At 44.5% G+C, this 57,671-nt stretch carries 54 protein-coding genes and 1 tRNA gene; 14 read left to right on the forward strand and 41 right to left on the reverse strand.

Features of this window, described 5'->3' with window-relative positions; translation table 11 throughout:
- Positions 1-3: 3 nt before the first annotated feature.
- The 8 genes from dusB to WKT17_RS06755 form a co-directional block, all read right to left on the reverse strand.
- Positions 4-960 carry a tRNA dihydrouridine synthase DusB gene (gene dusB / locus WKT17_RS06720; protein WP_173749265.1) on the reverse strand — a complete coding sequence of 319 codons (957 nt, stop codon included), beginning with the start codon at positions 958-960 and terminating at the stop codon, positions 4-6.
- A gap of 1 nt (position 961) precedes the next feature.
- Positions 962-1,741, reverse strand: coding sequence for a type III pantothenate kinase (locus WKT17_RS06725; protein WP_173749264.1), 780 nt, complete (start codon positions 1,739-1,741; stop codon positions 962-964).
- 3 nt (positions 1,742-1,744) lie between these two features.
- Positions 1,745-2,080, reverse strand: coding sequence for a DUF6145 family protein (locus tag WKT17_RS06730; RefSeq protein ID WP_173749263.1), 336 nt, complete (start codon positions 2,078-2,080; stop codon positions 1,745-1,747).
- Positions 2,081-2,092: 12 nt separating this feature from the next.
- A complete protein-coding gene (locus WKT17_RS06735) occupies positions 2,093-2,899 on the reverse strand; it encodes a biotin--[acetyl-CoA-carboxylase] ligase (RefSeq protein WP_226853575.1) in 807 nt (268 codons plus the stop codon).
- A gap of 5 nt (positions 2,900-2,904) precedes the next feature.
- Entirely contained in the window at positions 2,905-3,894 is a 990-nt protein-coding gene (argF, locus tag WKT17_RS06740; protein WP_173749262.1) for an ornithine carbamoyltransferase, read from the reverse strand.
- Between the two features lie 43 nt (positions 3,895-3,937).
- Positions 3,938-5,110: a patatin-like phospholipase family protein gene (locus tag WKT17_RS06745; protein ID WP_291681136.1), complete on the reverse strand. Its 1,173-nt coding sequence runs from the start codon at positions 5,108-5,110 to the stop codon at positions 3,938-3,940.
- A gap of 76 nt (positions 5,111-5,186) precedes the next feature.
- Positions 5,187-6,122 (reverse strand): SPFH domain-containing protein, encoded by a 936-nt coding sequence (locus tag WKT17_RS06750; RefSeq protein ID WP_173749260.1) that lies wholly within the window; start codon positions 6,120-6,122, stop codon positions 5,187-5,189.
- A gap of 1 nt (position 6,123) precedes the next feature.
- Positions 6,124-6,564: an NfeD family protein gene (locus tag WKT17_RS06755; protein WP_173749259.1), complete on the reverse strand. Its 441-nt coding sequence runs from the start codon at positions 6,562-6,564 to the stop codon at positions 6,124-6,126.
- 369 nt (positions 6,565-6,933) lie between these two features.
- On the opposite strand from WKT17_RS06755, the gene WKT17_RS06760 reads away from it, so the two are divergent.
- Positions 6,934-7,314, forward strand: a complete 381-nt coding sequence (locus WKT17_RS06760) for a helix-turn-helix domain-containing protein (protein ID WP_173749258.1) — start codon at positions 6,934-6,936, stop codon at positions 7,312-7,314.
- A 23-nt stretch (positions 7,315-7,337) separates the two neighbouring features.
- Here WKT17_RS06760 and WKT17_RS06765 read toward each other — a convergent pair whose 3' ends face one another.
- From WKT17_RS06765 to WKT17_RS06800, 8 genes are all read right to left on the reverse strand, one after another.
- On the reverse strand, positions 7,338-8,072 hold the full coding sequence (locus tag WKT17_RS06765) for a cell wall hydrolase (protein ID WP_173749257.1): 735 nt from the start codon (positions 8,070-8,072) through the stop codon (positions 7,338-7,340).
- A gap of 196 nt (positions 8,073-8,268) precedes the next feature.
- Complete coding sequence (locus tag WKT17_RS06770) at positions 8,269-9,081, reverse strand: TrmH family RNA methyltransferase (RefSeq protein ID WP_173749256.1); 813 nt, start codon at positions 9,079-9,081, stop codon at positions 8,269-8,271.
- A 61-nt stretch (positions 9,082-9,142) separates the two neighbouring features.
- Positions 9,143-10,144 carry a 6-phosphofructokinase gene (gene pfkA / locus WKT17_RS06775; RefSeq protein ID WP_173749255.1) on the reverse strand — a complete coding sequence of 334 codons (1,002 nt, stop codon included), beginning with the start codon at positions 10,142-10,144 and terminating at the stop codon, positions 9,143-9,145.
- A gap of 63 nt (positions 10,145-10,207) precedes the next feature.
- A complete protein-coding gene (locus WKT17_RS06780) occupies positions 10,208-13,690 on the reverse strand; it encodes a DNA polymerase III subunit alpha (protein ID WP_291681135.1) in 3,483 nt (1,160 codons plus the stop codon).
- A 16-nt stretch (positions 13,691-13,706) separates the two neighbouring features.
- Positions 13,707-14,297: a class I SAM-dependent methyltransferase gene (locus tag WKT17_RS06785; protein ID WP_173749253.1), complete on the reverse strand. Its 591-nt coding sequence runs from the start codon at positions 14,295-14,297 to the stop codon at positions 13,707-13,709.
- Positions 14,298-14,379: 82 nt separating this feature from the next.
- Complete coding sequence (locus WKT17_RS06790) at positions 14,380-15,219, reverse strand: CvfB family protein (protein ID WP_173749252.1); 840 nt, start codon at positions 15,217-15,219, stop codon at positions 14,380-14,382.
- 11 nt (positions 15,220-15,230) lie between these two features.
- On the reverse strand, positions 15,231-15,935 hold the full coding sequence (locus WKT17_RS06795) for an acyl-[acyl-carrier-protein] thioesterase (RefSeq protein ID WP_173749251.1): 705 nt from the start codon (positions 15,933-15,935) through the stop codon (positions 15,231-15,233).
- Between the two features lie 124 nt (positions 15,936-16,059).
- A tRNA-Gln gene (locus WKT17_RS06800) sits at positions 16,060-16,131 on the reverse strand.
- Between the two features lie 284 nt (positions 16,132-16,415).
- Between WKT17_RS06800 and WKT17_RS06805 the strand changes: the two genes are divergently transcribed.
- Both WKT17_RS06805 and WKT17_RS06810 read left to right on the forward strand, forming a co-directional pair.
- Entirely contained in the window at positions 16,416-16,868 is a 453-nt protein-coding gene (locus WKT17_RS06805) for a M15 family metallopeptidase (RefSeq protein ID WP_226853573.1), read from the forward strand.
- Between the two features lie 90 nt (positions 16,869-16,958).
- Entirely contained in the window at positions 16,959-18,425 is a 1,467-nt protein-coding gene (locus WKT17_RS06810) for a nicotinate phosphoribosyltransferase (RefSeq protein ID WP_173749250.1), read from the forward strand.
- A 46-nt stretch (positions 18,426-18,471) separates the two neighbouring features.
- On the opposite strand, the gene spoVT is transcribed toward WKT17_RS06810, so the two are convergent.
- From spoVT to WKT17_RS06825, 3 genes are all read right to left on the reverse strand, one after another.
- Positions 18,472-19,014 carry a stage V sporulation protein T gene (gene spoVT, locus WKT17_RS06815; protein WP_173749249.1) on the reverse strand — a complete coding sequence of 181 codons (543 nt, stop codon included), beginning with the start codon at positions 19,012-19,014 and terminating at the stop codon, positions 18,472-18,474.
- A 122-nt stretch (positions 19,015-19,136) separates the two neighbouring features.
- Complete coding sequence (locus tag WKT17_RS06820; RefSeq protein ID WP_294462161.1) at positions 19,137-19,982, reverse strand: KilA-N domain-containing protein; 846 nt, start codon at positions 19,980-19,982, stop codon at positions 19,137-19,139.
- Positions 19,960-20,181: a helix-turn-helix domain-containing protein gene (locus WKT17_RS06825; protein WP_173749248.1), complete on the reverse strand. Its 222-nt coding sequence runs from the start codon at positions 20,179-20,181 to the stop codon at positions 19,960-19,962. The genes WKT17_RS06820 and WKT17_RS06825 overlap by 23 nt, the downstream gene beginning before the upstream one ends.
- 207 nt (positions 20,182-20,388) lie before the next feature.
- On the opposite strand from WKT17_RS06825, the gene WKT17_RS06830 reads away from it, so the two are divergent.
- From WKT17_RS06830 to WKT17_RS06840, 3 genes are all read left to right on the forward strand, one after another.
- The gene (locus WKT17_RS06830) at positions 20,389-20,808 is read left to right on the forward strand and encodes an ATP-binding cassette domain-containing protein (RefSeq protein WP_340272070.1); all 420 of its coding nucleotides are present in this window, start codon (positions 20,389-20,391) and stop codon (positions 20,806-20,808) included.
- Positions 20,786-21,238 carry a hypothetical protein gene (locus WKT17_RS06835; protein ID WP_302229413.1) on the forward strand — a complete coding sequence of 151 codons (453 nt, stop codon included), beginning with the start codon at positions 20,786-20,788 and terminating at the stop codon, positions 21,236-21,238. The genes WKT17_RS06830 and WKT17_RS06835 overlap by 23 nt, the downstream gene beginning before the upstream one ends.
- A gap of 141 nt (positions 21,239-21,379) precedes the next feature.
- Complete coding sequence (locus tag WKT17_RS06840) at positions 21,380-21,586, forward strand: hypothetical protein (protein WP_331520295.1); 207 nt, start codon at positions 21,380-21,382, stop codon at positions 21,584-21,586.
- Positions 21,587-21,652: 66 nt separating this feature from the next.
- Here WKT17_RS06840 and WKT17_RS06845 read toward each other — a convergent pair whose 3' ends face one another.
- Positions 21,653-22,498 carry an HAD family hydrolase gene (locus tag WKT17_RS06845; protein ID WP_294462150.1) on the reverse strand — a complete coding sequence of 282 codons (846 nt, stop codon included), beginning with the start codon at positions 22,496-22,498 and terminating at the stop codon, positions 21,653-21,655.
- Positions 22,499-22,680: 182 nt separating this feature from the next.
- On the opposite strand from WKT17_RS06845, the gene WKT17_RS06850 reads away from it, so the two are divergent.
- Positions 22,681-23,862, forward strand: coding sequence for a MalY/PatB family protein (locus WKT17_RS06850; RefSeq protein WP_173749245.1), 1,182 nt, complete (start codon positions 22,681-22,683; stop codon positions 23,860-23,862).
- Between the two features lie 107 nt (positions 23,863-23,969).
- Here WKT17_RS06850 and WKT17_RS06855 read toward each other — a convergent pair whose 3' ends face one another.
- From WKT17_RS06855 to WKT17_RS06885, 7 genes are all read right to left on the reverse strand, one after another.
- On the reverse strand, positions 23,970-25,292 hold the full coding sequence (locus WKT17_RS06855; protein ID WP_173749244.1) for an alpha-glucosidase/alpha-galactosidase: 1,323 nt from the start codon (positions 25,290-25,292) through the stop codon (positions 23,970-23,972).
- A gap of 21 nt (positions 25,293-25,313) precedes the next feature.
- Complete coding sequence (locus WKT17_RS06860; RefSeq protein WP_294462146.1) at positions 25,314-26,231, reverse strand: AraC family transcriptional regulator; 918 nt, start codon at positions 26,229-26,231, stop codon at positions 25,314-25,316.
- A 25-nt stretch (positions 26,232-26,256) separates the two neighbouring features.
- Positions 26,257-28,479: an alpha-galactosidase gene (locus WKT17_RS06865; RefSeq protein WP_173749242.1), complete on the reverse strand. Its 2,223-nt coding sequence runs from the start codon at positions 28,477-28,479 to the stop codon at positions 26,257-26,259.
- Between the two features lie 72 nt (positions 28,480-28,551).
- Positions 28,552-29,391, reverse strand: a complete 840-nt coding sequence (locus WKT17_RS06870; RefSeq protein ID WP_173749241.1) for a carbohydrate ABC transporter permease — start codon at positions 29,389-29,391, stop codon at positions 28,552-28,554.
- A 12-nt stretch (positions 29,392-29,403) separates the two neighbouring features.
- Complete coding sequence (locus WKT17_RS06875) at positions 29,404-30,309, reverse strand: ABC transporter permease subunit (RefSeq protein WP_173749286.1); 906 nt, start codon at positions 30,307-30,309, stop codon at positions 29,404-29,406.
- A gap of 84 nt (positions 30,310-30,393) precedes the next feature.
- Entirely contained in the window at positions 30,394-31,704 is a 1,311-nt protein-coding gene (locus WKT17_RS06880) for an ABC transporter substrate-binding protein (RefSeq protein ID WP_173749240.1), read from the reverse strand.
- 176 nt (positions 31,705-31,880) lie between these two features.
- A complete protein-coding gene (locus WKT17_RS06885) occupies positions 31,881-32,003 on the reverse strand; it encodes a hypothetical protein (protein ID WP_264293467.1) in 123 nt (40 codons plus the stop codon).
- A gap of 139 nt (positions 32,004-32,142) precedes the next feature.
- On the opposite strand from WKT17_RS06885, the gene WKT17_RS06890 reads away from it, so the two are divergent.
- The gene (locus WKT17_RS06890; RefSeq protein ID WP_294579799.1) at positions 32,143-32,784 is read left to right on the forward strand and encodes a YesL family protein; all 642 of its coding nucleotides are present in this window, start codon (positions 32,143-32,145) and stop codon (positions 32,782-32,784) included.
- Positions 32,774-33,481 carry a FadR/GntR family transcriptional regulator gene (locus WKT17_RS06895; protein ID WP_173749238.1) on the forward strand — a complete coding sequence of 236 codons (708 nt, stop codon included), beginning with the start codon at positions 32,774-32,776 and terminating at the stop codon, positions 33,479-33,481. Before WKT17_RS06890 ends, WKT17_RS06895 begins: the two co-directional genes overlap by 11 nt.
- A 72-nt stretch (positions 33,482-33,553) precedes the next feature.
- Here WKT17_RS06895 and WKT17_RS06900 read toward each other — a convergent pair whose 3' ends face one another.
- The 5 genes from WKT17_RS06900 to WKT17_RS06920 all read right to left on the reverse strand — a co-directional run bounded on the left by WKT17_RS06900 (position 33,554) and on the right by WKT17_RS06920 (position 40,276).
- Complete coding sequence (locus tag WKT17_RS06900) at positions 33,554-33,901, reverse strand: hydrogenase maturation nickel metallochaperone HypA (protein WP_173749237.1); 348 nt, start codon at positions 33,899-33,901, stop codon at positions 33,554-33,556.
- A gap of 16 nt (positions 33,902-33,917) precedes the next feature.
- Positions 33,918-36,671: an FAD-dependent oxidoreductase gene (locus WKT17_RS06905; RefSeq protein ID WP_298060372.1), complete on the reverse strand. Its 2,754-nt coding sequence runs from the start codon at positions 36,669-36,671 to the stop codon at positions 33,918-33,920.
- A gap of 27 nt (positions 36,672-36,698) precedes the next feature.
- A complete protein-coding gene (locus WKT17_RS06910; RefSeq protein WP_298060371.1) occupies positions 36,699-37,742 on the reverse strand; it encodes a DUF5692 family protein in 1,044 nt (347 codons plus the stop codon).
- 48 nt (positions 37,743-37,790) lie between these two features.
- Positions 37,791-38,465 carry a hydrogenase nickel incorporation protein HypB gene (gene hypB / locus WKT17_RS06915; protein WP_173749234.1) on the reverse strand — a complete coding sequence of 225 codons (675 nt, stop codon included), beginning with the start codon at positions 38,463-38,465 and terminating at the stop codon, positions 37,791-37,793.
- Positions 38,466-38,746: 281 nt separating this feature from the next.
- Positions 38,747-40,276 carry a beta-glucuronidase gene (locus WKT17_RS06920; protein ID WP_294462128.1) on the reverse strand — a complete coding sequence of 510 codons (1,530 nt, stop codon included), beginning with the start codon at positions 40,274-40,276 and terminating at the stop codon, positions 38,747-38,749.
- 163 nt (positions 40,277-40,439) lie between these two features.
- Here WKT17_RS06920 and WKT17_RS06925 point away from each other — a divergent pair, with 163 nt between their 5' ends.
- Both WKT17_RS06925 and WKT17_RS06930 read left to right on the forward strand, forming a co-directional pair.
- A complete protein-coding gene (locus WKT17_RS06925; RefSeq protein WP_291681127.1) occupies positions 40,440-41,702 on the forward strand; it encodes an AraC family transcriptional regulator in 1,263 nt (420 codons plus the stop codon).
- A gap of 117 nt (positions 41,703-41,819) precedes the next feature.
- Complete coding sequence (locus tag WKT17_RS06930) at positions 41,820-43,367, forward strand: ASKHA domain-containing protein (RefSeq protein WP_291681126.1); 1,548 nt, start codon at positions 41,820-41,822, stop codon at positions 43,365-43,367.
- 85 nt (positions 43,368-43,452) lie between these two features.
- On the opposite strand, the gene WKT17_RS06935 is transcribed toward WKT17_RS06930, so the two are convergent.
- The 3 genes from WKT17_RS06935 to WKT17_RS06945 are packed head-to-tail and all read right to left on the reverse strand — an operon-like array spanning position 43,453 to position 48,010.
- Entirely contained in the window at positions 43,453-45,003 is a 1,551-nt protein-coding gene (locus tag WKT17_RS06935) for a glycoside hydrolase family 31 protein (RefSeq protein WP_291681125.1), read from the reverse strand.
- Positions 45,004-45,017: 14 nt separating this feature from the next.
- The gene (locus WKT17_RS06940; protein WP_291681124.1) at positions 45,018-47,201 is read right to left on the reverse strand and encodes an alpha-galactosidase; all 2,184 of its coding nucleotides are present in this window, start codon (positions 47,199-47,201) and stop codon (positions 45,018-45,020) included.
- A gap of 14 nt (positions 47,202-47,215) precedes the next feature.
- A complete protein-coding gene (locus WKT17_RS06945) occupies positions 47,216-48,010 on the reverse strand; it encodes a Cof-type HAD-IIB family hydrolase (RefSeq protein ID WP_178761813.1) in 795 nt (264 codons plus the stop codon).
- A 181-nt stretch (positions 48,011-48,191) separates the two neighbouring features.
- Between WKT17_RS06945 and WKT17_RS06950 the strand changes: the two genes are divergently transcribed.
- The gene (locus WKT17_RS06950) at positions 48,192-49,001 is read left to right on the forward strand and encodes an AraC family transcriptional regulator (RefSeq protein ID WP_291681123.1); all 810 of its coding nucleotides are present in this window, start codon (positions 48,192-48,194) and stop codon (positions 48,999-49,001) included.
- Between the two features lie 72 nt (positions 49,002-49,073).
- On the opposite strand, the gene trhA is transcribed toward WKT17_RS06950, so the two are convergent.
- Positions 49,074-49,760 carry a PAQR family membrane homeostasis protein TrhA gene (gene trhA, locus WKT17_RS06955; protein WP_173749225.1) on the reverse strand — a complete coding sequence of 229 codons (687 nt, stop codon included), beginning with the start codon at positions 49,758-49,760 and terminating at the stop codon, positions 49,074-49,076.
- Positions 49,761-50,065: 305 nt separating this feature from the next.
- Here trhA and WKT17_RS06960 point away from each other — a divergent pair, with 305 nt between their 5' ends.
- Both WKT17_RS06960 and WKT17_RS06965 read left to right on the forward strand, forming a co-directional pair.
- Positions 50,066-50,473 carry a Fur family transcriptional regulator gene (locus WKT17_RS06960; RefSeq protein WP_173749224.1) on the forward strand — a complete coding sequence of 136 codons (408 nt, stop codon included), beginning with the start codon at positions 50,066-50,068 and terminating at the stop codon, positions 50,471-50,473.
- Positions 50,474-50,591: 118 nt separating this feature from the next.
- The gene (locus tag WKT17_RS06965; RefSeq protein ID WP_173749223.1) at positions 50,592-51,134 is read left to right on the forward strand and encodes an NADH peroxidase; all 543 of its coding nucleotides are present in this window, start codon (positions 50,592-50,594) and stop codon (positions 51,132-51,134) included.
- A gap of 171 nt (positions 51,135-51,305) precedes the next feature.
- Here WKT17_RS06965 and WKT17_RS06970 read toward each other — a convergent pair whose 3' ends face one another.
- From WKT17_RS06970 to WKT17_RS06990, 5 genes are read right to left on the reverse strand one after another with little or no spacing between them, the layout of a single operon-like run.
- Positions 51,306-53,153 (reverse strand): alpha-amylase family glycosyl hydrolase, encoded by a 1,848-nt coding sequence (locus WKT17_RS06970; RefSeq protein ID WP_178761829.1) that lies wholly within the window; start codon positions 53,151-53,153, stop codon positions 51,306-51,308.
- A complete protein-coding gene (locus WKT17_RS06975; RefSeq protein WP_291681122.1) occupies positions 53,134-54,480 on the reverse strand; it encodes a glycoside hydrolase family 32 protein in 1,347 nt (448 codons plus the stop codon). Before WKT17_RS06975 ends, WKT17_RS06970 begins: the two co-directional genes overlap by 20 nt.
- 36 nt (positions 54,481-54,516) lie before the next feature.
- On the reverse strand, positions 54,517-55,377 hold the full coding sequence (locus WKT17_RS06980) for a carbohydrate ABC transporter permease (RefSeq protein ID WP_173749221.1): 861 nt from the start codon (positions 55,375-55,377) through the stop codon (positions 54,517-54,519).
- Positions 55,377-56,249 carry a carbohydrate ABC transporter permease gene (locus tag WKT17_RS06985; protein WP_173749220.1) on the reverse strand — a complete coding sequence of 291 codons (873 nt, stop codon included), beginning with the start codon at positions 56,247-56,249 and terminating at the stop codon, positions 55,377-55,379. Before WKT17_RS06985 ends, WKT17_RS06980 begins: the two co-directional genes overlap by 1 nt.
- A gap of 23 nt (positions 56,250-56,272) precedes the next feature.
- Positions 56,273-57,649 (reverse strand): sugar ABC transporter substrate-binding protein, encoded by a 1,377-nt coding sequence (locus tag WKT17_RS06990; RefSeq protein ID WP_178761819.1) that lies wholly within the window; start codon positions 57,647-57,649, stop codon positions 56,273-56,275.
- Positions 57,650-57,671: the final 22 nt, after the last annotated feature.

A 57,671-nucleotide genomic window follows, 5' to 3' on the forward strand; every position in this document is an offset into this window, starting at 1 on the left:
CTTCTACATCCGGCTCACCAGTTCCTCCAGCTGTGCATAGCTTTCCACTTCATTTACCTGCCTGCGCACAGAGGCAGAATGCGGCATTCCCGAAGTGTACCAGGCCACATGCTTGCGCATTTCCCGCATACCGGTATAAACGCCTTTATATTCCAGCTGCATTTTTGCATGACGCAGCATCATATCCTTTACCTCTTCCATGGATGGCGGCGGCAGAAGCTCTCCCGTCTCCTGATAATGGAGAATTCGGGAAAACAGCCAGGGGTTTCCCTGTACAGCCCTTCCTATCATAATACCGTCACATCCTGTCTCCCTCACCAGAGCCTCCGCTTTTTGGGGAGAATCCACATCTCCGTTTCCAATGACCGGAATGGACACTGCTTCCTTCACCTGGCGGATAATATCCCAGTCCGCCTGCCCTGCATAGTATTGCTCCCTGGTTCTGCCGTGTACTGCAACAGCGGCTGCTCCCGCCTCTTCTGCAATTTTCGCAATTTCCACTGCATTGACAGCATCCTCTGTAAAACCTTTTCTTATCTTTACAGTTACAGGCTTCTCAATGGCGTGGGATACCTTGTATACAATTTCATGAACCAACTCCGGTTTTTTCATCAGAGCCGACCCCTCTCCGTTGTTTACTACCTTGGGCACCGGGCAGCCCATGTTAATGTCCAGAATATCAAAATTTCGGTGCTCAATCCGCTTGGCTATCTCTGCCATCAAATCCGGCTCTGAACCAAATATCTGCAAAGACACCGGCCTTTCTCTCTCCTCAATCTCCATAAGGCTTTCTGTATTTTTATTCTGAAAGTGTATGGCTTTTGCACTGACCATTTCCGTACAGATAAGCCCCGCACCCTGTTCCTTGCACAGCAAACGAAATGGCAGGTCCGTTACTCCTGCCATGGGCGCCAGTATCAGATTATTCTCAAGAGTTACCTTTCCTATCCTAAGTTTCATCTTAACCTCTGCTTTTCTTCGTTTTTTCGTAAATAATCCGCAGCCCTTCCAGAGTAAGCTGAGAATCATACACATCAATACAGTCTGTCTCGTCTGCAATAATTTTTCCCAAACCGCCTGTGGCTACTACCTTCATATTTTCAAGCCCGGATTCTTCCTTTACCTTTTTTACAATATATTCCACCTGTCCAATATAGCCATACACCAGACCTGCCTGCATACTGCTGATTGTTTCCTTTGCCAGAATGGATTTCGGCTTTTCAATGGCAATCTTAGGAAGCTTGGCCGCATCCTGCCATAAAGCTTTTGCACTGATTTCAATACCCGGAGACGTAATGCCCGCCTCAAAGCTGCCGTCCTCACCAATCAAATCATAGGTTGTGGCCGTTCCGAAATCCAGCACCAACACCGGACCGCCGTATCTTTCATACGCCGCCACTGCATCCACAATCCGGTCTGCCCCTACTTCCTTGGGATTCACGGCCGTAATGCGGATTCCCGTCTTACATCCCGGCCCTACATTTAAAGGTTTCCGGTCAAAGTATTTAATCACACTGCTGGTCAGGGAATGCATGACATCCGGCACTACAGAACTGATAATTACGTCCTCAATCTTGTCCTTTGCAATCCCTCTGTATTCCAGCATATTGCACATGAGAATTCCGTATTCATCAGAAGTCCGGCTCTGCCTGGTAGTCATACGGAAGGTTCCCAGCAATTCTTTTTTATCAAACACACCCAGCGTAATATGCGTATTTCCCACATCAATTACTAACAGCATATCCTATTCCTCAACCTCCTCTCCCAGGAAAAATACCCTGTAGTATAATTCCAGAGACTCCAGCAGTTCTTTCTTCTTATTCTGTAAATCCTTAATTTTCAGCACACTGCCGATTTCATCAAACATGGCGTCTGCTTCCAGGGACTCCACCTGAAACTGCAGATTTCCCTCCTCGTCAAACTCCAAAGTCAGAATCCCCCCGATTTCCTCTGTATACAGTACACACATAATATGCAGTTCGTCCTGTATGGACTGGGGAAGTGAGGCAAAATCCTCATTAAAATAATACTTCTGTTCATAGGCGCTTGCGCCGCACAGCACTACCTTATCCTTGTACATCTCATTCTCCCTTTACACATAGCTGTACAGCCCTCTCACGGAAACTTCTCCTGAGAGTACCTGCCGCACTGCTCCATTTTCGTCCTCCACCAGAAGTTCTCCCGCAGGCGTAATACCTCTGGCAATTCCTATGCTCTCTTTCTCTTTTTCCAGTATCCGCACCTGCCGGTCTTTATTCAGCAGAAGCCTTTCATATTCTTCCCTTAAAGACTGCAAATCCTGCTTTTCCAGAAAAAGTTCATAGTTTTTTTCAAATCTTTCCACGACTCCGGCCGTAATTTCTTCCCGGACAACCTCACATCCCAACTCAAGAGCCAGCGATGTGGCCTTATCCTGCAATTCTTCCGGAAATTCCCTCTGGTTCATATTTATACCCACACCAATGCTGACATATTCCGCTTTCTCTCCCCGAATTTTCATCTCTGTGAGAATCCCGCAGATTTTCTTTCCCGCTGCTACAACATCATTGGGCCATTTAATCCCCGCCGAAATCCCGGTTATATCCCGGACCGCCTGGGCTACAGAAAGTCCCATAACCAGAGTCAGGGACGAGGCTTTCACAGGTTCTACCGGCGGCTTCAAAAGCAAAAGCGTCATATAGACATTTTCACCTGCCGGAGAATTCCACACCCGCCCAAGGCGTCCTTTTCCTGCTGTCTGTTTATCGGCAAGGAAAAGGGCGCTCTTCAAATTTTCTCCAAGACAGAAATCCGCCTCTTCCTTTGCCCAGGTAAGCGTAGAATCCACACTGTTCCTCCAGAAAATTTTCTCTGCCATCCACTCTGTGTGAAGCACCCGTTCCATGCTTTCCTGTGTCATGACATTCACGCTCCTAAAGTGGCTGCCATAACAGCCTTAATGGTATGCATTCTGTTTTCCGCCTCATCAAAGACCACAGACTGAGGAGATTCAAACACTTCATCCGTAACTTCCATGTCGGTAATTCCAAACCGCTCTCCCATTTCTTTTCCGATAACGGTTTCCAAATCATGAAAAGCAGGCAGACAGTGAAGGAAAATCGCCTGTTCCCCTGCATTTTCCATAACCTGTTTTGTCACCTTATAAGGAGTCAGCTCCCGAATACGCTCTTCCCACACTTCATCCGGTTCTCCCATGGAAACCCATACGTCTGTGCAGATAACGTCTGCGTCCTTAGTCCCTGCCTCCACATCTTCGGTAAGCGTAATCGTCCCGCCGGATTTCTCTGCAAATCCTCTGCATTCCTGTACCAGTTTTTCATTAGGGAAATATTTTTTCGGCGCACAGGCTACAAAGTGCATGCCCATTTTGGAACAAAGTACCATCAGCGAATTTCCCATATTATAGCGGGCATCTCCCATATACACCAGCTTCACACCTTCCACTCGGCCCAAGTGCTCTTTAATGGTCAAAAGGTCTGCCAGCATCTGTGTAGGGTGGTATTCATTCGTCAGCCCATTCCATACCGGAACACCTGCATATTTTGCCAGTTCCTCCACGATTTCCTGTCCAAAGCCTCTGTACTCAATTCCATCGTAAATCCTGCCCAGAACTCTGGCAGTATCTTTAATGCTCTCCTTTTTTCCAATCTGGGAACTTTTAGGGTCCAAATATGTAGTGCCCATTCCCAAATCATGGGCTGCCGTCTCAAAAGAACAGCGTGTTCTTGTACTGTTTTTCTCAAAAATCAAAGCAATGTTCTTGCCTTTCAGCGTATCTGTAAGAACACCTTCTTTTTTCTTTTTCTTCAAATCCGCGGACAAATCCAGTAAATACTCAATTTCTTCCTTTGTAAAATCCTTCAGTGTCAAAAAGTTGCGTCCTTTTAAATCCATTTTAGGTCCCTCCCTGTATTTCTCTCTTTATAACATAAACCTTTTACAACAGTGTATCTCCGGATACAATCTGCATAAAAGGCGCTGCTCCCTGTCCTTTCAGCTTCTGCAGTTTCTCTTTTACCCTGTCCTGCAGTTCTTTTAAGGTGTAAATCTTATATTTGCGGATTCTGCACAGCCTGGCCGCCGCTTCCAGCATGGAAAGATATAATTCCCTGTAACTCCAGTCCTTGGGAAGCTTCAACTCCTCTGCAATTACCGGCAGAATAATCTCTGTCAGATTCCGTAGTCTCCTCTTTTCTCCCGTATCCAGCTTAAATTCCTCTGCCAGATACAGATAAATGTCACCGCTCAACTCTGTCAGTTGCTTTAAATAATAACACTCTTCTTCCTGTTCATCAATATAATATATTTTTCCTGCCAGTCCGTAAAGCATACGCATGGTGTCATAATACCCGCGCTCCATATTTCGTTTACTCATCTTTGGATTAAAATCCAGAATATTTCCCAGATTTACCCCCGGCGCTACCGTGTACACCGTGGTATCTTCCGGAATTTTCACCTTTTTCTCTCTCCCGATTCCAAAAATCCGTATGACAATGATATCCTTATATTCCCGCTGAATCAGAGAGCCCAGAGGCACATTGTTAATAGCGCCCCCGTCTATATAAGTCTTTCCGTGCAGCTTTTCGTTCTTAAAAATAGGAAACACATAGGCACTGGCCAGAAGATAATCTTTAATCAGCTCCGGCTCCGCCTCTTTGATATCAATGTCCAACTCCCGGAACTCATCCACGCTGAAGGTAAGCACATATAAATCTATGGGAGAATTCTGTATTTTTTCTTCATCTATACTCTGCGCTATAAGTTCTTTTAAAGGCGTAACGTCCAGTCCGCCTCCTGCAAGGCGCTCTGTCATGCCCCGCAGTTCCTCTCTGCTGATTTTCTTATGCTGAAAAACCTTCTCCACAACCTCATCGTCTACAGACATGATTTTGGAATAAGAAATGTTTTTCCACAGATTTTCCGCTGTCTCTATGTCTCCCATGCAGATAAGCGCACCATTAAGAGCCCCTACGCTGGTTCCCGCAATTCCCTTAATCTTTACTCCTGCCTCTTTTAAGGCTTTCCAGGCGCCGATCTGATAAGCACCCTTGGCGCCTCCGCCCTCCAGCACCAATCCATATTCTTTTGTAAGGTCTATTCTGGCTTCCATATCCTCACCTCACCGTTTTCATAAATACAGAAAAAGGCTGTTGCATCTCTGCAGCAGCCCCCTCGCTGATTTTATATTATTCCTTTTTTGCGTCCTTGGCAACTTCCACTAAAGAAGTAGCAAGCCCTGCAATTCCCTGAATATCCGAAGGAATGATAATCTTTGTTGCCTTGCCGTCTGCGGCCTGCGCAAAGGCTTCCAGGCTTTTCAGCGTCAATACGCTCTGGTCTGCTCCCGCCTCTTTAATAAAGCGGATACCATCTGCCTTGGCCTGCTGCACCTTCAAAATCGCTTCTGCCTGACCTTCTGCCTCTTTAATCATCTTCTCTTTTTCTGCTTCAGCACGAAGAATCGCAGCCTGTTTTTCTGCTTCTGCGTCCAGAATTGCAGATTCTTTCTTACCTTCGGCCACAAGAATGGTGGATTTCTTCTCACCTTCTGCTTTCAGAATGGCTTCACGGCGTTCACGCTCCGCCTTCATCTGTTTCTCCATGGCTTCCTGGATTGCAGCCGGAGGAATAATATTCTTTAATTCCACACGGTTTACCTTAATACCCCATGGGTCTGTAGCCACATCCAGAGACGCGCGCATTTTGGTATTGATAATTTCTCTGGATGTAAGAGTTGCATCCAGTTCCATATCACCGATGATATTACGCAGAGTAGTTGCTGTCAAATTCTCGATTGCCATAATAGGATTTTCCACACCGTAAGTAAACAGTCTTGGGTCTGTAATCTGGAAAAACACTACCGTGTCAATTCGCATGGTAACATTATCCTTTGTAATCACCGGCTGTGGCGCAAAATCCACAACCTGTTCCTTTAAATTCACCCGTTTTGCAATACGGTCTACAAAAGGCATTTTAATGTGAAGTCCCGTACCCCAGGTGTCCTTATACATTCCAAGACGTTCCACAATCAGCGCATGCGCCTGAGGAACAATACGGATACAGGATGCTGCAATCATCAATACAATGACAATAAAAATCACAAATACTACGATACCAAACATACTATTTATCCTCCTCTACAATAAGTTTTACACCTTCCACACCATAAACCCGGACAACCTTTCCTTCTTCAATCAGGCTGCCGTCCTTGGACCTTGCCGTCCATTCCATACCGTTTACGGTCACCCTTCCCATGGCTTTTAAATTGTCAATGCCCTGGGTTACAATGCCGCTTTTCCCCGGTATGCTGTCCACGTTTGTCTTTTCCACCCCTTTATTCATGTACTTGAGTGCCAGTGGCCTTGTAAACAACAGCAATACCACTGATACTATCAGAAAAAGAGTAATCTGCAGCCACAGCGGTCCTCCTGCCAGGGAAACCAGAAAAGCAATCAGTGCACCTCCGGCAAACCAGATAGTCGTCAGACCCAGTGTGGCGATTTCAATTACAAGAAGCACCGCCAGAACTGCAAGCCACAAAACCGATATTGGTATTCCTGCCATTCTCTCACCTTCTCCTTTATCAGTTCTCTACACCAGTAAAGTTTCTACTGATTTGTTACCTTATTATATCCTAATATTCTGAAAATAACAACGTTTTTTTTCGTTATCCAGGCAAAATTATTCCGGCTAAAAAATGATAAATAATTTCCAATATCCTGTCAGACTTCACTTTATCTAAAAGAAGAAGAATTTCTTCTTCGTAATTACATTCCAAGTTTCTGTCCTCCCCAAAACTCATTTTTGTATATTTTATACAATGCGCAATAAGTAAGATAGTATATGAATTTCCATTTTTTGTCAATAGTCTTCGTTGACATACAACATTTTTCGTACTATACTTATAAAAAATACGAGAAAGCAGGACATATTATGGGATTTGGCAAAAGAATCAAAGACAGGCGTGCAGAACTCCGCATGTCCAGCACCCAGCTGGCTGAAAAAATCGGCGTATCCAAGCAGACCATCAGCGGCTACGAACTGGAACGGACCTATCCGAATCCGGAAAAACTAAGCCGCATCATCACTGCACTGGACTGTGACGCAAATTATCTGTATCAGGATTTTATCAATATCGAAACACTCAGAAAAAACAGAAACGGTCTTACGGAAGAAGAATTTGAACTTATCCGCAAATACCGCCTCTTAAATGACCACGGCAAATTTGTGGTATCCCAACTGGCTGCCATTGAATATGACCGTATGTTAGACGGTCTGGAGCGTCGAAAAAAATCAGAGGAGCCGCTGTATTAACCAGCAGCTCCTCTTTCTGAATTTTAGTAAAATGTCTGATTTCCAATGGTAAGACCATTTCCGCTTCCCGCATGGAAGAAGAGGCGGTCTCCGATGGTATTGGCGCCTGCAAACACATCTCTTGCTGCATCATAGCAGTCCTGTCTGGCTCCCCGGCTTAAAACGGACGCCAGCTTTCCGGTGGATGCCGGTGTAAACTGTCCGCTCTGATAAATAACCTCGGACAGTGTATTGGGGAACTGGCTGCTGCGGATACGATTCATAATGACTGCTCCCACACCGATTTTTCCCTCGTAAGACTCTCCCCCAGCCTCACATTCAATAATGGCTGCCATTAAATCCAGATCTGCATCGGATACGGATACCGCCTGCTGACTGACAGGCGCTGCCGTCTCTGCTGCTGCCAGAGGCTCTGCCCCTACCAGTTCGCTGTCTCCGTATACAGATTCAAAAAGCTGCTGTGCCTCTTCCCCTGACACCAGCAAGTCCTCACGGATATATCCTGAAATCTCCCCTGATTCCACCTGAATCCATCCATTTTCTTCTCCCACAACAGAAACAACCGCTCCTGCCGGAAGCATTCCTACCCTTTCGGAATTTATATCAGCACTTTTACGGATATTGGCATATGTATTCACATCTGCCGCCGCTTTATCATTCCAGTCTATGGTTGCCGCCATGGCCGGAATAGTTGTCATAATTGTCATAACTCCCACTGTACCTGCACATGCCAAAAGTTTCTTTGTTCTTTCTTTCATTGAACTATAACCTCCTGATAAGTCTGTCGTTTCATATTTGTTACAGATTTATTAAGTTTTGTTACGAACTTATTCTACCAAGGTTACATTTATTTGTCAACCCGGTATTTTTTGTAACATTTTACAGGATTTGGTGGGACGAGGCATAAAAAATAGCGAATATGTCAAAATATTCGCTATTTTTTATATTTTATATTCAATTTATGTTTCTACGCTGTCTGCTGGCCTCATACATCAAAATTCCGGAAGCCATGGCAGCATTTAAAGATTCCACACTTCCCTCCATGGGAATACGGATAAGCGTATCTGCCTGAGCTGTCAGTTCATCGGTAAGTCCATTTCCTTCATTCCCTATAAAAAATGCCGTTCCTTTTTCATAGTTTTCTCTGTCATAGGTATGTTTGCCTTTTAAATGCGCCGCATAAGTTCTGATTTCTCGTTCCTTTAACAGAGGAAGTACCTCTTCTGCAATGGAATCCACATATAAAACCGGCATCCGATATATGGAACCCATAGTAGAACGAATCACCTTGGGATTATACACATCTACCGACGTCCTGCTGAGAATTACCCCGGTCACCCCTGCCCCCTCTCCGGTACGAATGATGGTCCCCAGATTTCCCGGGTCCTGCAAATCCTCCAGTATCATGAGAAGAGGAGTTCCTTTTGTCTTAAGAAGTCCTTCCAGCCTCCGGTTCTGCATACGGATCAGACATAAGACTCCCTGGGGTGTGACAGTGTCAGACAAGCTCTTAAATACTCTGTCTTCCACAATTTCTACCTTCTGTCCTCCGGGGCCGTCCAGACCCTTTTCGGCCAGCACTTCCCCACATTCTTCTTTTGCCGAAAAGGATTCTGATACATACACTTTCTCAATCCGCTCTGCCGGCGCTTCCCGAAACATCTTCACACCTTCTACGGCAAAAAGTCCTTCTTCCCGTCTGGTTTTTGCCTTCTTTAATATCTGCTGCACCTTTTTTATCTGTGCATTGGAACTGCTTGTAATCATATACTCTTCCTCTCCTGAAAGAAAAAGGGCGCACATCTGCACGCCCTTTTCCTTTTTATATTTACTGATTATTTTTGCTGTAGTTGTGGGACAGAGAATAACTCACCTCATACTGGTACTCGGAAATAGATTTCTTCATTGCCAGAGCTTCATTAATGTCCATATCAATGTACTCTCCGTCTCTATAGCAGATAACTCTCTTTGTCTTGCCTTCCAGAAGGATGTCCACAGCCTTTGCTCCCATGATAGATGCATATACACGGTCTTTGCAGGTAGGAGTTCCACCGCGCTGCATATGTCCCAGAATGGTTGCTCTTGTCTCAATACCGGTTGCAGCCTCAATACGCTTTGCCATGGCCTGAGAATGTCCAATACCTTCTGCATTGATAATAATATGATGTTTTTTACCTTTTTTACGGTTATCAATAATATTGTTGATGATTCTCTGCTCATCATAATCGTATTTTTCAGGAAGCAGGATATCCTCTGCACCATTGGCAATACCGCACCACAAGGCCAGGTATCCGGCATTTCTTCCCATAACTTCGATAATACTTACACGCTCATGAGAAGTGGAAGTATCACGAACCTTGTCAATAGCTTCCATTGCTGTATTTACAGCTGTATCAAATCCGATTGTATATTCTGTACAGGCAATATCCAGGTCAATGGTTCCCGGCACACCTACGGCATTAATTCCCAGATTTGCCAGTTTCTGAGCACCTGCAAAGGAACCGTCACCGCCGATAACAACAAGTCCGTCAATCCCGTGCTTTCTGCAAACCTCTGCTGCTCTTTTCTGACCTTCTTCTGTACGCATTTCTGCACAGCGGGCTGTATAGAGAACGGTACCGCCCCTCTGAATGGTATCGGAAACATCCACAGCCGTCATATCAATAATTTCTTCGTTAATGAGACCGCTGTATCCTTTTAAAATTCCTTTCATATTGATGCCGCGGCTCAAACCTCTTCTGACAACCGCACGGATTGCCGCATTCATTCCCGGCGCATCTCCACCACTTGTTAAAACACCTATTGTCTTTATTTCTTTATTCGCAGTCATCTTTCTCCTCCATCTCGCTGGCAGTTTTCTTATTTTCGTTTATTCGTTCAATCGAATCTTATTTTAATTCATTTTTCCCAGTTTTTCAATACTCTTTTCTACAACTTTTACATTGTCTTTCCCGTATTTTTCATACAGTCTGTCCAACAGTTCTTCGTTGATTTTTACCGTCTTAGAGGCCCCCAGACGTTTCACGGCTTTCGGTGATTTGATATACACCACCACCTGATCCTGACCGTCTGAATCACGAAGCAGTCCGTAAATCTCCTGCTCTTTTGCAAGAAATTCCTCCTTGCTGGCAAACTGCAGCCACAATTCTCTCGGTACTTCCTCAAAGGAAAAAATTTTTTCACAGATAAGTTTGCTTGCCTTATCGTCTTCTGCAGACACCCGGCCTTGAATAAACACCTTGTCATCTACATTCATAAACTGCACATTCTTCTCATAATCCCGTGGAAATACCACTACTTCCACGGTTCCCACCAGGTCTTCCAAGGTAAGGAATGCCATAACTTTGTTTGTCTTTGTATATTTAATGGTCTTGGCTATAATCATTCCGCCCACAATGGCTTTTGCCCCGTCTGTCACCCTGGGGGTCCCTGTCTCTTCATCCGGCTGAAAATCTGCAGTTACCGCAGAGATATTCTTTCTCCATTTTTCCTCATATTCTTCCAGAGGATGTCCGCTTACATAGATGCCCAGGACTTCTTTTTCAAAAGCCAGCTTTGCCTCCTTGGGATATTCCTCCACATCCGGCATGCGTATCTCATAGGCAACTTTCTCCTCTTCAGAAACCAGGTCGAACAGACTCATCTGCCCCGCCATAACATTTTTCTTTTCCTGTACCACAGCATCCAGAATCTGCACATAAACCATCATCTTCTGCCGTCTGTTTCCCGGAAGTTCATCAAAAGCTCCCGCCTTAATAAAGTTTTCAATTACCTTTTTGTTGACTTCCTTTCCCGCCATCCGTTCGATGAAATCCCGCAGGTTTTTAAAAACCCCTCTCTCCCTGCGCTCTTCTACAATAGACTCAATCACCTGACGGCCTACTCCTTTAATGGCAGACAGCCCATAGCGGATTCCACCGTTATCTACGGAAAATTCGCTGACTCCTTTATTGATGTCCGGAGGCAGAATGTCAATCTCCATTTTCCGGCTGGATAATATATATTCTGCCACTTTAGAAGGGTTATCAATCACGGAAGTCATAATTGCCGCCATAAATTCCACCGGAAAGTAATATTTCAGGTATGCCGTCTGGTAAGAAACCACTGCGTAGGCTGCTGCGTGGGATTTGTTAAAGGCATATTTGGCAAAATCAATCATTTCATCATAAATTTTGTTTCCGATTTCCTCGGAAATTCCCTTTTTGATACAACCCGGAACTCCTTCTTCCTCGTTTCCGTACACAAAGCTCTGCCGTTCTTTTTCCATAACTGCAGCTTTCTTCTTGCTCATAGCACGGCGCAAAAGGTCGCTTCGTCCCAAAGTATAGCCCCCCAGAGACTGCACAATCTGCATAACCTGTTCCTGGTACACAATACAGCCATAGGTAGCCTTTAAAATCGGTTCCAGTTCCGGACAGTCATAGGTGATACTTTCCGCATTGTTCTTTCCTTTGATATACTGAGGAATAAAATCCATGGGACCCGGACGGTACAGAGCAATCCCCGCAATAATATCTTCCAGATTCTGCGGCTTTAGTTCCTTCATGAAGTTTGTCATGCCGCTGCTTTCCACCTGGAACACACCATCCGTCTTTCCGGCGCCCAACATGGCGAATACTTTTTTATCGTCATAGTCTATATGGTCAATATCCAGTCTGATTCCCTTGTTTTTCTCTGCCAGTTTCACCGCATTCTGGATAACAGTCAGAGTCCGAAGGCCCAGGAAATCCATTTTCAGAAGTCCCAGTTCTTCCAACGTTGTCATGGTAAACTGTGTAACCAGGGAACCGTCGGAGGCTCTGGAAAGAGGCACATACTCATCCACAGACTTCTGGCTGATAACCACGCCTGCAGCATGCATAGAGGTGTGTCTGGGCAGTCCTTCCAGACGCCTGCTCATATCGATAAGCTTCCGCACCGTATCATCCGTATCATACAGTTCTTTTAATTCCGGATTCATTTTCAGCGCAAGGTCAATGGTGATATTCAGTTCCTTTGGTATCATTTTCGCAATGGAATCACACTGGTTGTAAGGCAAATCCATAACGCGTCCCACATCCCGGATAACACCTCTGGCCGCCATGGTACCGAAGGTTACAATCTGCACCACCCGGTCTTTTCCGTACTTTTGCACCACATAATCAATAACTTCCTGCCGTCTTTCAAAACAAAAATCCACATCTATATCCGGCATGGATACTCGCTCCGGATTCAGGAATCGTTCAAAGAGCAAATCATACTTAATCGGATCCAGTTTGGTGATACCCAGAGTATAGGAAACCAGACTTCCCGCAGCAGAACCACGCCCCGGTCCTACCATAATGTCATGGTCCCTGGCAAACTTAATAAAATCCCACACGATCAGAAAATAGTCCACATACCCCATTTTCTGAATAACGCCCAGTTCATAATTCAAACGTTCTTTTAAAGGTTCCAAATCCCCATCATATCTCTCTTCCAGTCCCTCAAAGCACAGCTTATTCAGGTATTCCCAGGAAGTATAAGATTCAGGCACATCAAATTTCGGCAGTTTCGTGACCCCAAATTCAATTTCCACCTGACACCGGTCTGCAATTTTCTGGGTATTTTCCAGCGCTTCCGGAATATAGGGAAACAGCTTTGCCATCTCTTCCGGAGATTTCACATAATACTGACCCCCCTCATATCGCATACGATCCTCGTCCTGCAGTCGTTTTCCCGTCTGCACACAGAGCAGAATGTCATGGGCCTCCACGTCTGTATCGTAGGTGTAGTGCACATCATTCGTTACAACTAAATCAATCCCCGTCTCCTGATGCATACGCAAAAGCTGCTGATTCACCGTCTGCTGCTGGGGAATCCCATGGTCCTGCATTTCCAGAAAGAAGTTCCCCTTTCCAAAAATATCCTGATACCGAAGCGCCGCCTTTTTCGCTTCCTCATATAATCCTCTGGCGAGATTTTTTGCAACTTCTCCTGCAAGACATGCACTTAATGCAATAATTCCTTCATGGTATTCCTCCAGAAGTTCTATATCTACCCTGGGCTTATAATAAAATCCATCTATAAATGCCTTTGACACTATTTTCATCAAATTTTGATAACCCTGGTTGTTCTCCGCCAGAAGCACCAGATGATAATAGCGGTCTTCCGAATGACCTGCCTCTCTGTCAAAGCGGGAACCCGGAGCAACATACACCTCGCAGCCCAGAATGGGCTTAATCCCTGCGGCTTTTGCTGCCTTATAAAAATCAATGCAGCCAAACATGACTCCATGGTCTGTTATGGCCGCACTGTTCATTCCCAGTTCCTTCACTCTGGCTACATATTCATTTATCTTATTGGAACCGTCCAGAAGACTGTATTCCGTATGTACATGCAAATGAGCAAATTCCACTGTATCTCTCCTTTGATTAATCCTGCTTTTCCTTGCGAAGAAGAACATTAAACCAACGATTACTCTTGTCTGCCCTTACATCGCTTGTCTTCCAAATATCCAAAACTTTTATATTAGAAAAAGAATCCAAAAGGTCATTGAGTGCCTCTCTGTCATAATCATAGAAATACCTTCCGTTGTATCTGCCGTTTCTATCACCCTTGCGGACAGAAAAATACAGAATTCCATCTTCTTTCAGTGCTTTGAGAATCTTTTCCATGGCAGACTTTACTTCCTGCGGCGAAAAATGTCCCAAAATGGCACATGCCCAGATTCCATCAAACACATCATCAAATTCCATATCCTCCACTCTCAGATGAAGAACTTCCTTTCCTGTATGGATGCTGGCCAGTTCACACATTTTTTCTGATCCATCCATAGCAGTTACAACACAGCCTTCTTCCTCCAGACTTACTGTATCTCTTCCTGACCCGCAGCCTAAATCAAGGACATCGGCACTTTCCGGCAAAAACTCAACAAAACGGGCAATCTGCTCCTCCATGCCAAAATCCACGGTTTCTTCATAATAAGGTACTGCGTACCGGTCATAATAATCTATCGAGTCCACTTATTTTCCTCCTTCTGGACATAAAATGAGCAATTTTCAAATACGCTCTCAGTATAGCATATTCTTTCCTTTTGGAAAAGCCTTACAGGGCATAAATTTTTCCGTTTTTTATTTCTATTTTTTTCTCTTTCAGAAGATGTCCCACGGCCCTTTTAAATGCATTTTTACTGAGCCCGAACTCCCTTTGAATGACTTCCGGTGACGCCTTATCATCAAAAGGCAGTTCTCCTTCAAACTCCTGAATGATTTCATACACACTTTCTGCATCTTCATGAAGCTGGATATATGCTTTTTGCTTTGCACTCAGTGTCAGCTTTCCGTCTTCTCTTACTGCGGTGACTCTACAGGTCAGCTCGTCTCCTACCTTATAATTCCCCTGCGCTTCCTGCTTTGGAATCAATGCGGAATATTTATAGTCCACTGCCACAAACACACCGAAATTATCACTGATTTCATATACCACACCAGTCACCGTATCTCCCTGTGCATAAGGCGAATCCGTCTGCAGATAATGGTAGACTTTCATCGTAGCGCACAGACGACTGCTCTTATCAATGTAAAGGGCCACAAGCACCTCTTCTCCCTCGTGCAGCTTCTTGGTCTGCTCTTTATATGGAAGAAACAGGTCCTTTTCCAGTCCCCAGTCCAGAAATGCACCGATACGGCTGGTCTGCGCCACTTTTAAGACTCCAATCTGTCCCAACAGAATTTTCGGCTCTCTTACAGTAGCAATCAGACGGTCAGAAGAATCCCTGTATATAAATACAGAAATCTTCTCTCCTTTCCTGGTGCCTTCGGGCACTTGTTTTTTAGGAAGAAGCACCGTATCTTTATCCTCTGCCTGCTCCCTTTCCCCCAGATACACACCAAAATCCACAATTTTCACAACTATCAGTTCCTGCTTTTTTCCTAATTCTATCATCTCAATCTCCTCTATTTTAACTCAACCACTGCATAGGCCTCCCCTGCAGTATTGTCCAGAACCACCGTATAAACACCATTTTCCTCATGCACACTGGGTACAATGATATCTCCCAGCTTTGCCTGGTTTTTATATTCCGCCCGCATTTGTTTCACCGCAAAATCTGCCGGAAGGTATTCCTGTGCCATAAGCACATACTGTCCGTTATTCACATGATGATTGGTATCCAGATGATGAGGCCTTACAGCAAAAGACGGGTATTCTTTACCGTTTATAGGCTTTTTTATCTTTCTCGGCGCATAGTCCATATCCAGCTTTTCTTCCAATCCGTATGCCTGCAGCTGTTTTTCGTCTATGGAAACCGGACGGCCTGTCTGCATATTAAGAAGGGTCCAATATGTATTGGCACAGGCAATCAGATTCCCTTCTGTATCTTCCATGGTAAAATTCCTGCTTCCCAAAAAATGCCGGAAATTATAAGCCCAGGTGGATACCTTTATATTTTCGCACAGTACAGGATAACGTTCAACCACAATCTGCCAGGCAGAAAGTACCCAGGCCTGGCTTTTAGCTCCCAAAAAGTCCATGCCTACCCCTGCCGCTTCTGACTGAAAAGTACTGCAGTCCTGAAAATAATTAATCATACCATTTAAAGTCAGATGTCTGTCTTCTCCGATTTCACTATACCGGACTCTGCTGTCAAAAGAATATTTCATTTTTCCAATCTCCCTTGATACAAAAACTGTTTTCCTGCATCTCTGCTTTGCTATACCGGGTATCTCTAAGCAGTTTTCCATATAACAAAAAATATCCCAGACATTTTGTCTGAGATATTCAAAGCTGGGCTACAAGGATTCGAACCTTGAAATGACGGAGTCAGAGTCCGTTGCCTTACCGTTTGGCGATAGCCCATTGTCTTGTGTTGTGCCTCACAACAAAATGTATTATATACGATTCTTTTTTAAAATGCAAGCCTTTTTTTCAAATTTTTTTTATTTTTTTATATACCCTCTTTTTCCAGTTCTATTTTCCTTTTCTCCTGCATAAAATATAGCCATTATGAAAGGCAGGTGTTCCGAATATCTTATACATTACTTGTAAATAAATCCCATACGCTCTCCTCCTCGTATGTCCCGCCGTATCTTACAGAAGCCCGCATCCCTTTTCATGCTCCTGCACACCATGAGAAAACCCTCATGGAAAAAGCTGCTGCAAAATCCGCTGCAAAGCTTTTCCATCGGGCTGCCGCTGAAAACGTTACGCTCATGGGCATTTCCGGTTACCGCTCTTATAGACGACAGGAAGCCTTATACCGGAATGCCCTGCAAAGAGGCAGTACTGCTGTAGCGCCTCCCGGCACCAGCGAACACCAGACCGGACTGGCCCTGGACATCTCCTGCGCTTCTTTGAATTTTGAACTGGAAGAATCTTTTGCTGCCACAAAAGAAGGAAAATGGTTAAAATCCAACGCACCTTTATACGGTTTCATTCTCCGTTATCCCCGGCGGAAAGAACACATTACAGGATATCCCTGGGAACCCTGGCACATACGCTTTGTAGGGAAGACGCTTTCTCTTTATCTTTCCCTCACCGGGCTGACTTTGGAAGAATACCACGATATGCTCCCCGATTCTTCCCAAATCCGATAGAAAACTTTTTGTATTTGCCGGGAAACGTGGTATAATGGTTGCACAACGTGCAATCCAAGCCGATATTTCTATTACAAAGGAGTGCTGTCTATGAGAGCCTTAAATTTAACACTATTGACTGATTTATATGAACTTACCATGATGCAGGGATATTTCAAAAATCCCACAGACCAGATTGTGGTGTTCGACGCCTTTTACAGAAAGAATCCCTGCGGCGGCGGATATGCCATTGCTGCAGGATTGGAACAGATTATTGAATATATCCGCGACCTACACTTTTCCCCTGATGATATTGACTATTTGAAAGGACTGAACATCTTTGATTCCGATTTTTTGGAATATTTAAGAGGTTTTCATTTTACCGGAGACATTTATGCCATTCCTGAAGGAACGGTGGTCTTCCCAAGAGAGCCTCTCTTAAAAGTCGTTGCCCCCGTTATGGAAGCACAGCTGATAGAAACAGCTATCCTGAATCTGTTGAACCATCAGAGTTTAATTGCCACCAAGGCTTCCCGTGTTGTATATGCTGCAAAGGGTGACGGTGTAATGGAATTTGGTCTGCGCAGAGCCCAGGGACCAGATGCAGGACTGTACGGAGCCAGAGCAGCAGTTATCGGCGGCTGTGTGGGAACCTCCAACGTACTGACCGGACAGATGTTCCATGTACCTGTAAAGGGAACTCATGCGCACAGTTGGATTATGAGTTTCTCTGATGAATACACCGCATTTAAAGCCTATGCCAAATTATATCCCAATGCCTGTATTTTGCTGGTGGATACTTACGATGTTCTGAATTCCGGCGTGCCAAATGCCATCCGCGTATTTAAAGAAATGAAAGAAGCCGGCCTTCCCATGAAGGGATATGGAATCCGCATTGACAGCGGTGATTTGGCTTATCTTTCCAAACAGGCTTATAAAATGCTTTCTGAAGCCGGTTTTGGTGACGCCATTATTTCCGCTTCCAGTGATTTGGACGAATATCTCATTGAAAGTCTGAAAGCCCAGGGTGCAAAAATCAACTCCTGGGGTGTAGGCACTAATCTGATTACCTGTAACGACAACCCTGCATTCGGTGGTGTGTACAAACTGGCAGCTATTAAAAATAAAGAGGATGCAGATTTTGTTCCCAAAATCAAGCTGTCTGAAAACGTAGAAAAAGTGACCAATCCTGGAAATAAGACTATCATGCGTATCTATGACAAAACCACAGGAAAAATCCGTGCAGATTTAATCTGTCTGGAAGATGAGATTTTCAATCCGGATGAAGATATGATTCTTTTTGACCCTATGGCCACCTGGAAAAAGACAAAACTCACCGGCGGCTCTTATATATTAAGAGAACTTCTGGTTCCCGTATTTAAGAAAGGAGAATGTGTCTACACATCCCCGTCTGTTATGGAAATCAAAGATATCTGTCAGAAAGAGCTGAACACTCTCTGGGACGAAACAAGACGTTTCACCAATCCTCAGGAAGTTTTCGTTGATTTGTCAGACAAACTCTATAAAATCAAATCCGAACTTTTAGAGGAAATGGGACAGGCATCCATTGAATCTTAAAAAGAAGCAGCAGACTTACGGGGCTTCCCAAAAGTCTGCTGTTTCTTTACTGCTCCATCTGTCTCCCCAGAAATCCCGCTGCTGCCTGCGCCAGTTTTTCTTCCGTCTCCGAAAATTTCCGTCCCCCTGCTTTTTCCAGTATCAACACCGCCCCTACGGCATCTCCGGCACAGGTAATGGTATAAATAACTTGGGCGCCGTATTCTCCTCTGTCATCTTCTACAATTTTCACAAAATCTTTCTCCGTAACACACAAATTTTTCCGGTCTGCAATGACTTCCTCCAGTTCCCTGTGCACCCTTTTCTCTGCAAATTCTCTGGCGCCGCTGCCAGCCGCCGCAATTACCTGGTCCCGGTCTGTAATGCAGGCCATACAACCTGCCGCCTGCGCCAGCGCTTCTGCATACTCTTTTGCAAAAGTTCCCAATTCACCAATAGGAGAATATTTTTTCAGAATAATCTCTCCCTCTCTGTCAGTAAAAATCTCTAACGGGTCGCTTTCCCGGATTCTCAGTGTTCTCCTGATTTCCTTGGGAATCACCACTCTTCCCAAATCATCTATGCGCCTTACAATTCCCGTTGCCTTCACATTCCTGTCCTCCAATTCCACATTTTATAAAGATTCCTATTCTGGTAAATCTAATCTTTGGAGTTATTATGTGGAAATATTCGGGAAATATGCAAAAAATTCACCTCATATCACCCTTGTTTCTATTCCACTTCCGGAAGCTGGGGCAGTTTCAAATTCCCCAGCACTGTCATCTGCTGTATGGTCAATTCACGAAGCAGAGGCATGCGTTCTGCCTGGGATTTTCCCTGCTGAATCAAAATGGCATTATAACTTTCGGTATTAGTTAAAATTAATAACTGGTGTATAGTTGCTTTATCCCGAATATTGGTCTTATCTTTGGGATGCTCTTCTCTCCATTGCTTTGCCGTCTTACCAAATAAGATGACATTCAGCAGGTCAGCTTCACTGGCATAGGTATAAGATATCTGAGCCGGGGTCAGCCTGGGGGGCAATAAATTTTCCCTAATAGCCTCTGTATGAACTTTGTAGTTCAGTTTTGCAAGTTCTCTGTTGAGATTCCAGTTTAATGAGAGACGGTTGTTTTCAGCATTCTTTAATCTTTGGTACTCTTCAATAATATAAAGTTTAAACTCCGGTGATATCCATGAAGCAAATTCAAACGCAATATCTCTGTGAGCATACGTTGCAGCATATCTTCCCGCCTTACTTACAATTCCTACTGCATTTGTAGTTCCTATCCACCTTTTTGGTGTAAGAACAAATCCATTAGAACCCGCCTCATTTTTAATCGCCTCGAATTCGAGGCAATTAAACTTAGGATTGTGCAACTTTTCCCATAAACCCAAAAAAGCAACTGTATTTTTTCCTCTGAGCCAATTTTGAATCACATATCCCGGATATTCGCCTTCTCTTTTCCTCGCTATATCCGTCAATGATATATAATCATTTTCAAAATCAAGTGTATAAATATTAATGTCAATCCCATTTGCATGAATCATCTGTTTAACGGTGTTCGTCTTCACCATCTCCATGCTCCCTCCCTTTTACAAGCTCATCATACTTCAACTGATACGCCAATAATCTGGGAATATATTCTGGCGGAGTCCGTCTGGCCGCCTCCCAGTCTTCTAACGTTCTCACCGGAATCCCCGTATACTCCGAAAACTCCCTGCGATTCATTCCTGTTTGTTCTCTTAAACTCCTGATGGTTTTTGCTGTATCCATAGTTCATCTCCTCGCATTGCGTTTTTCTAAGTATAACACACTTCTCGCACATACGCAATGCGTGTTTAGCGAAATAATATAACACATTGCAATTTCCAGTATGGAAATCTCTGATAACTATAAAGATACACTTGATATTTTCGGGCAAACAGGTATATTTATGGTATACACATAGCAGGCGCCATCTGCACAAAGGGAGACGTTTTTATGAATACAATAAGCATTGAACACCTCGGCCGCGATTACGGAGAGGGAAAGGAAATCTTCGACATATCTTTTCATGTAAAGCAGGGTGAAGTCTTTGGGTTTCTGGGGCCCAACGGCGCGGGCAAAACCATTTTAATGTCCAGCCATATATTTGAAGAAGTAGAGCGGACATGTGACCGTATCGGTATTATCCGGAAGGGAAAAATGGTTGCCGTTGATTCTGCTTCCGCGCTGCGGGAGCGACATATCTGCACCTATACTGTAACACTGGAAAGCGAAGCCGCAGCCCAGGCCTTTGCCAGGGATTTTAGCGGTATGCAAAACGGACGGCAAGTTACCGTAAAGCCCAGACAAAGTCTGGAAGAAATTTTTATGAATTACTATGGAGATGAGAAAAATGATGAATCTGACCTTATATAGACGGGAAATGAAAGGAAGTATCCGGCTGCTTCTGATTTTTGGCGCAGTGATGACTCTGTATATTTCCATTATCATCAGCATGTATGACCCTGAAATGATGAAAACCCTGGATAATTTTGCGGAAGTCATGCCGGATTTGATGGCCTCTGTAGGCATGAAAGCCCACGCTTCAAATCTGCTGGGTTTTATGGTGTCTTATCTCTATGGCTTTATTCTGCTGATTTTCCCAATGGTGTTCAGCATACTGCGGGGAAACGCCTTAATTGCCAGATATGTTGACAAAGGCTCTATGCTGTCCCTGATTGCGGCACCGGTAAAGCGGTGCACCATTGCCTTTACACAAATGTCCGTACTCATAAGCGGTATTGTACTTCTTATTTTCTACAGTACCATTCTGGAACTGACTTGTGCTGCAAAGGGCTTTCCGTGAGAACTGGACATTCCCAAACTCCTCGCGCTCAATGGCGGGCTGCTCTGTCTGCATTTATTTATTGGCAGTATTTGTTTTCTTGCCTCCTGCCTTTTTTCCGACACCAAATACAGCCTTGCTTTAGGGGCTGGTGTCCCCGCATTGATGTATGTGCTGCAAATGCTTGCCAATGTAGGAGGGACCGCAGAAAAAGCCAAATATTTCACCTTCTTTACTTTATTCAATGCTGACGGCTTAATCGCAGGAAAAAGCAGCGCCGTCCTTGGAGTCGTAATACTATTGGCAGGAGCTGTACTGCTTTACACTCTTGGGATTCTTGCATTTAACAAAAAAGACCTGTATCTCTAAAGCCAAAGAGGAGACTGCTCCATGAAATGGCAGGCAGCCTCCTCTTCGATTTTCCTCCGTATTCCTTTATTGCACACCAAGATTTTTCTGAAATTCTTGAATTTGTCTGGCTTCTTCCTCACTGCTGTAGGTTCCCTTCAGAAATTGCTTCAATATTTCCGGAAATGCTTCCCAGGATTCTCTCTCCTGATACACCAGCACAGGATAAAAAAGCGCTCCGGCTTCTTTTGCAGCCTTCAAATCTGCCGGTGAGTCGCCTATCATCAGCACATGTCCCGGCTCATATCCTTTCTGCACCAGTTTCTTTAAACACTCTGCTTTTCTTCCGGTTTCCTGGGATACCAATAAGTCTGTATACTGAATCAGCGACTGAGCCTCCCATTCTTTTCGGATTTCTGCCCCATTGGCAGCCGTCACGACCACTACGTCCACATAACTTCTGATGGATTCCAGTGCTTCCCTCGCACCGTCAAAAGGCTGTTTCTTTTTATCGGAAATCATGGCCATGGACTGATTAACAAGATTCGACCACTCCATAGCTTTTCTGATGCAACTGCTTCCCGTACGCTCAAAAGCCTCTTCCAGACTCTCGTCAGAATGTTCTCTGGTCGTCTGCACCCAGTAAATATATTCCGAAAGCCCTTCCACCCGGACATAGTTTTCATGAATCTCTGCAAGCACCTTGGCCAATCCCCGGAAACGATTCAGCCCCCTTGCCGGGCTAAACAGATTCACCTTTCTCCACAACCGGATAATTTCATCTCTGTACTCCTCCAGATTCCATACATGTACCAGACATGGCCCCAGGCAGCGCATGTGCTTCATGTCCATGGTATCCAGCACACAGCCGTCAGAATCCACACAGATTAAAAAATCTTTTGTTTTTTCAAATTCTTTAATTGCTTCTTTCACTTCTTATCCCCCTGTTGCTCATGGTATTTCTTTGCTTTCTATTATACCCGCTTGCCCGGTCTGCCGCAAGAAAGAATCTTTTAAAATTCCGGGAATTCAGGAAACAGACTATTGGAAATCTGCCTTTCCGTGCTATAATAAGTGTGCTTTTATTTTACTGACAGAAAGGGGTTTTTATACTTATGACAACGTACAATTTTGACACTTGCATTGACCGTACGAATACTACATCAATCAAGCATGCTTTCAAAGAAAAATACCATGTTCCTCAGGATGTTCTGCCTCTTTGGGTAGCAGATATGGATTTCCGCTCTCCCGACGAAGTTTGCCAGGCAGTGGAAAAGGCCGGGGCTTTCGGTATTTTCGGATATTCCAGTCCAAAGGAGGACTACTACCATGCCGTAATAGACTGGATGACGAAAAGGCACCACTGGACGCCAAAAAAAGAATGGCTCGTGTGCACACCCGGAGTTGTCTGCGCTATTTCCATTGCTATCAAAGCTCTGACCAAGCCAGAGGATTCTGTTATGATTATGCAGCCGGTTTACCACCCTTTCAAAAATGCGGTAGTCCGCAACGGACGAAAACTGGTCGAAAATCCGCTGGCACTGGGGGAAGACCACCGTTTTTATATGGATTTTGACAAAATCGAAGAACAGTTTGCAAAAGAACAGGTGAAGCTGTTGATTCTCTGCACTCCACACAATCCAGGCGGACGCGTCTGGACAAAGGACGAACTGGAGCGTCTCATTGCTCTTTGTCTGAAATACAAGGTAAAAGTTGTGGCAGATGAAATTCACCATGATTTTGTATTTCCGGGACACGAACATACAGAATTTGCGCCTTTAAATAAAGAAATGCAGGAAAATTGTATTGTCTGCACAGCTCCCAGCAAGACCTTCAACATTGCCGGACTGGGATTGTCCAATATCTTTATTCCCAATTCAGGCTTGCGGACAGCTTTCCAGGAAGAAATGGACAGCGCCGGACTGGACATCATCAATCTGGTGTCCATGGAAGCCTGCAAGGCAGCCTATGCTTACGGCGCAGACTGGCTGGAGCAGCTTTTAGTTTACATAAAGGAAAACGCGGACTATGTACAGAACTTTCTTGCCGTCAACCTTCCCCAGATTGCCATGATGCCTCTGGACGGCACTTACCTGGCCTGGTTGGATTTCTCCGCGCTTGGCATGACACAGGAAGAACTGAACGATTTTCTTCTGAACAAAGCCAAAATCTGGCTGAACAGCGGCGAAATTTTCGGCATAAACGGCGAGGGGCATATGCGGCTGAATATCGGCTGTCCAAGAAGTGTGCTGAAACAGGCAATGGAACAGTTGAAAGCTGCACTGGATAACCGCTGATATCTTTTTCATGCAGACAGGGATGTGACAGAAAACAAACAGCTTAACTTTTTCTGATATGCTGGTTCCATCACATCCCTGCTTTATTTATTTGTTTCTTTTCATTTCTACTTATACGCCTTCATATATTCCCCATGCGCTTCTATGAGTTCGTCGCACATACGGATAATATCCTGAATATTCAGTTCCGCCCCTGTATGCGGGTCCATCATGGCCGCCTGATAGATTTTCTGCCTGTCCTTTGTCACCGCTGCTTCGATGGTCAGAAGCTGTGGACTGATATTGGAGCTGTTCATAGCTGCCAGCTGGGTAGGAAGTTTCCCTACCTTCACCGGGTGCACGCCTGTGCCGTCAATATAGCATGGAACTTCCACACAGGCGTCTGCCGGAAGATTGTCAATATATCCGTTGTTCAGTACATTTCCGCCAATTTTATATGGCTTGTCTGTGACAACTGCCTCCATAATATAAGAAGCATATTCATGGCTTCTCTCATGGGTAATCTTACCGTCTCTTAAAATATCTTCGCGTTCCTTTTCCCAGCCTTCAATCTGATTCACGCAGCGCCTTGGATACTCGTCCAGAGGAATATTAAATTCTTCAATCATTTCCGGATATTTGGACTTAATAAAGAACGGATTGTACTCTGCATTATGCTCGCTGGACTCTGTACAGTAATATCCCAGATGACGGATATATTCATAACGCACCATATCCTCATGCTTTTCACTGCTGTTCTTTTGGGCCGCGCGTTTTTTTATTTCAGGATACAAATCATTTCCGTCTTTGTCCCGGATTTCCAACAGCCATGCCATGTGGTTAATACCTGCAATCAATTCCTGCCGGCCCTCCAGCTTATCCTTCATATCCAGCCCTTCCAACAGCTTTTCTGAGCACACCTGCACACTATGACAGAGCCCTACCGTTCTGATTTTTGTGTATCTCTGCATATAACCTGTAAGCATAGCCATAGGATTGGAATAGTTCAAAAACAGGGTGTCGGGGCAAACCTCCTCCATATCTCTTGCAAATTCTTCCAACACAGGAATGGTGCGGAGAGCCCGCATAATGCCTCCGATTCCCAGTGTATCGGCAATAGTCTGTCTCAAACCGTATTTCTTGGGAATTTCAAAATCCGTAATAGTACAGGGGTCGTATCCGCCCACCTGAATGGCATTTACCACAAAATCCGCATTCCGCAGAGCCTCTTTTCTGTTTTCCGCGCCCAAATACGTCTTAATCACTGCCCGGTCTTCGTTTACATTGTGATTAATGGCGCTCAAAATAATCCGGGAATCCTCCAGCCTCTTTTCATCAATGTCATACAAAGCAATTTCGCTCTCCCGAAGCGCCGGCGTACACATACAATCCCCCAGTACATTTCTTGCAAAAACCGTGCTCCCTGCACCCATAAATGTAATTTTTACCATAATACCCATCTCCTTTTCTCGTTATAACTTTTCTGTGATAGAATAACCTTTGTCTTTCAAAATTACCAGTTCGCTTTTCTCTTCCCGGTACATGCGGGGGCTTTTCCCACAATGTTTTTTGAAAACCTTGGAAAATGCAAGCTGGTCTGTATACCCCACTGCACCGGCTACTGCATTAATGGACAAATCCGTCTTTTTCAGCAAAGATTTGGCCTTATCCATACGCAGGTTTACCAGAAATTCCTGAGGAGAGCAGCCTGTCGTTTTCTTAAAACTGCTGGTGAGATAACTTCTGTTGACCCCGATAAAATCTGCTAAATCTCCGATTTTTACCGACTCATTGTAATGATGCTTGATGTACTCCATAGCGTGCTTGACGTATACAGAACCAGGGTATGGATGATTTGCAGAAATACCCCCTCCCGCGAAATTCTGCCGGTAGTCGTCCATCAGTACGGAAAAGCATAAAAACAGCATGGCATTCCTTTTTAACTCATCTCCGTAAGTAAGCTGATGCGCTTCCAACATCTGGTCAATATACCCACCTACCTCTTTGACACAGTGAACTTTTCTGACAGGACTTCTCTGAGAAAACCCAGCGCCGCTCATGCACTCATCTGCTTTAATTCCTACAAACCCCACCCACATATAACACCAGGGGTCCTCCCGGTCTGCCTCATACCACGCTTCCACCCCCTGCGGAATAAAGAACGCATCTCCAGCCTGCAGTTCATATACCCTCTTATTCATTTCCAGTTTTCCCTTGCCCTTCTTTATAATATGAAGAACATACGCTTCTCTTTTATTTGGTCCAAAACGATAACCCGGGTTACAGTATTCCCATCCGCAGTATGTCACACACAAATCTACAGAATCTTTCTGCAAATCCTCCAGACATTTATACCTGGCATGACTGGTAAATCCCACTGTACGGCTCAAATCCTCCACTCCTTTACCTCAGGCTCTACCGCTCTGCCTCCTGCAGAACAAACAGCAGTGACGCAAAGTCTCCGCCGTTTTTATTCAGACGTTCTCTGTCTATTGGAATTCCCGCATACATCAATTCGTCTCCGTAAGCCTGATATACTTTTTCTTCACATTTTATCTCATATAGCATATCTTTGTCCAATCCCTGAAGCCTGAACCGCAGCCAGGAAGCGTTGACCTTATTTAATCTCTGATAAAATGCGGCAATTGCCTGCTTTTTATCCTGGGAAACCACCATCCATGCCGTTTCATTTCCTTTAAACGGGCTTAACAGCCGATAAAAATCTCCATCCACCTGTATCAGTTTCCGGTACTTCTTCATAAAAGCTACCTGCTCTTTTACCTGCTTCAATTCTTCTTCACTTAGAAGGTTTAAGTCCAATTCATAGCCAAAGGTTCCAAAATATGCCATATTAGCCCTGGTAGACAATGGTGTGCTGCGGAACATCTGGTGATTGGGCACTGCAGATACATGAGAACCCATGCTGACCAGAGGATACACATAAGAAGTTCCATACTGAATTTTGGCCCTTTCCGAAGCGTCTGTGTCATCACTGGTCCAGGTCTGGGGCGCAAAAAACAGCATAGCCGGGTCAAAACGGGCACCGCCGCTTGCACAGGATTCAAAGAGAATCTCCGGAAATTCCTGTGTCAGTCTGGTGTACAAATCATACACACCCAAAATATACCGATGCATGACTTTTCCCTGCTCATCTGCCGCCGCACCTCTGCTGTACGGTTCGGTCATATAACGGTTCATATCCCATTTTATATAGGAAATCCGAGATTCCCGAATCACTTTTGAAATCATTTCATAAATGTAATCCACTACCTCTTTCCTGGAAAAGTCCAGTACATGCTGGTGTCTTCCATGAGACTCAAACCTGCCCGGCACTCCAATAATCCAATCGGGATGTGCCCGGTATAAATCACTGTCCTTATTCACCATTTCAAGTTCTACCCAAAGACCAAACTTTAATCCCAGAGCCTCCACTTTTCGGGACAATCCTGCAATGCCGTCCGGCAGTTTTTCCAGATTCACCACCCAGTCTCCCAGACCTCTGTAATCATCATTTCTGGTTCCAAACCAGCCATCATCCAGAACAAACAGTTCCACGCCTGCTTCCTTTGCCTTTGCAGCAATATCCAGAATTTTCTCCTCTGTAAAATCAAAATAAGTTGCCTCCCAGTTGTTCAACAAAATGGGACGGGGCTGTTCTTTCCAGTTTCCTCTCATAAGATTTCTTCTGTACAATCTGTGGTATACCTGGCTCATTTTATTCAGACCTTTGTCACTGTATACCAGCACGGCCTCCGGCGTCTGGAAGGTTTCGCCTTTTTCCAGCTTCCAGCTAAAGCCTTCCGGATGGATTCCCAGCATTACCCTGGTCATATCAAAGGTGGAAACCTCGGTCTGAGCCAGGAAGTTGCCGCTGTATACCAGACTGAAGCCATAGACTTCTCCCTGCTGCTCTGTGGCCTCCGGCCTTTTCAGTGCCAGAAACGGATTGTGCTCTGCGCCGCAGCCGGTTCCGTTAATCCCCTGTATCGCCTGGATTCCCATTTCCAGCTTCCGCTCTTTCACATAACGCTCTCTCGCCCACGCTCCAGAAAGCTGCACCATCTCAAAATCCATATCCTGAAATTCCACACTCATACTCATGACTTTTTCCAGAGTAATCGGTTCTTCTCCCTTATGGCAAACTGCTGCATGTCTGGTAATTACCGGATATTCCTCAAAAATTGTATAGGTCAGTACCAAATCTGTATGCATCATCTGGTCATGCAGGTGAAGTTCCAGCGTACATGCTTCCTCATCACTGTTTGTATAAACCGCAGGAAGAGGAGTAATTGCTTTTTTACCATGATACATCTCATGAGATACATAAGTGAAATTTACCACCTTACTGCCGCTTTCCTGTTTCACCGTAAAAGCAGGACTTCTGTAATCCCCTGTGCCGTATACCGGATATTCCTGCTTCGTGCACTGCATGTTCAACACACCCGGTTCCGGAATGCACACCGAAGTCAGTGGACGGGACATTTCTTCATGAAGATGCGTGAAATCCTCCCGGTCCCGGATGGCCTTTCCGTAATACAGATTTTCCAGCTGCCCGTTCTCCATAATACGGATTATATAGCTGACTTCTTTATTATAAAGATGAAATGTTTTTGTTTCCTGGTGAAATAAAATCCCCATATTTGAAATCCTCCTTTTAAAAAGGCCGGCGCTTACTTTTTTGCGCCAGCCCATTCTGTGTTTGCTGTGTTTTTATAATTTACCACCGCTGGTAGCAATACCTTCGATAAATTGTTTCTGGAAAATCACATAAATAATAATCATAGGAACGCAGGCAATCAGAGAAGCTGCCATTAATTCCGGGAACTTGGAAATATACTGTCCCTGCATTTTCGCAAGTGCGGAGGACAATACCAGCATATCCTTATCTGTATTGACAATCATAGGCCACATCAAATCTTTAAACGCAAACACTGCTGTGAAGATTCCCAGCGCCACCATACTGGAACGTGTCAGAGGCGCCATAATGTACAGGAATGTCTGACCGATATTACAGCCGTCCAGTCTGGCCGCTTCCTCCAAATCATTTGGAAGTCCCATATATCCCTGGCGAAGAAGGAACGTACCAAATGCAGTAACCATACCCGGAAATACCAGGGCAAAAATTGTGTTCAGCATACCCATTTTGCTGACCATCAAATACTGAGGAATAATGAAAATCTGTACCGGAACCATCATCTGAATCAATACCAGTGAAAAGCAGAAATTCTTCCCCTTAAAGTTCAGCCGTCCGAAAGCATATCCCGCCATAGTCGCTGTCACAACCGCGCATACTACACGGAAGAAAATCAACAGCAGTGTATTTTTATACAAAAGCAGGAAATTCATGTTATTGACAACCGCCTTAAACGCATCTGTTCTCCACACCTTCGGAAAAATTACAAAGGGGTCTACAGAGGTTGCTTCCGTAACAGACTTAAATGCCGTCAGTATCATCCACAAAAACGGAACCAGCATCGTGATTGACACCAGAATCAGGACAATATGTATGACAGCCGTAACGACTTTCTTTTTTGTTTCCATGCTATCCATTCTGCTCCCCCCTTAATTATAAAATACCCATTTTTTCTGTCCAATCATCTGGAATGCAGTAATAATCATCGTAATTACAAGAAGCACCACAACAATCGTTGCCCCGTATCCCATGTTCTTATTGATAAATGCATATTTATAGAACAGGTATACCAAAGACTGCGTTTTTTCCAGAGCCGGGTTACTCTTATCTATAACCATATAAATCAGGTCAAATACCTGCAGAGAACCAATGACACGGGTCACCAGTACAAAGAAAATGGTGGGGGACAGCAGCGGCACGGTAATGTGGAAAAAGCTCTTAATTCCCGTTGCTCCGTCCAGTTCCGCCGCTTCATAATAGTCATGCGGAATTTCCTGCAGTCCTGACAGGAACAGCACCATATTATAGCCCAGAATAGACCAGACACCGATAACTGCAATAGAATACACTGCTATCTTCGGGTCTGAAACCCATTTTACGTTCAAATGAAAAATGTTGTTTAAAAGTCCGAAATCGGAGTTAAACAGCCATCTCCATACCATAGCAACTGCTGCCGGAGCTGCAACCATGGGAAGAAAGATAATGGTTCTGTATACGGAACGACCCTTCATCTTGCGGTTGAGAAGCACAGCCAGCACCAGTGCAAGAATAATCGAAAACGGTACTTCTATAATTGCATACTTAAAGGTATTCAGCAGAGCCTGCCATATTTCTGCATCTCCAAAAACCTTTGTATAATTTTCAAATCCAATAAAAATATTTCCCTTACCAAAATCTCCCGTCTTGAAAAAGCTCTGGTACACGGTCTGGAAGATAGGGATAATATTCAGAATAATCAATCCAATTATGGTCGGGAGAATAAACAGCCACCCCCACAAAAATTCACTTCTGCGTCTGCCCGTGTGTGCGGATTTTCCTTTTTTTGCCACGCAAATCACTCCTTTTTAACATAGGGCTGCCGCATATGAGTGCGACAGCCCTGGTTTGTCTATCATCTACTTAAAATTTTACGCCGAAGCTTAATTTCCTTCTTCTGCCAGTTTTTCGTTCATCTGGTCAGCCATTTCCTTACAAGCCTCTTCCATGGTCTTTTCACCTGTATAAACGCTCTTTAAGATTTCATTGTCTTCGTTTTCCCAGGTTACTGTTGTCTTGGAATACGGTCTGATTTCCATATCATCCATCATGTTTAAGTATGCCTGAAGATTAAAGTCAGCAGATTTTGCCCATGCATCAGAAGTTCCTTTGTATGCAGACATGGTAACACCAAGCTCTGCCTGTTTTTTCTGTGCCTCTTCAGAACCCAGATATTCCAACAGCTTCCATGCTTCTTCTGTATGCTCACCATTTGCAGCTGCTGCCCATCCAAGTCCGTTGTATACAGAAGCTCTTCTGCCTGTTTCCGCATTTTTCGGAAGTTCTACCAGGTCACAGTTTGCAGCTGTATATTCATTATCTCTGTAAGCGGCAACCATCCAGGAGCCCTGGAGAACCATGGCTGCTTTTCCGGACTGGAAGAGCACATCTTCGCCGTTCTCAGACATTGTTTCAATAGAAGGCATTACACCGTCTTTAATCCAGCCTTCCAGAGTCTTCATAGCTTCCATCGTTTTCGGGTCATCCCAGCCTGATTTTGTCTTATCCTCGTTGATAATATATCCGCCGTTATCATATACCAGATTGTAATATCCGGCCTGGTTGTTATCGTTTCTCACCGCAAGACCGTATTGGCTGCCGTCATCCTTTGTCAGCTTCTTGGCTGCTTCGGATACGTCATCCCATGTCCAGTCAGCTGTCGGATAGGCCAGACCCGCTTCGTCAAACATGGTTTTGTTATACCACAATGCAATAGTATCTACATCCTTAGGCACTGCATAATATTTGTCATCATAGGTATACAGTCCCCAGATATCTTCCGGATAGTTTTCCGGGTCAATTTTATCGCTTTCTGCAATCTTATCAGTCAAATCCAGAAGCATGTCATTAGACATGTATCTTTCACTTTCATTGGAGTGCATCCAGAATACGTCCGGAAGAGAACCGCCCTGTGCACCTGCTTCCAGCATGGTCCAATACTCGTCCCATTTTACAACAGTAAGTTTTGTCTTAATGCCTGTCTCTTCTGTAAAATCTGCCAGAATCTCCTTCAGGCCCGGCTCCTGATTTGTATCCCAGATAGAAACAGATAATTCACCGCCGTCGGATTCACCGCTGTCACCGGAATCTTCTTTCTTTGTCTCCCCGGATGAGCCGCTGTCACCGCCGCAGGCTGCCATGGAGAATACCATTGCACTTGCCAACACCAATGCCATCACTTTCTTAAACTTCATACTTTCTTCCTCCTTTAATGATTTTTCGTCATATTACCAACTTTTTATCTCTTGTTGGCTGATATAGTTATTATAATTGCACATGGAATTATGTTAAATGGATATATGTTCTGCATATATGGAAAAATGTTATTTATTTGTGCATATTGCGTAATTTTTTGTCATCTTTTTCTTTTTCATGCGTCTTTTTCCCAGTATATTTTCTTTTTTCCTTTTTTTAATAACCGTTTTTCTTTATCTCCTTCATCATTTTCCCCTATACTTTTGTATTCATTGCAACTTTTCTTCCATTTTTCCATAAATACCTTCTCATTTTTCCATATTTTTCTTTCTGCCCGCTCTTCCTTTTACTTTTACAGGAGATTTTCTTTGCATTTCCCACGGATTAATGCTAGAATACCTCATAGAATTTATGGCTTTTGCCGGAAAGGACCGCTTATGAATTTACTGAACGAAGAAAATCCCGTCCATATTTTTCTCAACAAAATCGGAGATATTATCATTGCCAATCTGCTGTTTATCCTGTGTTGTATTCCCGTTATCACCATAGGGCCTGCTCTCACAGCCCTTTACCACTGCATGCTCCGCACAGTAAAAGGAAACAACAACGGGACGGTCAAAACGTTTTTTCGGGCTTTTAAGGAAAACTTTATCCAGTCCCTGGTTGTCTGGCTCTGTCTTCTGGCAGGCGCGCTGATATTGGTTTTAAATATAAACTTTCTGCAAAGCAGCGCCAGCCCGGCAGCAAACGTACTTTTTTATGTTTCACTGGGAATTGCAGGACTTCTCATTCTCTTTTTCCTGTACATTTTTCCGGTCATCGCCGCCTTTGCCAACACAACTCTGAATCTGGTGAAAAATGCTTTCGTCTTTGCCTTTATGCATTTTCCCTCCACTCTGGCCATTGCGGTGCTTTCCATTTTGCCTATGTATATGACTTATCAGGATTTGAAACTAATGCCCCTGTATGCCTGCTGCTGGTTTTTCTTCGGATTTGGGCTGACTGCTTACATCAATTCCCTTTTGTTTTACCGAATGTTTAAGCCATTTCTGGAAAAGGAGGATTCTCATGGAGTTTGAAAAAATCAGTTCTCCCTCTCTTCGGGAACTTTTTGTACAACAATTAGAACAGATGATTTTATCGGGAAAACTGCCTGTAGGAGAAAAGCTGCCCCCGGAACGGCAGCTGGCCCAGGAAATGCAGGTCAGCCGCGCTGTAGTAAACGGCGGCATTTCTGATTTGGAAAAGAAAGGATTTCTGGTGGTGAAGCCGCGAAGCGGCACTTATGTGGCAGATTACAGGAGAAACGGCACAGTAGAAACCCTGCTGGCTATTATGAACTATAACGGCGGGCGCCTGCGGGAAGAAGAGGTACGCTCAATTCTGGAAGTCCGCATTGCCCTGGACACCCTGGCTGCAACCTTGTGCGCAGAGCGTATCACAGACGAAGAAATTGCCTCTCTGGGGGAAATCGTAGAACGTCTGGGCGCTGCTCAGACCATCGACCAGGCCGTGCGCGCTGCCTATGACTTCCAGCACGAATTTGCCCTGCTCTCCGGAAACACCCTGATTCCCCTGATTTTCTGCTCCTTCAAAGTAGCGGTGACTTCCCTGTGGGAACGCTTCTGTATTCTGTACGGCATACCTGCTCTATACGAAAACACCTATAAACTCTGGACTTTTCTAAAAAACCGGGACCTAAACGGCGCCGTTTCCTGGATAGACAAATCCGTAAGAGAAAGCATTGACGGAAACAGAAAGATTTACTACGAATAACAAAATCGAACTTAACGCAACAGGCTATCACATGCAGAAGCAATGCGATAGCCTGTTGTTTTGTATTTTTTATCAGCACCCGCTGATTTCCTTTATTAAAAATTCATTTCCCTGCTGCAGGTATGTGTGCTCGCTGCCGCAGAAAGGGCAAATCTTGCCGTGCTCTACCGTGGGATACGTTTTTTCACAATCCTCACAGTAAGTCACTGCCGGAATCTGTTCTACCACAAGAGCACTGTCTTTTAATATTTCGCTCCTCTTCTCCACGGCCCATTTCCAGCAGTTCCGGAGATAGGATTCCACCACACCGGAAACCTCTCCAATCTGAAGAGTGACCGCCTCTATTTCTGTAAGCCGATTCTCTTTCGCCGCTTCCTCCACAGTTTTTATTACATGGAAAACAACTCCAAGTTCATGCATGATTTCTTCCTCTGTCTTATTTCTTTTTGGAGAACTTAATCTTAATAGCCTGCTTTGCCCCGTATGGAAGAATGTATTTCAGCTTGTCTTCACTCTTTCTCATAGTGCTGCACTCCGGATTTTCCCGGTACAGGTGAATAGCGTCAAATTCGCACTTTGTAGTACAGATGCCGCAGCCGATACATTTGTTTTCATCTACTACGGAAGCGCCGCAGCCCAGACATCTGGCCGTCTCTTTTTTCACCTGTTCTTCGGTAAAGCTCTGCCTTGCTTCCCGGAAAGAAGTTTTCCGGTCAATATTCTTATCATATCCCGGAGTCTGACGGCTGGAATTGTCGTACTCTTCCACCAGAACATCCTGCTTATCAAGTTCCACAAACTGTCTGCGGTTTCGTCCGATAGTCAGACTGCTGTGAGGCTGCACAAAGCGGTGAATGGACACGGCGCCTTCCTTTCCTGCTGCAATGGCATCAATGGCAAATTTCGGTCCTGTATACACATCTCCGCCCACAAAAACATCCGGCTGCGCGGTCTGATACGTCACAGCGTCTGCCACTGCACCGTTTCCTCTTCCCAGTTCCACTTTCTCATTTTTTAACAAATCGCCCCAGAGAATACTCTGGCCTACGCTCATAAACACATGGTCACATTCCACGGTCATGGTTTCACTTTCGTCATACCTGGGGTTAAAGCGGCCGTCCGGATCTTTTACGGATACACATTTTTTGAACACAATACCCTTCACTTTGCCGTTCTCTGTGAGAATTTCCTTTGGTCCCCATCCACAGTGAATGGATACCTTTTCTTCCTCTGCTTCCTGAATTTCTTCTTCGGATGCAGGCATCATCTCCCGACTCTCCAGACAGTACATGGAAACGCCGTCTGCACCGCAGCGCATACTGGTTCTTGCCACATCAATGGCTACGTTTCCGCCGCCTACAACTACCGTTTTGCCGGAAACCGCATAGGTATTATCTTCGCCTGCAGCCCGCAGGAAATCCACCGCTGTCATCACTCCGTCTGCGTTCTGTCCCGGTATACCCGGCAGCCTTCCGCCCTGACAGCCAATAGCAATGTAAAATGCCTGATACCCCTGTGCGCGAAGTTCGTCCAGAGTAATATCCCTTCCCACTTCTACACCGGTTCTGATTTCTACGCCCATTTCTTTGATAATATCAATTTCTGCCTGCACCACGTCTTTTTCCAGCTTGAAAGAAGGAATTCCATAGACCAGCATGCCGCCGGCTTTCTGATTCTTCTCAAAAACGGTAGGCTTATAACCTTTTTCAGCCAAATAGAACGCACAGGATAATCCTGCCGGACCGCCTCCGATAATAGCGATTTTTTCCGAAAATTCTCCTTTCAAAGAAGGCACGACTTTCTTCGGTATGTATCTGGTCTCTGCCTTTAAATCCTGTTCCGCAATAAAACGCTTCACTTCATCAATAGCAACAGCCTCGTCAATGGTTCCTCTGGTACATGCGTCTTCACATCTGCGGTTGCAGATACGTCCGCACACTGCCGGGAATGGATTTTCCTTCTTAATCAGTGCCAGCGCGTCTGTATATCTTCTCTGTGCCGCCATTTTCAGATATCCCTGAATGGCAATATGCGCAGGACAGGCGGTTTTGCACGGCGCGGTTCCGGTGTCATAGCAGTTGATACGGTTTTTGTCCCGATAGTCTTCTGTCCACATATGGGGTCCCCAGGGAACCTGGGAAGGAAGTGGCTGCTTTGGATATTCTACTTTACTGCCGTCCTTTTTACACAACTTCTGCCCCAGTTTCACTGCGCCTGCCGGACAGTATTCCACACAACGTCCGCAGGCCACGCAGTTTTCTGTTTTCACATGGGCCACATAAGCGGAACGAGACATATTCGGCGTATTGAAAAGCTGGGAAGTACGCAGAGCATAACACACGTTTACATTACAGTTGCAGATAGCGAAAATCTTATTTTCTCCGTCAATGTTGGTAATCTGGTGTACAAATCCGTTTTCCTCTGCCACTTTCAGAATGTCCATAACTTCCTCTCTGGTAATGTAGCGTCCTCCTTTATTGGTTTCCACCACATAATCTGCCATATCTCCCACAGCAATGCACCAGCCTTCCGGGTCGTCTGCACAGCCCTCGTCAAAGGTTTTGCGGGAACGGCGGCAGGAACAGGGACTTGCCGCATATTTACCCTCGTATTTGTCCAGCCAGTGAGAAATATGTTCCACAGACACAGACTGGTTTTCCATCTGAATTGCTTTTTCCACAGGAATAACGTGCATGCCGATACCCGCTCCGCCGGGAGGCACCATATGGGTGATTTTTTCCAGAGGCACACGGCTCATACGCTCAAAGAACCGTCCCATCTCCGGATGTTCCCGCAAAATATCCTCGTTCATGTTTGCAAATTCTGCACTGCCCGGCACAAACATAGGAAGCACATACTGCTTTTCGTGCCTGGGATTTTCCCAGTTGTATTCAATGACACCGTTAACTGCCAGTTTCTGCAGCATATCTTCCAGATATGTCTTATCTTTTCCGGTGATTTTTACCATATCTTCAAGAGTTCTGGGTTTGCGTTTTCCCATTTTTAAGGCAATTTCTGCCATTTCGTCCGTACACAAAGCGGAAAGCCCGATATATTCCGGGGATTCCTTTGTGATTTTCTCAATACCAAGTACAACAGGGGCTCTGTCTGTAATCATTTTTGCCAGTTTGGCAACAGGCTCCCGAAACGGTTCTTCCGGGTGCGGATTAGGAAACAGGGAATCTGCCATAGTTCAATCTCCTTCTTCATATCGTTTTTATTCTTTCTCTGCTCTTGCCATAGCAAGTTTGAAATCTCTCTGGTCTGCAAAAATTTCGTTTGTGTAAGGGTTCTTTTTCTGCTCTTTGGCCCGTTTGATAACCACAGCAAGACAAATCACATTTGCCGCCAGCGCCAGAATCGCAATGACCCCCTGCATAGTTGGATTCACTGCTGTCGGGCGGACCGCTGCGTCCATAACGCCATCCTTATACAGCACCGGAAGCACCGCAAATTTCCCCTGCTCCTGGAACAATGGGAACACCTGGGCAAACATACACCACAGCGCCAGTGTGTTGGCACGATTCTGAATCCAGCCCCCCTTATTCCACAGCATAGCCGCAAAAGTCGGCGCCAAAAGCAGGGCTACACCGCAATACCAGGTGTGTGTGGGCAGATTGTTATAGGTATAGGCAAAATTCCAGATGTCATAAGCAACAATAAAGCACCAGGTCATATCCGGCCACAGCATATCGTGTTTCTTTTTGGAAACGTAAATTCCCATCCAGCCAGTCATACAGAAAATATTGAGAATTCCCGCAATACCATTGACCCAGTTCCACCAGCCGCCGTAAAGCCATACATTTTCAGAGGAAAGCCACCAGCGGTCCCCCTGAGAAGCCAAAGCCATGGCGCCGCGGACACCGGATTCAAAATCACTGCCTACAGCAATGAGAATATTAATTGCTACAATTGCAAAAGGGAACACCTTAAACCATTCTTTTTTTCCGATTCCCCAGCGATACTTTAACATCATAAAACCAATACAGCCTGCCGTTGCCGCATAGAGTTTGGCATAGTGGAACCAGCCGTTCATATGTACATAAGTGTCATTGTTCAGTGCCCATTCGGCGCCGTTTGCTGCGCCAACCTGAATAGCAATAAAATAAACCGTCAGCGCTGCCGGAAGAATCAGGAAACAGAAAATTCCTCCCACCTTGGAACGGCGCGCGATTTCATTGACTAAAATCAGACATACAAATACCATGAGCCAGCCAAAAAGCTGCCAGCCCGCATTTTCTCCGTAAATTTGAAACAACATTTGTCTTACCCTCTTTCTTTTTCTATTACTTCTTTATCCTTTTGCTTTTTACTGTCCCTTTGTCCAGTCCGCTGTTTCCCGGCGCAGCCAGTCTGTCCATTCGTCAAAGCCTTCCCCGGTCTTTGCCGAAATCGGAATTACCCTTGCCTTTGGATTTCGCTTCTGAATATACGCCCTGCATTTTTCCATATCAAAATCAAAATAGGGCAGCACATCTGTTTTGTTAATCAAAACTACATCACACACGGAAAACATCAGGGGATATTTCAGTGGTTTATCATGTCCCTCCGGCACAGACAGAATCATGGCATTTTTACATGCGCCTGTATCGAATTCTGCCGGACATACCAGGTTGCCCACATTCTCCAGCACCACCAAATCCAAATCTTGTGTACCGAATTCCAGAAGTCCCTGCCGGGTCATATCCGCGTCCAGATGGCACATACCCCCGGTATGAATCTGGATAGCCTTTGCCCCGGTTTCCAAAATGCTCTGCGCATCCACATCTGAATCAATATCTGCCTCCATAACACCGATTTGCATTTCCTCCTTCAGCATGGAAATCGTTCGCTTTAGCGTACTGGTTTTCCCTGCCCCCGGAGACGACATCAGATTCAGCAGAAAAGTTTTCTGCTCTCTGAGCGTTTCCCGAAGTCTGGCCGCGTCTGCAGCATTGTCCTCAAAGATACTTCTCTTGACTTCAATTACCTTAAACTCTTTCATTCTTTCACCTCACCTTCCAATCTGGTTATACCAGAAGATTGTTATTATTTTATCATTATATATTCTGCTTGTGTTTTTGTCAATCTTTCCGCTTATTTTGGGTGATTTAATCGGTATTTAAGCGTATTTATAAAAAATTTGGGATTTCTTTGACATTTGGTATCTGGTATATCCAATTCCAAAACAGAAGATGTACAAAAAACAGCCCCTTCCGGGAAACAAGCATTTCTCCTTCGCCTGTTCACCCGGAAAGGGCCTTTACATGAAGTGTCTTTTCAGTTTTATAAAACGATAAATGCACAGGAACCTGGCGCTACTTCCAGCATTCCCTCTGCCTTTACCGGGTCCATAGCCGGAACTTCATTGTTCTCGCCCAGTACCAGCGGAGTTCCGTTTAAGGTCATAACGGAAGCTCTCATATTGCCGCCTTCCCCGGCCAGCATGTAAACTTCCGCTTCTTTTGGAAGTTCTACCTGTGTTGCTTCTTCCAGACTGTTGTTGATAACCAGATATACCAGCCCTTCTTTTCCGTCCTTGCGGCTGTGTGCATATACATGAGCACCGTAGCGTACCGGTTCTTTTGTATCAAATACAGTCGCTCCCATCAGACGATTCCAAAGGAGTACGGCAAAGTAATTTGGTCTTGGATCAAAAACTTCTCTTGCAAGAAAACCGTAGTCACTGCTTGCCAGTGTATTGTGGAAAATCACACCGTTTGTAATGGTGGAAAATCCAGCCAGTTCGTTCAGAGTTCTCATAACATCCAGGTAAGTAGATGCCCAGGTATCCCCGCCGCCGCCAGCGTCTCCGGATTCTGTTACCCACATCTCAGCGTCCGGTACATACTTGTCACGCAGAGGTACATAAGTGCGGGCAAATTCCATAGCGGTTGCCAGATACTCCTCACTGTTGGCCTCAGATGCGTCCCAGTGTGCGCTTGGCATTACGGATGCAAGGCGCTCAGATACTCCGTTGTAATAATGGTAGCTGAATACGTCCAGTGGTACTTTTGTACCTTCCATTAAATCTGCACAGTCACAGGTTTCTTCTGCAATCTGCTCTACGCCGCCTGCGGTTTTGTCACTGCTGCCTTTTCCGAACTGAATGTTATCTCCGCCAGTGGTGCTTGGTCCCACACAAATACATTCCGGATAATTTTCTTTCAGCCATGCAAAGAATAAATCCTGGTCTCTTCTGTAATCTGCCGGTGTGTATCCCTTCGGGAATCCTGTATCCGCCATCATGTTCGGCTCATTTGCAAACTCTGCCGCGTCAATAGGCACACCATATTCTTTACTCAGTCCAAACAGTTTCTCTGCTTCCACCGGTGTCCATGGCTCGTCTGCACTGTGCAGTCCCGGACAGTTGGCAACAGACACAATCAGTTTTGCACCGATTTCTTTTACAAAATCCAGAACACCAATCCACTGTTCTTTTGTCAGCACATTTAAGTATCCTTCCGGAACTTTTCCGTTGGTGGTTCCGTCAAAATCATAATATGTTTTTGTTGCCCAGGTGCCGGACACACGCACCCATACCGGTCCCAGTTCCTTTGCCAGTTTGCGCAGTTTTTCGTCATACAGATTGATCGGCGCATATACCTGCATCAAATCCCGGTACATCGCTGCAATTCCCTCTGTGGTAGGTTCTACATAAAACTCCTCTGTACCTGCAATCTGTCCCGGTGTGTAGGCTTTCCAGAAGGTTCCTCCTGTTACCTCTGCAAATTCTACATTATAGCTCATTAACATGGGGTTCATCTGGCGAAGTGCCTGCAGTCCGCCAACTTCCAATTTGATTCTTTCTGCCATTTTACATACTCCTTTCGCAACGGTTTTATATTTCTTATATTAATGGCTTTTCCTATTTTCTGTTAGTAATATTTTTATTTATTCCATGATAATTTTTATATATACTTGTATTTTACTAAATATTTTACGATAATATAAGAAAATTTTTCTATGGAGGAATGTTATGTTTTACGATGCAGAATTTGCTTTTTTGAAAAATCTTCTAAAAAACCTATACATCAACTTCACGGTCATAGAGGCGCCTGCAAGCGGTATCCCCCATACTCTGCCCGTTTTTGACCTGGGACTTCGCAGCCTGCTCTATAATGAAAGAGATTATACACGATTTCTCACACCTGCCCTGCAGCGTCTGAATACCCCAAATACGATTTTCCGCATACAAGACCAATATATGTGCAATTACATCTGCATGCAGCTTCCGGATACACAAGACAAATTTTTATACCTGCTTATCGGTCCTTATGTAAACCATAAAATAAATCGGCAAACGCTGTTGAATTTTGCAGAAGAATTATCCCTCTATCCCAAGCAATTCACTCAGATAAACAAGTACTATTCCGACCTGCCCTTTTTAACAGACGAGGAAACGCTGTTTGCAATCACTACCACTTTTGGGGAAAAAATCTGGGAAAACACGGAAAACTTTTCTGTAGAATACATAGAAAACACACTGACAGAACGTGTGGTTCCGGTGACCTCAGACTCGGATTTCCGGGAACCGGAAGAAGCTTTTCTCAGTATACAGGTTCTGGAGAAACGCTATGCCTCTGAAAACCATCTGCTTCACATGGTTTCCCAGGGACTTATGCACAATGCAGAAACAGCTCTTTCCAGCAACAATTTTCTCCTTTTAGAGCAGCGGCTGGCCGACCCGGTGCGAAATATTAAAAATTACTGTATTATTCTGAACACACTTTTGAGAAAGGCTGCAGAGCAGGGGGGTGTACACCCTTTGCACATTGATAACCTGTCCGCAAAATTTGCCCGGAAAATTGAACAGATTACTTCCCCCGACGGCGGTCCGGCTCTGCAAAAAGAAATGGTTCACAAATATTGTCTGCTTGTGAAAAACCATTCCATGAAGGGATTTTCTCTCCTTGTACAAAAAACACTCACCCGGATTGATTCGGATTTGACTGCGGATTTAAGCCTGAAAGCACAGGCCAGGTTTCTCAATGTAAATGCAAGCTATCTTTCTACTCTGTTCAAGAAAGAAACAGGTATGACGCTCACGGATTATGTCAACAAGAAAAGAGTTGAAAATGCGGTATTTCTTCTGAATTCTACTTCTATGCAGATTCAGAATATCGCGCAGTACTGCGGGATTGCAGATGTGAATTATTTTACGAAAATTTTCAAAAAATATATGCACAGGACGCCTAAAGAATACCGACAGGAACTGGCGCAGGTCAATCGAAGGCGGTAGGGCTTCATTTCCCTTGACTTCTTCCCGGAAGATATGCAAAATAGAGATATAAATAATTATCTGCACTGGAAAAACGACTGAAATAAATGACTGAAATAAATGACTGGAGGAAAACCCATGACTGGATTATGCCGAAAAGAATATCTGGAACTGATACCGCCTACAGAAGACGACTCCCGTTCCGCACAAGTACGCGTTTCTGACGCACTTGCCAAACTGAATGAGCCTATACATTTCTCCGTAAAATCTCTGCGTCAGCTTTCCGCTGTCTGCCAAACGGCCGACTGGAAAATCACCGTCTCTTTAAGCTGGGACGGCTCTCAGTGGCTTATTACAAATCTGGAAGCCGGAGATACCACTTCTGTACTCTATGGACTGGCTGTGGATTTAGGCAGTACCACCGTTGTATTGCAGTTGGTCGATTGCCATACAGGAAAACTTCTGACCCAGGAAAGCGTAAGAAACCACCAGCGGGATAAAGGGCTGGAAATTCTGTCCCGGATATTTTATACCAAAGACCGCCCGGACCACCTGGAAGAACTGCGGCTGCTGACTTTAAAAAGCATTCTGGAGGGCATGGAAAATATTAAAAAACGCACAGATATCGACGTATTCCAGTGCGGCGCCATGGTAATTTCCGGCAATAATGCCATGATTCATTTTCTCACAGGATTAGACCCACTTCCCATTTTTGCCTCTCCCTATGCCGTATGGGCAGACCAGCTTGGATTTTGCCCTGCTTCTGATTTGGAACTGCCCCTTTCCTGCCCCGTATATCTGGTTCCTGCCAGAGCCAATTATCTGGGCGGCGATATTATAAGCGGTCTTATGGATGTCAACATTCAGGAAAAAGAGGGGATTCAGGCATTCTTTGATGTGGGGACAAACGGAGAGCTGGTTATTGGCAATCGGGACTTTCTCCTCTGCGGAGCAGGAGCTGCCGGGCCTGCCCTGGAAGGGGGAGCCGTACGCACAGGTATGCGGGCAGCTGAAGGCGCTGTAACCCAGGTGCGGCTAAATCATGGAGAATTTACTTTAACTGTTCTAGGCAACGTCCCGCCTGTAGGAATCTGCGGATCCGGAATTGTAGATTTACTCGCAGAATTATATCTCAATGGCTGGGTAGATAACAGAGGAAAACTGATACCGGAAATGTCAGATAAAATTGTTTGGCAGCCCAACGAACAGGAATATGCTGTCTGCTATGGGCCAAAACTCTGGTTTTATGAAACGGATATTCAGGAGTTTCTGAAAGCAAAAGCCGCTGCCAGCACCATGGTACAAATCCTGCTGCAGCAAATAGGCTTAACCGTGGACGATGTGGAAAATTTCTACATGGCAGGAGCCTTTGGACTTCATATCCATAAAGAATCCGCAGTTACCGTTGGTATGTATCCCGATATTCCCCGGGAACGTATCCATCAGACAGGAAACACTTCTCTAAACGGTGCCGTCAAATTACTTCTGAACCGAAGCCTGATAGAAAAAATCCCGGACCTTTTATCTAGAATGACGTATGTGCAGTTTGGCGCTGTAGAAAACTTTCTGCACGAAATGGTGGCCTCCACAGCTATTCCTCATACCAACTTAGAAGCTTACCCTACAGTAGAAACCGCCCGAAAGCTTCGTATGGCTGAGAATGCAGCGGAGAAAACTTCGGGATAACCCTATATAAAAGATTAAAAACGCAGGGTATCCACATCACACAACGCATGGATACCCCGCATTTCCTATTTTGACTCTTTGTTTTCTACATTTCTATATCAGTCTTTTCATCCTTTTTTATGACATCTATGCTTTCCAGCACCAAAAGACCTCCTCTGCTGTCCAAGACCTGTTCTTCTCCATTGCTTTCCAGAATTTTATCCTCCAGTTTCCACCTTCCCCGAGGAATCCGCACAGAACGGGATGCTGCTCCCTTTTCCGTCACCGGCGCCACCAACAGTTTATCCCCTATCATAAACTGATTCATGGTCTTTTCCATGCCCTGTCCCGGAAATACATATTCCATATGGCGCACTACAGGCTCTCCTGTTTCATAAGCATGCTGAACAGTTTCCAAAAGAACAGGCAGATATTTCTCCCGCACCCTCATGGCCGCCAGTACCTTTTCATAATCTTCTTCCCCCAACAGCCTCCACGGTGCCGCAGAAAACTGCATGACCGGCATCAGCGCGGCAATTTCACAATATCTGACAAACAATTCTGCATCAAAGTATTTCCCACTGTTTTCCTGAAAACTAATATACTCACCGCCTCCAATCATATCCGGACTGCCAAAAGGATGACCTGTCATTCCCTGAAGCAGCATACCGGGAATCAAGCCTCCTACTCCTCGTTCATCCCAGGTATGGTGTTTATCGCATAGACGCTGCATAAGAGAATATCCGCCCGTCTTAAAACAAACACGAAGTTCATTAAATGCATACTGCTCTCCAAAAGCCGCCCATAACCTTGAAAGTTCATCCGTATTTGCTTTTTTAAAAAGCCGGTCTCCCTCTGTATAGTAATAAGAATCTCCTGCATCAAACTTAAAACCGTCAATTCCCATCTCCTGCAGGACATCCAGCTGCCCTTTCAGCCATTCCAGCGCTTTGGGATTAGTTAAATCCAGTGCTGCAGAATATCCATTCCACCATTCCAGAATTCTTGGCTTCCCTTCCGGTGTCTCTATTAACAAATGCCTGTCTCTGGTCTCCCGGTATTCTACGGTATCAGGAGTAATAAACGGACAAATCCAGAGCATGACCTGAAATCCCATTTCATGAAGTTCTTCTATCATCTTCCTGGCTTCCGGAAAATTATCTTTACGAAACTGCCATTTTCCGTAATAAGGAGACCATCCGTCATCAATCATTACAATTCCTGTCGGCAGCCCATGCTCCAAAATTCCTCTGGCATAATCCAGAATCCTGTTCTGCTCCTGATAAAAAGTCATTTCTATCCAGGTGTTGTAAACAGGAGCCTCAAAAAATCTTTTAGAAAGCCGAATTTCATGGAAAGGAAAATGCTGTTTCATAGCTTCCAGATACGCCCCTCTTAAAGAACCGTATCCCTCCTTTAAAAGGATTTCACAGTCCCCCTCTGCCTGAATCTTTCCTTTGTGAAACTGAATTTGAAAACCTTTCTCACTCCATATATATCTTCCCTTTGTGGAAAGAAACAGCGGCATTATCTGATTGGCTGTGGGATTTTCTCTGAAATCCCATACCACGGAATCTTCTGCTCCAACAGGTTGTCTGTAGCTCTCATACACTGCGCCGCCATACCAAAATTCATTTTCCAGAAATTTTGTCTGCATATTATCTCCTGCTCCTATTCACACGCCGTCAGATGAATCTGCACTGCCTGGTAATCATCACCCATAACCGGAATCGGATAACCTCCGTTCATCAGTACTGCGCCTGAGAATTTTTCCTGACTTCCATCTATCTGATACAGCCTGTCTGCTTCCAAGCCTCTTGCATATACCGTGTGGAAAATCGGATTCGCCTTTGTTCTCAGCACTACCACATTCAGCAAGGCTTCCTTTTTGTCTGCTGAAACGAATTCCCATGCCACAAACGGTGATTTCCTTCCGTCATCCGTAAGACGGTAATAATCTCCATTCTGAATCAGGTCGTAATATTTCTTAAATTCTTCAATCTGTTCTTTCACTGTCTGTTTATCTTCTTCTGACAGCTTTGTGATATCCAGTTCATAACCAAAGGTTCCTGCCATAGCCACAACTCCCCTGGTTTTCATGGACACGCTGCGTCCTGTCTGATGGTTCGGGCATACCGACACATGAGCACCCATGGTGGAAACCGGATACGCAAAAGAAGTACCATACTGTATTTCCAGCCGTTCCACTGCGTCTGTATCATCGCTGCACCAAATCTGCGGATGATAATACATCATGCCTGCGTCGAATCTTCCGCCTCCGCCGCTGCAGCCTTCAAACAGCACATTTGGAAATCTTTGTGTGATTTTTTCCAGAAAATCATACAGTCCCAGGATAAAGCGGTGGAACACTTCTCCCTGGCGTTCTGCAGGCAAAAGCGCAGACCATACATCTGTTAAATGCCGGTTTGCGTCCCATTTCACATACTCAATATTGGAGCTTTCCAGAATTGCACACATCTGGTCAAAAATGCAGGTTCTTACATCTTCTCTGGAGAAGTCCAGCACCAGCTGCTGTCTGCCTCTGGTTGGAGCTCTTCCCGGAATCTGCAAAGCCCAGTCCGGATGTGCCCGGTATAAATCACTGTCCTCTGAAATCATTTCCGGCTCAAACCAGATACCGAATTTCAATCCGATTTCATTTACTCCGTCTACCAGCTCTTTCAGCTTTCCTCCCAGTTTCTTTTCATTGACAAACCAGTCCCCAAGCCCGCTGACATCATCCTCTCTCTTGCCAAACCAGCCGTCATCCATAACCAGCATTTCAACGCCCAGTTTTTTTGCTTCTCTGGCAATATCCAAAAGCTTTTCTGTATTAAAGTTGAAATAAGTAGCTTCCCAGTTGTTAATCAGAATGGGACGGCGTGCCGTCTTATATTTTCCTCTGCATATATGATAACGAATAGCTTTATGATAATTCTGAGACAGTTTTCCAAGTCCTTCTGAAGAAAAGCTAAGCATCACCTCCGGTGCAGTAAAGGATTCCTGGGGCTGAAGTTCAAAATTAAACTGCGCGTCATGGATTCCCATCGTCATACGAGTACAGTCTGCCTGTGTTACCTCTGCCTCTGCCGCAAAGTTTCCGCTGTATACAAAAGAAGCGCCGTAACAGTTTCCATGGTCTTCTCCGGCATTATGCGAACATAATATCACAAAAGGATTGTGCTGATGACTGGAAAATCCCCTTCTGCTGCCCACACTCTGGAGTCCGTGATGAAGAGGTGTCCGCTCCATAATTCTTTCCATAGCGTGTCGTCCATAGAAATGTACAAAATCCATATCTTTGTTGTTAAAATCCAGGCACATAGAGTAAGCTCTCAAAAGATTTACCTTATCCTCGCCTTTATTCACAATTTTGCAGGCTCTTGTAATGACGTCCAGATTTTCAAACACACCGTAATATAAAATCACTTCCAGATTTTTGTATACGTCCTGCAGCACCACTTCCAATGTCTGCACATTTTCGTCTCCCTGGTACATGGCAGGCAGCCCTTCCAACCCATACTTTCCTTCTTTTATTTCATGGGAGACATATTTTAAATCCGTCACCTGACTGCCGTCTGCATAAGCCACCCGCAGACAGTCATTTCTGAAATCTCCGGTCCCGTAAGAAGGATATTCCAAAAGCTGCGTATCCAGCGAATATCCCTTATCCGTAATTCCATCGGGATTTCCGGAAAATCCCCTGTCAATACATCTGGCCAGGTAAGACATATCCGAATCCCCCACATAAGGTCCATAATATGTATGAATAAGAAAATCTCTGTCTACCTTCATCTGATAAGTAGAATGTTTGGTGTGAAGAGAAAATATCTGATTATTACAACTGATTGCCATTTTTCTGCCTCCTTTTAAATCAGGTCAAAATGTTTCATTGCCCTGTAGATTCCATCTTCCCTGATGGGTGTTGTTACATAAGAACAGATGTCTTTTACTGCCTGTTCGGCGTTTCCCATAGCCACACTGTTTGGCACAGCCTCCAGCATAGCCCTGTCGTTTTCACTGTCTCCGAACACATAACAGTTTTCCTTTTTCCCGCCCAGATAATCACAGATAAACTGAATTCCTGTTGCCTTTGAATAATCTTTCTGCACCACTTCATACATATGATGAAGCCTGTCTATGCAGACAAAATGCCGGGACAAATATTCCAGAAGGGCCTGCCGGGTCTCCTTTTCTTTCAGGATAATCAGCAGCTTATCGTACACCAGACTGTCGCTTGCCAACACTTCCTCAATATCTCTTCCTTCTATCTGGAAAGTGCTTCGCGCCACTTCCTCCCATTTTTCCAGTTCAGGCATTTCCCTGTCCATATAAATGGCATCAGAAGCCTCATAAAAAACCGGCACATGATGGCTTCGCACTTCCTTCGCCACTTCTTTACAAAGCGAATTGGAAAGTCTGGCTGCCAAAAGTTCCTCTCCCCGGAGAAAAATATGGGTTCCGCAGCCACAGATATATCCGTCAAACCCCATATTCAGCAATTCCTTAGGGAGACTCTTTTTTGTCCTTCCTGTGTTGATAAACAGAAGATGACCTCTCTTATGTGCCAGATGCAGTGCTTCTCTTGTACTGTCCGGCATTTTTCCGTCTTCTTCTGTTATAAGTGTCCCGTCTATATCAAAAAACAACATTTTTGTATCCATCTGCTTTTCTCCTTTTCGTGTTTTCTGCTTTCATTATAGTCCTCTTTTAAAAACACCGTCAATGTGCAAACGGAATTCTGTCATTGCTGTTCTCTCCTGTTTATTATATAATTTCATAGAAAATGTTGCTATGTGATTTTGTATCTAAAAATTGTTGATTTGTTGCATAAAGGAGTCAAAAATGGAACAAGATATAACCCCGGAACAGGCTTATCTGTCCGTATATTTTTGTGGAAAAGAAAACTGCGAGCCCGGTCATTCCTTTGGCCCTGCTGTCCGCCCTCACTATCTGCTTCATGTAGTTTTAGACGGCAAAGGTTTTTACCGAAAGAACGGTGTGACTTATTCCCTGCACAAGGGCGACGCTTTTCTGATTCCCCCCATGGAATCCACCTATTACGAAGCGGACCAGGAAGACCCCTGGACCTATGCCTGGGTGGGCTTTGACGGAAAAAACTGTAAACAGACACTGCGCCAGACCGTTTTTTCTCATTCCTTTGTCTTTTTAAACAGTGTCCCGGAAAAAACAGCCCAGATTTGTGACGCTATGGCCTTTCTGCTGCAGTCCTTCCAAAATTCCCACGGAAATCAGCTTCAGCTTACAGGAAGTCTGCTTCTTCTGCTTTCTCATATGCGAAATACCGTTGACGGGAAACGGGAGGAATTCACACACCGATACTTTCAAAAAGCCCAGGAATACATTGAAAACAACTATTCGTATGATATCAAAATTTCTGATATTGCCCGTCATGTGGGCATTGACCGCACTTACTTATACAGGATTTTTATGGAAGAAGAACAGCTTTCCCCCAAGCAGTACCTGATGCAGCACCGCATACGAATCGCCACACAAATGCTGTCCTCTGCTTCCTATACCATTACAGAAATTGCATTTTCCTGCGGATTTAAAGATTCTCCCTCTTTTTGTAACCATTTCAAAAAACAGGTGGGAATCTCACCTCGCAAATTTCGCCAGGACTTTTTAAAATAGATAGAAACAGAGCTTCCGAAAATCCACATTTCGCATTTTCAGAAGCCCTGTTATCCACATTTTTATTTTGTTTTACACATGAATTGGCATTACAAAGAAGTACATTACAATAAAATGACAAATGCTGCCGCCCATGACAAATAAATGAAAAATTTCATGAGAACCAAAATTTTTATGTTTAGAATTAAACAAAGGTAATTTCAGCGCATAGATAATTCCGCCCACGGTATAAATAATTCCCCCTGCCAAAAGCCAACCGAATCCCGCCGGGGAAAGGGACTGTACAATGGGAATAAAAGCAAATACACACAGCCATCCCATACCAATATAAATCACAGAAGAAAACCATTTCGGACAGGTAATCCAGCAAGCCTTAACAACAATTCCGATGAATGCAACCGTCCACACTGCTGCACAGAGCATAATCCCTGTTTTTCCCTGCAGAACAATCAGGCACACCGGCGTGTAACTTCCTGCAATCAAAATAAAAATCATCATGTGGTCCATTTTCCGCAGCCTCCGGTTCACCTTCTCCGTAGAATCTACGGTATGGTAAATGGTGCTGGCCGCATACAAAAGTATCATACTCAATATGAAAATACTCATGGCAATCATATGAATATGGTCCGGCTCTCTGGCCGCCTTTATAAGCAGCGGCAGCGCTGCCAGCAAGGCCATAACACAGCCTATAAAATGGGTAATGGCACTTCCCGGTTCTTTAATTTTAAATTTTCTGCTGCGTTCTGTACTGATTTTCATACTCTCCACTCCTTTGCTTCTGAATTGTCAATCTGCTCTCTTATGTTAGTATATTCAAAACTTTGGTTCTTAACACTATTTATAGATATCTATATTTCATTATGTAGTTTTCAAAACTACTTATTGATATTTAGTATACTACACCTTTTTTTAAGAAATTGCAATACAGAATCTTTGAAACACAAAATAATTTATTATTTTTTTCTTTTTTATACTTGACTTTTTTTATCAAGTATGCTAAATTGATTACAGTAACAATTACTATTATTAATCAGTCAGCTTTCACTGGCAGAAAGGAGAACTTTATGGCTGCTTTAAAATACAGCCGGCAGCGGGAATGTATCAGAGCATTTATACAGAGCTGTCAGGACCACCCTACCGCAGACACTGTGTATGCAGGAATCAAAGCCGAATTTCCAAATATCAGCCTTGGTACCGTATACCGGAATCTTTCACTTCTGGTAGAACTCGGTGAAATTGCAAAGATTTCCACAGGCGACGGCCCGGACCGTTTTGACTGTAATACAAAACCCCACAGCCACTTTATCTGCACTCATTGTCATTGTATTCAGGACATAGAGCTTGCTGATATAGACTGTATAAAAGAACAGGCCGCCCGGAATTTTGACGGAACGATTACTGCACACACCACTACTTTCTATGGCATTTGCAGACACTGTGCAGAAACAAAAAAGTTCAAAAAAAGTAGTTGACAATTTTACTCAAGTATGTTAAATTAAAATAGTAATCATTACTATTATCAATAAAAAACCTGGCATAAGCCAGATTTAATAACAAACAAAATTTCAATAAGAAAAGGAGATTATCATTATGAAAAAATTTGTATGCAGCGTATGTGGTTATGTTTATGAAGGTGAAACAGCTCCTGAAAAATGTCCAGTTTGCGGCGTAGGCGCAGAAAAATTTGTAGAACAGTCTGCAGAAAGAAGCTGGGCTGCTGAGCACGTTGTAGGTGTTGCACAGGGCGTTAGCGAAGACATCTTAGCTGATTTAAGAGCAAACTTCGAAGGTGAATGTTCTGAAGTTGGTATGTACCTGGCTATGGCAAGAGTTGCTCACAGAGAAGGATATCCTGAAATCGGTTTATACTGGGAAAAAGCTGCTTATGAAGAAGCAGAACATGCTGCTAAATTCGCTGAATTATTAGGCGAAGTTGTTACAGACAGCACAAAGAAAAACCTGGAAATGCGTGTAGAAGCAGAAAACGGCGCTACAGCTGGTAAATTCGACCTGGCTAAACGTGCAAAAGCTGCGAACCTTGATGCTATCCATGATACTGTTCATGAAATGGCAAGAGACGAAGCTCGTCACGGAAAAGCATTTGAAGGTCTGTTAAAGAGATACTTCGGCTAATCAGACGGCTGGCAAAATAAGAAATAGAAACATCTAGAGACTCGGGTATTTATCCGGGTCTTCTTTTATCATTCTCTCATAAAAAAGAACTGTCGCATTAAATAGCAGAAAATCTTTATACATTTTCCATATTATTTAATGCGACAGCCTCAATCTTAACCGTATTTATTTTTACACAATTCCCCTCTTTGCCCAGACAAATCCATGTCCCGGCACCTGCACATCTTTCATTTCCATCTTCTCCCCTGTCATCAGGTTTCGGTACTCTCCGTCCTCCTGCATCCATGCTGTTCTGTCCTGGCTGCTGAAATTAAAGATTCCAAAGAATTTCTCCCCATCCCTTTCCCTCATGATACAGAGAATGGAATCATCATGCACGTCATAAGTATACACACTGGCTTTTGTATCAAACACAGCTTCCTGTCTGCGAAGTTTTTCCAGCCTGTTCAGTCCCATGAAAATCTTTCCTTCCACAGTATCTGCATGACCTCTCTTTGCTGCCAGATCCCAGTGAAACGCTCCCCTGTGAAGATAACGGGAATCCTCCCGCTTCAACGGATTGCCCTTATAGCTGTAATCATTCACCTGTCCGATTTCATCCCCGCTGTAGAGCATAGGAATTCCGGACTGGGTAAACATATAAGCGTGAAGCATCAAATCAAGCCCCACGGCCTTTTCCATTTTTTCCTCATCCTGCTCAAAGCCTGCGCTTTCCACACCGCACATAGACGCTGTAGTGCCGCAGAATCTGGCATCCTGAGTTACCGGATCATCATTGTAAAGCTCGCCCCGGCTGACACTGCCTTCATATTTTCCGGTGAAGAAATCATTCAAGTATCTCTTATGAGAAACCTCTTCCATCCCCCACCATTTCAGGGTATCAAAGTCCAGTCCCCATCCAATATCGTCATGGCACCGCAGATAATTCAAAAATGTATATTCCTTTGGCAGCGTATTCACCACATCCATCTGCTGTTTCAGCAGCCGGATATCCTGGGTGGCCAGGCTGTGCCAAGTCGTCGCCATGGTCGTCACATTGTAAAGCATATGACACTCCGGCTTCTCCACCGTTCCAAAATAAGGCACCACCTTTTCCGGCTCCATTACCACTTCGCCCAGCAGAATCACGCTTGGGCACACAATTTCGCCAATCATCCGCATCATTCTTACAATGGTATGTACTCTCGGAAGATTCCTGCAGGAAGTTCCCAGTTCTTTCCAGATATAAGGCACTGCGTCAATACGGATAATATCAATTCCCTGATTGGCAAGATAGAGAAAATTATACATCATTTCATTAAATACCCTGGGATTTTTGTAATTCAAATCCCACTGATAAGGATAAAAGGTGGTCAGTACATAATGCTGCAGTTCCGGCAGGTAAGTAAAATTACCCGGAGCAGTGGTTGGAAATACCTGAGGCACCGTCTCCTCGTATTTCCCGGGTATATCATAGCTGTCATAGAAGAAATAACGGCTCATATACTCTCCGTCGCCCTGTCTCGCCTTCTTGGCCCATTCATGGTCCTCGGAAGTGTGATTCATGACAAAGTCCATGCACACATTCATATCCTTCCGGTGGCACTTGTCTGTCAGTGCCGCCAAATCCTCCATGGTACCAAGCTCCGGTTTCACCTTTCTGAAATCCGCCACCGCATAACCGCCGTCCGAGCGGCCTTCCGGAGAATCCAGAAAGGGCATGAGATGTATGCAGTTTACATTACAAGACTTCAGATAATCCAGTTTTTCCTGTACGCCCTTCAAATTTCCTGCAAAATTATCAAGATAGAGCATCATGCCCAACATATCGTTTTTCTTAAACCAGTCCGGATTTTCCTCTCTCTTTTTATCCCGGTTTTTCAGACTTGCCTTTCTCGCCTGATAATATTCATACATTTGAGAAGTCAGCTCTCCGAACATTTCCTCATTTCCGTATAATTCCATGTAAAGCCATCTCAGTTCATCCTGATGCTTTGCCATTCTTTCCTGAAAAACACTGTCACTTTTTTTCATTCTCATCATCCCACCCTGCTAAAATCTTCTCTATCGGTCCTGTCAGTTCCCTCTGAAGATTGTATACCACATTGCTGATGACATATTCGCCGTTATTTACGAAAATCTCTATGAGATTTTTATCCACAACAATATCCAGCCCATAGCTGCCTTTTAACTGCGGAGTGCTGCTTACCATCCGGTAATTTTTCCTGTTTCCAAACACTCTGCTTCTGTCCGCCTTTACACAATCCTCTTCCACATAAATCCTGTATCCGCCTATATCCAGCACATCTCCTTCTTTCAGAGTTGTCTGCAGCCGGAAAGGCCGGTCATAATCTACATCTTTTCTGTTCTGTACTTCTTTCGACAGATACTTGTCTGCCTCCGTATGCATACGGAAATAAATATGTCCGTTCTGTACCTCCATCATTCTGGGCGTACACATCATACCGTTCCAGGTACCTCTCTCGCTGTCCTCTTTTACCGCCTCCGGCATACGCAGCCATGCCACCATAACCCGTCTTCCGTCTTTGTCCACATTGGTCTGTGGAGCATACAAGTCCAGTCCGTAATCCACAAACTGATATTCCTTTGGCAGTGACAATCCACATTCCCCTTCCCGGAAATCCACAAGTGTGCATATAGAATGATGTACATATTCCAAACCGTCTTCCAGAATATTCATGGGAGACCCCTGGAAAACATACTGTCCCTGGATTTCAAAAAGATCCGGACATTCCAGAATCGTTCCAAAATTCTCATGGCTGTACTGACTGACATATTCCCAGTTTACACCGTCCGCGCTCTTATAAAACAACACACGTCCTTTTTTCCCGAATATTGTGCTTCCCAGAATCATATAATACATATCCCCGTATTTCCATACCTTTGGGTCTCTGGTATGCGTGGCGTCTGCAATGCTTTCATCCCTGACAACCGGGATTATCTGCTTCTTCGCCCCCATGTTGTCAAAAGTAAATCCATCCTCTGAAACCAACATAGCCTGACTAGTCTCAAAAGCATCCCCTTTTGCGTGATGAATATCCTCATCCTCCGTTTCCAGATATTTTACCGCAGAATAATACAGGTACATTTTCCCATCCTTTTCCAGCGCGCTCCCTGAAAAAATTCCGTTTCTGTCATAATCCTTTGTGGGATACAGCGCCACACCCAGGTGATTCCAGTGCAGCAAATCCTCGCTTACTGCATGGCCCCAGTGCATGGTGCCCCACTCCGGCGCATAGGGGAAATACTGGTAAAACAAATGATATTTTCCTTTGTAGTAAATAAATCCATTTGGGTCATTGATCCAGTTTCCCGGTGCTCTTAAATGTAACGTGTCTTTTATCATAACCAGATACTCCCTTTCCTTAAATCCGTTCCAATCTTATTTTACCGCTCCAGCTACCACACCGCTGATAATCTGTTTCTGCAGTACCACATACAGAATCAGAATCGGGATAACACAAAGCAGCAGTCCTGCCATAATCGTTCCGTAATCTGCAGAATAAGTGCCGTAGAAACTGTAAGTGGACAGCGGCAGTGTCAAAAGCTTCTTGTCTGTCAATACCAGAGACGGCAGAAGGAAATCGTTCCAGAATGCCAGAGAGTTCAGGATTGCCATCGTAGAAATAATAGGTTTCAGCAATGGAAATACAATCTTAAAGAAAGTCTGCGCGCGGGTACAGCCGTCAATATAAGCCGCTTCTTCCAAAGCAACCGGCATGCTGCCCTTGATAAATCCATGGAACATAAAGACCGACATAGCCATGGAAAATCCGGTATGCATAAAAATCAGGGTGATTCTGTGGTTTAAGATATTCAAAGTACCGCCGTAAATACTTACCAGAGGAATCATGATGGCCTGAAAAGGAATAATCATGGACGCTACCATTAAGGAAAACGTCAGCTTTGATATCTTATTGTTATGGCGAACAATGTAGTAAGCCAGCATGGAAGCAAATAAAGTAACCAGTAAAGTTGCACTGACCGTTACAATCAGGGAATTTCCGAAAGCACGTGGGAAATCCATCTGGGTAAAGGCTTTTACAAAGTTGTCAAAAGACAGACCTTTGATGGTAAACAGCCAGGAAAACGGGCTTTTGATAATATCTCTCTTCTGCTTCAGGGAGTTGATAACTACCATTACAAATGGAAACATATAAGCCACAAATAATATAAGCAGCACTGCCATGGAAAGAATATTTGTTATTTTTTTCTTGGTTCCGCCAATCTTTGTCTCATTCATTATGCTTCAACCTCCCTCTTCTTTGTGAAGTATACCTGCAGGCCACTGATGCAGGCTACAATAACAAACAGGATAAATGCCTCTGCCTGTCCTACGCCGAACTGTCTGGAAGTAAACGCCTTTTCATACACATGCATAGCTGCCATTTCGGTTGTTCCGTAAGGCGCACCTGCGGTCAGAGAAAGGTTTACATCGTATACCATAAATGCTCTTGACAAGGTCAGGAACAGACAAATGGTAATGGAAGACATCATCAGCGGCATGATAATGTTTTTCAGCTTTACCCAGCCGGATGCCCCGTCAATGCTGGCTGCTTCCATAACATCCTCGCTCAGTCCCATAAATCCTGCCACATAAATCAGAATCATGTAACCGGAAAGCTGCCATACCGATACTACCACCAAGGCCAGAAAAGCTTTGTTTGGTTCAGACAGCCAGGAAACTTCAAAGAAAGACCAGCCTGTGCTCTCTCCGATATTTACAAAAACTCTGGAAAATACAAACTGCCAGATATATCCCAGGACAATACCGCCGATTAAGTTCGGGGTAAAAAATCCTGCACGGAAGAAATTCTGTCCCTTAATGCCTCTGGTTAAGAGATATGCAATGGCAAAAGCCAGTACATTTACCAGAACCACAACGGCAATCACATACTTAAAGGTCAGTACCAGGGAACTCCAGAACTGTGCGTCCTTCATAACCCCTGCAAAATTTTCCAGTCCTATGAAATTCTTTACCTTAGACACACCGTTCCAGTCTGTCAGAGTCAGATATACACCATATAAAAAAGGTACAATCACTACTGCAAAGAAGCAAAACATGCCGGGTAGTGCAAACATGCAGAAGTCTTTTTTCTTATTATTTGATTTCATTCGCTCCGCCTTCTTTCTATCTTCTATTTCTGGTCAGCCCAGTATTTGTCTATAGATTTGATTAATTCCTCTCTGTCACTTCTGCCCGCCAGATATTTCTGCATGGCTGCTCCCAGTACAGACCAATGATCGTTTGGCACAATCGCAGATGCATTGAAGGTTTTGCCGTCATGTGCCTTCTGGTAAATATCTCTGCTCAACGGATCCGCCGGCTCGTACGGATTGTTCTGGAATGGTGGAATCAGGCTGCTGGTTTTTACAATCATCTGCTGTCCGATTTCACTGTATACAATCCAGTTCAGGAATTCTTTTGCCGCCGCCTGTTCCTTCTCACTGGCAATCTGTCCGTCTATCATCACCTGCTTGGAAGGAGATGCCTGAATCTTGGAATTTACAAAGTCATTTTTGTCGTTATTCATGAAATATGGAAGAAATCCGTATTCGTCCGTTTCCTCTGCTCCCGCTTCTTCCAGATTCGGCCATGCCCAGTTTCCGTTGAACCAGAAAGCAGTCTTTCCATCTGCCAAATCTATGGCCATTTCGTCATAATCCGCCCCCAGAGGGTCAGCTTTTGCCACATTGTACTCCTTCAGCACATCAAACATATCTAAAAACTGGCTCATACGGTTATATTTTGTAAGGTCCAGGCTGCCATCCTTAATCTCTTCAATCACCTTCTGTGCTCCCGCTGAGGTTCCGTCCTCTGTCTCATAAATATACTGAAGCTGGTGAGCGCCCAAAGACCAGTCCTCCTTCGCCATGGAAACCGGACGTTCCATCCCTGCGTCCGCCAGTTCTTTCAGCAATGCTTTAAAGTCATCTAAGGTCGTAATGGAATCCGGGTCAAATTCTCTTCCCAGTGTTTTCTCAATCACTGATTTGTTGTAAATAATACCTCTTCCTTCAATACAGAGAGGAAAGCTGTATACCTTTCCATTGACTTTTGTCACATAATCCTCCGCTTCGGAAATCCACTTTTCAGATGACAAATCCAAAGCTTTTTCCTCTGCCAGGGCAATGACATCTGTGGTATCCAGAATTGCCATTGTAGGCGGTGTTCCGGAGTTATACATACTTACCACCTTGGTATAAGGGGAATCTCCGTCTGTCACAGGCATAACCTCAATATGTACCCCGGCCTTTTCTTCAAACTGCGCCGCCATCTTTTCCAGCGCTGTCTGAATTTCCGCTTTGGAGTTCAGAAGAGTAATCTTGGTTCCATCCAATGAAGAATCATACTGGAAGGTGTCTGTAGAAGTATCAATAGGCACCTCCTTCTGTGTTTCGTTGGGGTCGTCCGGGTCACTGGCAAAACCAAAGGTACATCCTGTCAGTGTCGCTGCCCCCAGCACTGCGGCAAGTGCTGATGCCATCACTCTTGTCACGACTTTTTTCTTCATGATTTATTCCTCCTGTATCTTA

The sequence above is a fragment of the Blautia sp. HCN-20427 genome, assembly GCF_037890365.1.
In the GTDB taxonomy this organism is placed as follows: domain Bacteria; phylum Bacillota; class Clostridia; order Lachnospirales; family Lachnospiraceae; genus Blautia.

Bases quoted from the DNA above. Each gene is read 5' to 3' on its own strand.
- WKT17_RS06905 (WP_298060372.1), bottom strand. From the start codon at position 36,671: ATGGCAGATTCCCTGTTTCCTAATCCGCACCCGGAAGAACCGTTTCGG.
- WKT17_RS06760 (WP_173749258.1), top strand. From the start codon at position 6,934: ATGGGATTTGGCAAAAGAATCAAAGACAGGCGTGCAGAACTCCGCATG.
- WKT17_RS06750 (WP_173749260.1), bottom strand. From the start codon at position 6,122: ATGTTTGGTATCGTAGTATTTGTGATTTTTATTGTCATTGTATTGATG.
- WKT17_RS06980 (WP_173749221.1), bottom strand. From the start codon at position 55,377: ATGAATGAGACAAAGATTGGCGGAACCAAGAAAAAAATAACAAATATT.
- WKT17_RS06950 (WP_291681123.1), top strand. From the start codon at position 48,192: ATGGAACAAGATATAACCCCGGAACAGGCTTATCTGTCCGTATATTTT.
- WKT17_RS06825 (WP_173749248.1), bottom strand. From the start codon at position 20,181: ATGGATACAGCAAAAACCATCAGGAGTTTAAGAGAACAAACAGGAATG.
- WKT17_RS06945 (WP_178761813.1), bottom strand. From the start codon at position 48,010: ATGGATACAAAAATGTTGTTTTTTGATATAGACGGGACACTTATAACA.
- WKT17_RS06970 (WP_178761829.1), bottom strand. From the start codon at position 53,153: ATGAGAATGAAAAAAAGTGACAGTGTTTTTCAGGAAAGAATGGCAAAG.
- WKT17_RS06985 (WP_173749220.1), bottom strand. From the start codon at position 56,249: ATGAAATCAAATAATAAGAAAAAAGACTTCTGCATGTTTGCACTACCC.
- hypB (WP_173749234.1), bottom strand. From the start codon at position 38,465: ATGAAAGAGTTTAAGGTAATTGAAGTCAAGAGAAGTATCTTTGAGGAC.
- WKT17_RS06850 (WP_173749245.1), top strand. From the start codon at position 22,681: ATGACAACGTACAATTTTGACACTTGCATTGACCGTACGAATACTACA.
- WKT17_RS06865 (WP_173749242.1), bottom strand. From the start codon at position 28,479: ATGGGGATTTTATTTCACCAGGAAACAAAAACATTTCATCTTTATAAT.
- argF (WP_173749262.1), bottom strand. From the start codon at position 3,894: ATGGATTTAAAAGGACGCAACTTTTTGACACTGAAGGATTTTACAAAG.
- WKT17_RS06990 (WP_178761819.1), bottom strand. From the start codon at position 57,649: ATGAAGAAAAAAGTCGTGACAAGAGTGATGGCATCAGCACTTGCCGCA.
- WKT17_RS06935 (WP_291681125.1), bottom strand. From the start codon at position 45,003: ATGCAGACAAAATTTCTGGAAAATGAATTTTGGTATGGCGGCGCAGTG.
- WKT17_RS06965 (WP_173749223.1), top strand. From the start codon at position 50,592: ATGAAAAAATTTGTATGCAGCGTATGTGGTTATGTTTATGAAGGTGAA.
- WKT17_RS06870 (WP_173749241.1), bottom strand. From the start codon at position 29,391: ATGGATAGCATGGAAACAAAAAAGAAAGTCGTTACGGCTGTCATACAT.
- WKT17_RS06735 (WP_226853575.1), bottom strand. From the start codon at position 2,899: ATGACACAGGAAAGCATGGAACGGGTGCTTCACACAGAGTGGATGGCA.
- WKT17_RS06830 (WP_340272070.1), top strand. From the start codon at position 20,389: ATGAATACAATAAGCATTGAACACCTCGGCCGCGATTACGGAGAGGGA.
- WKT17_RS06790 (WP_173749252.1), bottom strand. From the start codon at position 15,219: ATGATAGAATTAGGAAAAAAGCAGGAACTGATAGTTGTGAAAATTGTG.
- WKT17_RS06810 (WP_173749250.1), top strand. From the start codon at position 16,959: ATGAGAGCCTTAAATTTAACACTATTGACTGATTTATATGAACTTACC.
- WKT17_RS06725 (WP_173749264.1), bottom strand. From the start codon at position 1,741: ATGCTGTTAGTAATTGATGTGGGAAATACGCATATTACGCTGGGTGTG.
- WKT17_RS06880 (WP_173749240.1), bottom strand. From the start codon at position 31,704: ATGAAGTTTAAGAAAGTGATGGCATTGGTGTTGGCAAGTGCAATGGTA.
- WKT17_RS06770 (WP_173749256.1), bottom strand. From the start codon at position 9,081: ATGATTACAAGCAGTTCCAATGCACAGATAAAAAAGGTGCAGCAGATA.
- WKT17_RS06885 (WP_264293467.1), bottom strand. From the start codon at position 32,003: ATGGAAAAATGGAAGAAAAGTTGCAATGAATACAAAAGTATAGGGGAA.
- WKT17_RS06960 (WP_173749224.1), top strand. From the start codon at position 50,066: ATGGCTGCTTTAAAATACAGCCGGCAGCGGGAATGTATCAGAGCATTT.
- WKT17_RS06930 (WP_291681126.1), top strand. From the start codon at position 41,820: ATGACTGGATTATGCCGAAAAGAATATCTGGAACTGATACCGCCTACA.
- WKT17_RS06855 (WP_173749244.1), bottom strand. From the start codon at position 25,292: ATGGTAAAAATTACATTTATGGGTGCAGGGAGCACGGTTTTTGCAAGA.
- trhA (WP_173749225.1), bottom strand. From the start codon at position 49,760: ATGAAAATCAGTACAGAACGCAGCAGAAAATTTAAAATTAAAGAACCG.
- WKT17_RS06940 (WP_291681124.1), bottom strand. From the start codon at position 47,201: ATGGCAATCAGTTGTAATAATCAGATATTTTCTCTTCACACCAAACAT.
- WKT17_RS06895 (WP_173749238.1), top strand. From the start codon at position 32,774: ATGGAGTTTGAAAAAATCAGTTCTCCCTCTCTTCGGGAACTTTTTGTA.
- pfkA (WP_173749255.1), bottom strand. From the start codon at position 10,144: ATGACTGCGAATAAAGAAATAAAGACAATAGGTGTTTTAACAAGTGGT.
- dusB (WP_173749265.1), bottom strand. From the start codon at position 960: ATGAAACTTAGGATAGGAAAGGTAACTCTTGAGAATAATCTGATACTG.
- WKT17_RS06925 (WP_291681127.1), top strand. From the start codon at position 40,440: ATGTTTTACGATGCAGAATTTGCTTTTTTGAAAAATCTTCTAAAAAAC.
- WKT17_RS06890 (WP_294579799.1), top strand. From the start codon at position 32,143: ATGAATTTACTGAACGAAGAAAATCCCGTCCATATTTTTCTCAACAAA.
- WKT17_RS06835 (WP_302229413.1), top strand. From the start codon at position 20,786: ATGATGAATCTGACCTTATATAGACGGGAAATGAAAGGAAGTATCCGG.
- WKT17_RS06755 (WP_173749259.1), bottom strand. From the start codon at position 6,564: ATGGCAGGAATACCAATATCGGTTTTGTGGCTTGCAGTTCTGGCGGTG.
- WKT17_RS06820 (WP_294462161.1), bottom strand. From the start codon at position 19,982: ATGGTGAAGACGAACACCGTTAAACAGATGATTCATGCAAATGGGATT.
- WKT17_RS06910 (WP_298060371.1), bottom strand. From the start codon at position 37,742: ATGTTGTTTCAAATTTACGGAGAAAATGCGGGCTGGCAGCTTTTTGGC.
- WKT17_RS06900 (WP_173749237.1), bottom strand. From the start codon at position 33,901: ATGCATGAACTTGGAGTTGTTTTCCATGTAATAAAAACTGTGGAGGAA.
- WKT17_RS06920 (WP_294462128.1), bottom strand. From the start codon at position 40,276: ATGGCAGAAAGAATCAAATTGGAAGTTGGCGGACTGCAGGCACTTCGC.
- WKT17_RS06745 (WP_291681136.1), bottom strand. From the start codon at position 5,110: ATGGAAGCCAGAATAGACCTTACAAAAGAATATGGATTGGTGCTGGAG.
- WKT17_RS06730 (WP_173749263.1), bottom strand. From the start codon at position 2,080: ATGTACAAGGATAAGGTAGTGCTGTGCGGCGCAAGCGCCTATGAACAG.
- WKT17_RS06765 (WP_173749257.1), bottom strand. From the start codon at position 8,072: ATGAAAGAAAGAACAAAGAAACTTTTGGCATGTGCAGGTACAGTGGGA.
- WKT17_RS06795 (WP_173749251.1), bottom strand. From the start codon at position 15,935: ATGAAATATTCTTTTGACAGCAGAGTCCGGTATAGTGAAATCGGAGAA.
- WKT17_RS06975 (WP_291681122.1), bottom strand. From the start codon at position 54,480: ATGATAAAAGACACGTTACATTTAAGAGCACCGGGAAACTGGATCAAT.
- WKT17_RS06805 (WP_226853573.1), top strand. From the start codon at position 16,416: ATGGAAAAAGCTGCTGCAAAATCCGCTGCAAAGCTTTTCCATCGGGCT.